This window comes from Alteromonas sp. 14N.309.X.WAT.G.H12, from assembly GCF_036697315.1.
Lineage (GTDB): Bacteria > Pseudomonadota > Gammaproteobacteria > Enterobacterales > Alteromonadaceae > Alteromonas.
The window spans coordinates 40,040-97,679 of sequence record NZ_JBAHZB010000005.1; the positions used below are offsets into that span (position 1 = coordinate 40,040).

Consider the following 57,640-nt stretch of genomic DNA (forward strand, 5'->3'; position numbering starts at 1 on the left):
ACACCATTCGTGCTATTATGGCGGCTCAAGCAAGTCGCACCGAGCGCCTTGCCAAGGCCGATGATGTCATCGACAACAATGGCAAGCTGTCAGCGCTGCCTGCCTTAGTGGACAAATTGCATCACAAATACCTTAAGCTCGCTTCTGCCTGATCCTGCTTTATCGGCTCATTAAGGGGCAAATTCACGTCAGGGGTTGAAATTTTCACACTTTTGCGTTGTAGTGCTAGGCGATATAACAGAGAGGCCTTCATGACCACCACAACTTTCGAATTTCCACTTAAAGAAAAGGTGCGGAATTATCTGCGTATAGAACATTTGCTCGGGCAATTGAAAACCGGGGCGTCAACACAGAATACCGCGTTACAAGTGTATTTTTTCGAGCAGTTATTTACGCTAATGGATCTGTTAGAGCGACTGGATATGCGCTCAGATCTGTTAAAAGATCTGGATACCCATGAGCGTAACCTGATTTTATGGTCCAGCTACCCCAATATCGATAAAAAAGCTTTAGAGCAAACCTTGCAATCCATTGTGGCGCTTAGAAGCAATATTAAAGCAGAGCGAAAATTGGGCAGCGCCCTAAAAGAAGATCCTTTTTTATCGGCCATTCGCCAACGATTTTCCATTCCCGGCGGCGTATGCAGTTTTGACTTACCCAACCTGCATTTTTGGCTAAACAGCCCGCAACAAGGCCAGCAACAAGATATGAAGCAGTGGCGAAAATCCCTTGAATCATTAGAAGAAGCCGTGGCCATATTACTTTCTTTTTTACGGGAAAAATCCACCTTTGAACCTATCACCGCGGAAAACGGTTTTTATCAAGGGGTGGCCGACGACAAAAACGAACTGATTCGGGTAAAATGCGATATTAGCGAAGGGTTTTATCCCACCTTAAGTGGGAATAAATACCGCTACTCCATTCGCTTTATGTGGTTTAACGCCAAGCCAGGCCAATCCCCCTCGGTGGAAAACCCGGTGACATTTACCCTGGCGGCCTGCTAAACTTCCTTGTATTAACTGAACTACGATAAAGAACCGGTTGTGAAAGTCAATTGCCCTACTTGTAACACCCTTGTGGAATGGTCTTCGACCAGCCTGTATCGCCCTTTTTGCTCCAAGAAATGTCAGCTTATTGATTTGGGGGAGTGGGCCACAGAAGACAGAGCCATTCCTGCCACAACACAAACCCCTGAGACGCCAGAAAACATGCCGGATATTGAAGATATCGAAGCCATGTTAAGTCAGCAACAGGATGATTTTTTTAAACACTGATCCTCACCGGACATTATCTTCTTAGTTCCGGTTTCGCTTTATTAAAAGGTGAGTAAACTATGCTCAATTCCATCGTTTTAACGGGTGGTGCCCATGGTAATGAAACCAGCGGCATTGAATTAATTCGCCAATGGCAACAAAGCGGCTTACCGGCACGCTTTAATGGGTTAAATGTACGTTGCGCCCTAGTCAATGAAAAAGCCATCGACGCCAACGTGCGCTTTTTAGATGAAGATTTAAACCGCCAGTTTACCCCTGAGCGTCTTGCTACCGATAACCCGGCGCAAGAAGCCCTACTCGCCAAAAAGTTGAATGAAGAATTCGGCCCTAAAGGCCCATCTTCGGCCACCGACTTTTTTGTTGATGTGCACAACACCACCAGTCAAATGGGTGCCACCTTAATCATTTTAGAACACGATGAGTTTAATATTGCTCTAGCCCGTTTTGTGAAGCAGGCTATGCCAGAAGCCAATATCCTCATCGAAGATGAAAAGACCTTTGCGTCCCATGGCTACCTTTGCACACTGGGCAAAAAAGGGGTGATGATTGAAGTGGGCGGCCAACCCCAGGGCGTGCTGCGCGAAGATATATATTTACTGACCGAAAAAATGGCAGAAGCCATCCTTGATTTTTGTCTGGCGTGGAACGAAGAACAGGCGCTTTCCCGGCTCCCTCCTTGCGAAGCCTTTCGATTGGGTAAAGAAGTCAGTTTTCCATTAGATGAAAAAGGGCAACGAAAAGCCATGATCCATCATCAGTTGCAGGATCGAGACTTTAAGCCTTTAGCTCAGGGCGCACCAGCATTTACTGGGTTTGATGGCACAATTTACCACTGGGAAGAAGACACCACCTACCCTCATTTCATTAATGAAGCGGCCTACCACAAATTACATGTGGCTTTTGCCACCGCCAGCCGTATTACCTTGTAACAGGCATAAAAAAACAGGCGTTTTACGCCTGTTTCTTTTACTACTTAGATAAAGCACATGCCACGGTCAAAGCAGCAAAAGCCAGTTTTTAGTGTTTTAGCAAGGCATCGATAATGGCCACATTGGCATCGGGGAATGCCTTGGGATCAAGCTGATTTACAACACACCACAGCCCATCCTGACCTTCTAAACCCGCTGGTTCACCGGTAAATTCAGAGACGGTAAACACCTCTAAACACACCCGTTTATCACCATAATCGTGGGTAACGGTAACAAGGGGTTCGCCGTTTAATACGGTGATCCCCACTTCCTCTTTTAGTTCTCGGCGCAAGGCTTCAATGGCGGTTTCACCATCATCCACCTTACCACCGGGAAACTCCCATTTGCCGCCTTGGTGCTTATCTGAGGGGCGTTTACAAATAAACACCTGATCCTCACGCAAAATAACGCCTACCGCGACCTGCACTGTGCTCATTTATGACAACTTACCACAGCACTGCTTGTACTTTTTGCCCGAACCACAAGGACAGGGATCGTTACGGCCTACTTTCGGCCCTTCACGCATGGCGGTGCGTACCGGCGCATTACCCGCCGCTTCAGGCGTCGAAGACGATTCCTGGGTATCTTCATGCTCGAATTTCTTAGGCAGCTCATCGGCTTGTCGACGTTGCTCTTCAACCTTCTCCACATCCGATTCTGCTTGCACCTGTACCCGGCTTAAAATGGTGATCACTTCCACTTTTAACGCTTCGAGCATACTGGAAAACAGTTCAAAGGATTCCCGTTTGTATTCCTGCTTGGGGTTTTTCTGCGCATAACCACGCAAATGAATGCCCTGACGCAGATGATCCATAGCCGCCAAATGTTCTTTCCAGTGGCTATCTAAGTTTTGCAACATGATGGCTTTTTCGAACTGACGCAATACGTCGGGCCCTACCACATCTTCTTTGGCTTTATAGGCACCTTCAATTTCTTCTAAAACTCGTTCACGGATCCGCTCTTCATAAAGCTTGTCATCATTATCAAGCCACTGCTGTACCGGTAAATCCACTTTAAAGTCAGCTTTCAGTCGCTCTTCTAAGCCGGGCACATCCCACATTTCTTCTAGCGATTGCGGGGGAATATACTCATCCACAATCCCGTTAACCACGTCCACGCGAATGGCTTTAATGGTTTCACTGATATCACCTTCATCAAGCAGTTCGTTACGTTGTTCGTAAATCACTTTACGCTGATCATTGGCCACATCATCGTATTCCAGCAACTGCTTACGAATATCAAAGTTACGGCCTTCCACTTTGCGCTGGGCGTTTTCAATGGCACGGCTAACCCAAGGGTGCTCAATGGCTTCACCATGTTCCATACCCAAGCGTTTCATCATGCCGGCCATTTTTTCCGAAGCAAAAATACGCATTAGGGCATCGTCAAGAGACAAATAGAAACGGCTTGAGCCCGGATCACCCTGACGACCAGAACGGCCTCGCAACTGATTATCAATTCGACGGGATTCGTGGCGCTCAGTCCCAATAATATGCAGTCCGCCGGCTTCAAGCACTATTTTATGCTGCTCTTCCCACTCATCTTTAAGTTTCTGGATTTGTGCCTCAGTAGGGTTTTCCAGCTTTTCAACTTCTGCCCGCCAGTTACCACCTAATACGATATCCGTACCACGACCCGCCATATTGGTAGCAATGGTCACGGCACCGGGTTTACCGGCCTGCGCGATGATATCCGCTTCTTGTTCGTGGAATTTGGCGTTTAGGACCTTATGGGGAATTTTTTCCTTTTTAAGCACCCGAGACAATAATTCAGAATTTTCGATAGACACAGTACCGACTAATACCGGCTGGCCTTTTTTCACCGTGGCACGAATATCGGCCACAATGGCGTCGTATTTTTCCTGGGCGGTAAGGTAGATCAAATCCGCCATATCTTTACGTACCATAGGGCGGTTTGTGGGAATAACCACGGTTTCTAAACCATAGATATGCTGGAATTCGAAGGCTTCGGTATCCGCAGTACCTGTCATCCCAGCCAGTTTTTCGTATATACGGAAGTAGTTCTGGAAGGTAATAGAAGCTAGCGTTTGGTTTTCATTTTGAATTTTCACCCCTTCTTTGGCTTCCACAGCCTGGTGTAATCCTTCTGACCAACGACGTCCTTCCATGGTACGACCAGTATGTTCATCAACAATAACAATCTGATCGTCTTTAACGATGTAATCCACATCCCGCTGGAATAACTTGTGCGCCCGTAAAGCGGCATTAATATGATGCAGCAGCGAGATATTCCCCGCTGCAAACAAGGATTCACCTTCAGGTAAAATGCCTTTTTGATGGAGGATCTCTTCTACGTGGATCTGACCGTGTTCGGTAAGGTGAATTTGCTTGGCTTTTTCGTCAACGGTGTAATCACCATCGCCTTCTTGGCCTTCTTCATCTTCCTGTTCTTGCTGCACAAGTTCAGGGATCACCGTATTGATGGCTTTATATAATTGCGAACTGTCTTCGGCGGCACCAGAAATAATTAACGGTGTACGGGCTTCATCAATTAATATGGAGTCAACTTCATCCACCACGGCATAATGCAAAGGTCTCTGCACCCGGTCTTTAGGACTAAAGGCCATGTTGTCCCGCAAGTAATCAAAACCAAACTCGTTATTGGTTCCGTACGTGACATCGGCGTGGTAAGCGGCCCGTTTCATGTCAGGGGCCATACCCGGCACGTTACACCCTACGGTCATGCCAAGGAATTCAAACAACTCTCTGGACCAATCGGCATCCCGTCGGGCAAGGTAGTCGTTCACCGTTACCACATGTACCCCTTTGCCAGTTAAGGCATTCAGGTAAGTAGGTAAGGTCGCGGTAAGGGTTTTACCCTCACCTGTACGCATTTCTGCAATCTTTCCTGAGTGGAGTACCATGCCGCCAAGCAATTGCACGTCGAAGTGACGCATGCCATAAACCCGTTTACTGGCTTCCCGAACTGTGGCAAAAGCGTCAATAAGGATATCATCGACACTTTCCCCTTTTTCCAGTCTGGCTCTGAGTTCTGCGGTTTTGCCTTTTAACTGCTCATCTGACAGCGCTTCATAGTCCTTTTCAAGCGCATTAATGGCATCGACGTTCTTTTTTAATTTTTTTAATAGTCGGTCATTTCGGCTACCGAATACTTTTCTCAGGATGCTTGCAAACATTTGGTTGATGATTCCACTACTTTTATACGAGAAACCGGCGTCCCGGATACTCTCGTCGATTTAAAAAAATGACACTGCGCGTGTTAAGCCACTGTGCCACCCTATCTGATTTGGCAGCTTATGTTCCCATAAGCTGGATTCTGGCTGCTACCGGTTATCGTCGCTTGACGACAAAAGGCAGAGGATCGATCGGTTGTCCGTTTCTTATTACTTCGTAGTGTACATGTGTGCCGGTAGAACGGCCGGTGCTTCCCATAATGGCAATAGGCTGCCCTTTGGTAACCACATCTCCCACAGAGACTAATAGCCCTTGATTGTGCCCGTAACGGGTCACCATGCCATCTCCGTGATCAATTTCTACTAACACGCCATAACCATTCCGTTTGCCAGCCCAAGTCACTATGCCTGCGGCTGTAGCTAAAACGTCATCTCCCGCTTTACCGGCAAAATCCACGCCTTTATGCATGGCAGGTTTACCGGTAAACGGATCGGTACGCATTCCGTAATAAGAAGACAACCATCCCGACGCTATCGGTCGACCAGATAATTGACTCTGTTGTTGGATATGATGCCCCCGAACCAGACTTTCAAGCATGGCTAGCTGCTGTTTTTTTGCTTCCACAGACTTTGCTACCAACGCCAGCTGCTGCATTAGGGGGTCATTTTCCACGTTCTTTAATGTAGAGTCTGGGGTAAAGGCAGACAAATCTTGTGCCTCCATCCCGAATTCGGCGGCAATTAACTTGCCTTGTTCGTCGAGTTGAGCCACCGTCGATTCCACGTCGGCCAGACGTTTTGCCAGCATAGTAAGCTGTTGGCGGGTTTTTTCGGTGAGTTTCTCAACATCGGTATTTTCGGATTCATTGACGGCCTGAGCCAATTTGATTCTGGCAATATCTTCAGACACTGAATCGGTACTTCGACTGGATACTAACATGAACAGAGACGACAACACCGTAAAGCTCACCAGTGTTCTCACACTGATGCTTTTTCGGTAGCGACGCTGTTTACCTATTAAGGAGATGGTTAGTTTCATTCGTCTTTCTCAATAAAATCTGCGCTAGTTTAACGCCGATCAGGCAAATGAACAAACCACAATGAGATACCCAGCGATTTTTTTTTATACCAAAGGCTAAAAAAAGACGTTTTTTAGCCGTTTTCTACTCTGGATTGCTTTATTTTGTTTGCCGAGGACATAATATGCTCCGAGCCGCGCAAATCAAAATGATGACTGCGCAATAACATTTCCGGTGTTAATTTCGCGACATCCACACTGAGTGTTGATGGCATATCCACTTTTGGCTGCATATGTAACCAGCCGGCTTTCCCGCCCCGTTTTACCAAATACATCGCCTTGTCTGCCAAGATGAGTGAATGTTCCCATTGCCAGTTCGACAGTCCACTATGATGATAACAAACGCCTGCCGAACAACTGGGTTTTGTGGGCAGTTCACAAGCGTGGGGCCAAACATTGGTGGCGATGGCGTCCATCAGACGCTCCATAAACTCCGCCACCGATACCCCCACATCCAACAAAATAAGAAATTCTTCGCCACCCCAGCGCACAAGATGATCACTGTCTCGTACCTGACGCCGTAACAGATCACAAAAGGCCACCAAGATATCATCGCCCACCGAATGACCAAGTTGATCGTTTAAGATCTTAAAGTTATCAATATCCAGTAGGATACAACAAACCCCTTTATCCAGTCGCTGACACCGGGCAAGAATATGATCGATATACACATCTAAATAGCGGCGGTTTTTAAAACCGGTGAGAGCATCGGTTAAGCTGGCTTCTTCTAACTGCTTGTTCGCTTCCTCCAGTTGCTTGTTGGCTTTATCCAGTGCCATGGTGCGTGCCGCTACCATCTCTTCCAAGCGGGCTTTACTGTGCTCTAACCGGCGCATACGTAATTGCACCACGCCCCACAGCGCGAGGATGCCAAGACACACGAAAATGCCAATCATCCAATTTTGTTCATACCAGTAAGCCGGCACAGTGAAACGGTATGTTGCCGGTGCAGACCACGCCCCTTGCTCATACATACGGGTTTGTACCTTAAACTCATACGTGCCCGGTGGTAGATTAGTGTAAAAGGCTTCGCGGCGAGAAAGAGCGGCGCTCCATTCTGGGTTATAGCCTTCAAGCATGTAGCGAAAACGCAGGGCACTGTTGCGATAAAATTTAGGACTGGAATATTTAAACCCCACATTACGCTGGCCGCGGGGCAAAACCACACCATTGCTGTCATACCAGTGGTTTTCCGCTTCCATGCCTTCGATAACTGGCTGCGGTAAGGAAACCGAATCGATGGCCTGACTTAAATCAATCTCAGCCACGCCGTTTAACGTGGGCAAGTACATCATGCCATTATGTAAAAGCCCTTTTGCATTTCCCGCCCCATTGCAACAACGAATTCCGTCGGTATTGGCTTCGGCACCGTAATCATCAACCAGCACCTGAATATCCAAGGCGTGCTTTGGCGTCAATGATGCCAGCGAAACTTTATACACCCCTTTGGAGCTGGAGATAACCAGCGCGCCATCATACTCAGCGGCATATAAGGCATTTTTAGCCGGTAGTATTCCTGCATCGGGCCAATACCAGCCAGTGTCAGTTTGAATGCCTAACCCAGCTTGAAATGTACCGACCACCATTCTTCCATCATGCAGCTGGGTAAAAAAAGCAATTAAACTGGAACTGAGGGTGTCATCCTCATAAAAGGTGGTCAACTTGCCCTTGGCGTATTGGTAAGCCCCTACCGCCGTACCAATCCACAATTGACCATTTTGATCAGTAAATACCGCCCGGGTGTTTACGCTTTTTAAAGATAAGCGTTTAGATTCATTCACTAAGGATTTGCCATTCCAGCTATACAGACCTTCCAAGGTGGCGATCCAAATTTTGCCATCCGGCGTTTCGGTCACCCCGTTAACCTGATAGTTTTGCAAACTGGGGAATTGCCGTAGCACCTTAAAATCACCATCAAGCATAGCAACGCCAGCGCGTGTCCCGGCCCAAATACGCTGCTGACTATCCACAAACAAGGTATATACCACCGGATTAGGAAGTCTCTCATCGTTCACTAACGGCGTAAAATGGCCCTCTTTAAAACGATATAACCCAGCATTACTGCCCACCAGAATATCATCCTGATACTGAGAGAAGGTCCACACAAACGGTTGTGACAGGCCAGCCTCGATTCCATAGTTACGGGAGCCGTCGAAGCGCAATCGTAAAAGACCATGGGTACGACTGCCCAGCCATAAATTACCCAGCCTATCTTCAAACGCAGCAACAAACCAAGGCAGTGTTTTCCCATCAATACCGGACACTTCCTCCACAATCTTGTCGCCGTAGATTTGCAGTAATATTTGTTCGCAAGCTATCCACAAATTACCTTTAGAATCGGCATAGAGCATGCCAACGGCATCAGTGACGGGTTTGCCACCAAAAACCGCCAGGGTAAGTTGACCATCGTCCTCAACCCGGTATACCCCCTTTGACGTGCCCACCAACACCTGATCCTGATACACAACCAGATGATTAATCTGAAAATTACTCGGTTGGCCTTTAAGAGATATAATTTGGTAAGTGCCGTCATTTTTAAACTTCACCAGGGCGTTATTAAACACGGCCCAAAGAAATTCCTGGTGCTTAACCAACGCGGTGACTGGCCCTAACCCCATTTTGATTTTATCAATGGTGAGGGCCGTTTTATCTACGATAAAGATATCGTTACCCCCCACATAAATCTTGCCAGCAAACTCAGTGATCCCTTCGATCTTTCCCAAACTGTCGTCACCGGCGTCTAACTTTGTAAAGGTACTTCCCCGCTTAACAATCAATCCCGTGGACGCGCCAACCCATAATTGATCTAATGAATCAACAAACACCGAACGCAAAATAGGATCCAGCAAAACTGGAGAATCTTCCGTGCCATAGGCGCGAAAGTGATGGCCGTCAAAACGGGCCAGTCCACCTTCTGTGGCAACCCAGATAAACCCGGTTTTATCTTGGGTAATACTCACCGCAGAAACTTGCGGCATATTGTCCCGCGTATCCCAAAGACGCTGATGGTAAACAGAATAAGGAATGGGCGAATGTTGCATATCCGCGACAGTTTTTTCAGAAGAACTGGCGATGGCAGGAATAGCTGAAAATAAAACGAAGAACAACACCAAGCTTCTAATCAGGCTAACTCGGCGAATTTTATACATATAAGAAAATACAGAGACTACACACACATCTGTAATGATCATCGGCTCCACTCACGTTGCTACGACTTAAGATGACTGTAAAACTAGACCGAAATGCTAGGATCAATAAAGCTTTCTTAAAGAATAACATGCCAAGGGCCTGTATATCTTTTCTAGCGTTTTACTCTTTAGTCTAAGTTTCCGATGCGCCCATAAAAAAACCGCCCGGGGGAAGGCGGTTTTTTCGATTAGGCTAATACAGGTTGTGCATAGCGAATAGGTAGTTCATCCTCATTTTCATAGGTAATGAACTCCCAACAATCTTGCTGAGATAATACGGCATTGAGCAGCTTGTTATTCAAGCCATGGCCTGTTTTAAAGGCAGCCAATTCACCGATGATACTATGACCACCCATGTAGAGATCACCCACAGCATCAAGCACCTTGTGCTTAAGAAACTCATCGTCGTAGCGTAAACCTTCAGGATTAAGGATCCTAAAATCATCCAGCGCCACGGCATTTTCCATGCTGCCACCTAAGGCTAGATTATTCGCGTTCATGTATTCAAGATCGCGCATAAAACCGAAGGTACGAGCACGACTGACTTCGTTAACGTATGAACAGCTGTCAAAATCCATCACCATATGCTGGCGGGTTTGACTGATCACCGGGTGATCGAAATCGATACGAAAATCAACACGGAAACCATCATAGGGACGTAACTCGGCCCATTTGTCACCGTCTTCAACACGTACAGTTTTAGTAATGCGAATAAAACGCTTAGGTGCGTTTAACTCTTCAATACCTGCCGCTTGCAGAAGAAAAACAAAAGGACTGGCACTGCCATCCATAATCGGTAATTCGTGACTGTCAACTTCAACAATGATGTTATCGATGCCCAGGCCAGCCAACGCCGATGCCAGATGCTCAACAGTATGAATACTGACACCATCTTCGTTATTAACACACGTACAAAGCATAGTATTGCCAACCGCATTTGCACGGGCAGGAATATCAACAAAAGGGTCAAGGTCGATGCGACGGAACACAATTCCTGTGTTCGCAGGCGCAGGCCGGAGAGTCATAGTGACCTTCTCCCCTTTGTGCAAACCAATACCGGTTTCTTGCACCGATTGTTTGATTGTACGTTGTCTAATCATGTCGTTGCTTTTACCTGTTCAAAAAGCGGCCGCATAGCGTACAGATATAATGTGACAAAGTCAATTATACCGGCGAAAGCGCGCACCTTATTTTAACACCCTATCTGTTACTCAGACACCGATCTCGATGGATTAGTTCCGAACAACCAATGTCTTAGTCAGCTTGTTTACGCAAGAATGCCGGAATATCCAAATACTCCAGATCATTATTTGGCTGCGCATCATTATCGACTTTCAAGGCTTGATTGCCGTCTGTCGTGCCAACACTGTTAGTGTCTGATGCAGATGTCGTGCCAAATTCTCTTGCCGAGCCCGTTAAACGAGAACCTTCAGAGCTTACCAGCGAAATATCAGGCTTTCTTTCTGCCCCGATACCGGTGGCAACCACTGTGACTCGTAGCTCTTCAGCCAGCTCCATATCGATTACCGTACCCACAACCACGGTGGCATTCTCAGACGCAAAAGCTTTAACCGCATTACCCACAGTTTCAAATTCATCGATAGAAAAATCAGGTCCGGCGGTAATATTTACAAGAATACCCCGCGCACCCGATAAATCGATGTCTTCCAACAATGGACAGGCGATAGCGGCTTCCGCGGCTTCTTCGGCACGATCTGCGCCAGATGCCACACCGGTTCCCATCATTGCAGTGCCCATTTCGGACATCACGGTTTTCACGTCTGCAAAGTCAACGTTAATCAAACCTGGACGGGTAATGAGTTCAGCAATACCCTGTACGGCCCCATTTAACACGTTGTTCGCTTCGCTAAACGCCTGCAATAAAGGTGTGCCTGGCCCCATGACTTTCAATAACTTTTCATTAGGGATTGTGATAAGTGAATCGACGTTTTTCGACAACTCCACAATACCCTGTTCAGCAAATGCTGTACGTTTCTTTCCTTCAAAGGGGAAAGGTTTCGTTACTACCGCAACGGTTAAGATCCCCATCTCGCGGGCAATTCTTGCCACCTCTGGTGCGGCACCCGTTCCCGTACCACCGCCCATACCGGCAGTGATAAAAACCATATCTGCGCCATCTAAAGATTGACGAATGGTTTCACGATCTTCGTGCGCAGCTTCCCTTCCTATATTAGGATCGGCACCTGCGCCCAAACCTTTAGTCACAGATGATCCAATTTGCAAAGTGACATCAGCACTGGAGCTACGCAAAACTTGAGCGTCTGTATTCACCGCAATGAATTCCACACCTTCAATGTTTTGTGCCACCATGTGTTCTACAGCGTTACCGCCGCCGCCACCTACACCAATGACTTTGATTACAGCTTCTTCGCCGTGGCTATCTATTAATTCAAACATACTTACTCTCCGGATTGGTACGTCTAACAACACTAAGCCAGGTCATAATTCGCCGATCACCTGCTTCCATGCGATCGTATGCCATTGTCTTAGCGCCCCCAAAAATTAAAATTAAAATTCACCTTTAAACCAGCTTTGCACCCGTTGAAAAAAACTATCACCGGACTTCTGCTTACTGGATTTCTTATTGTCAGCTTGCATTTTACCGTAGTGGAGCAAGCCCACTACGGTTGCAAAACTTGCGTCATCGGTATATTCCGACAACCCGCGCATATTTATTGGTTTTCCTACTCTAACCGGCATCTGGAAAAGCTCTTCGGCAAATTCCACCGCCCCTTCCATTTTGGCGGTCCCGCCGGTTAGTACAAGTCCAGCGGCAATTTGTTCTTCAAAACCACTGGCTCGAATTTCCTTTTGTACCAGTTCAAACAACTCCTGATAACGAGGTTCGATAACCTCTGCCAACGTATGACGAGACATCGCCCGCGCTGGTCGCCCACCCACACTGGGCACTTCAATATTCTCTTCCATGCTCACCATGTCTTTTAAGGCGCAAGCATAGTTCACTTTAATTTCTTCCGCATTGCTAATGGGTGTGCGGAAAATCTTAGCGATATCACTGGTTATCTGATTACCCGCTACTGGGATCACTGCGGTATGACGAATCGCACCATCGGTATAGATCACGATATCCATGGTACCGCCACCAATGTCAACCACACAGACGCCCAGCTCACGCTCATCATCGGTCAACACCGCATAACTGGATGCCAGCGCTGAAAAAATTAACTGATCAGAATTCAGTTCACAGCGTTCAATACACTTCACCAAGTTCTTTGCCATATCGTCGGCACAGGTAATAATATGGGCTTCTGCCTCCATACGAACACCTGACATCCCCACCGGGTTCTTGATGCCTTCTTGCACATCAATGGTAAATTCCTGGGGTAACACATGTAATAAACGTCGTTCCGCCGCAATAGGTACAGAGCGCGCAGCATGGATCACGTTATCCACGTCTTCTTGTGTCACTTCCTGATTGTTAATCGGCACCATGCCCCGTTCATTTTGGCATTTCACATGACGCCCCGAAATCGCCATGAATACTGACGATACCCGGCAATCGGCCATCAATTCCATTTCGCTAACGGCCCGCTGTACCGATTTAACCACCAGATTAAGATCGTTCACGCCGCCTTTGTCCATCCCCTGTGAACGTTGCGTACCCACGCCAACTATACTTATCTGCTCATCATCTAGCAGTTCACCGACAACAGCTTTAACATTGCTGGTGCCGATATCCAGTCCGACAATCAGATTACGCTCAGCAGGTTTTGACATTGTGCTTATAAACTCTCTTATTAACTTTTTTCATCATTTGCATCTCGCCAGCCAACGGCCAGCCCGGTATCATATCGCAGATCAACATATTTTATGGCTTTAGGCTGTCTGGCCAACAACGGATAGACATCAATAAAGCGCTGTAATCTATCAATAAATTCTTGTCTACCTAAATTTAATTCAATGCCATTTGCCAGTTGTATTTCCCAAGCAAAGCGCTCACTTAACGACAATTCTGTAATCGGCATTGCCGTTGTCGCCAATAACGACTGCATGGCATTGAAGCCTTCAAGGGCCGTTTTTTCGCTTCCTCCGGGACCGAATAACTTCGGCAATGACAACCCTTCTGCACTGGCACTAAAGGTTTCCCCGTAAGGATTCAGCAAAAAATCATCGTTCCATTGCGCCACCGGCGTTTGCTCAACCAAATAAATCTTCAACGTATTTGGCCATTGCTTACGCACCGATGCCCGATAAATCCAAGGCTGAGATTCAACCAGCTGGTAAACTTCGTTCACATCCAGCGAAAAAAAACTGCCCGGCTGAGCCTCACGAATTAAGCGCTCCAGTCGTGGAATATCCACATGACTAAATTCACCTGAAAAATCGACTACCTGCACCGGTGCCCTTTGGGCATCCTGCAGATAATCGCGTATTTTCAGTGCGCCAACAGTAAGACTCGCCATCACTGCGACCAAAAACAGAACACCTGACCATAGTCGGATCCGTTTTTGCGTTTTTTCCGCCATCGTCAGCCTCGCTACGATAGTGCCAGGCTGGTCGCCAGAATTTCTAGCGTCAGCGCATCAAAACTGAGTCCTGCCGCCATGGCCGCTTTAGGTACCAGACTTTTTTCCGTCATACCGGGTACCGTATTCGCTTCCAGCAGATAAAACTCACCCTTCGAGCCTTGCATGACATCAATGCGTCCCCAACCACTGCATGACAGGGCATTAAAGGCGCGCAGTGATATCGCTGCTAATTCAGCTTCTTTGTCCGCAGACAAACCACTGGGGCAATGATACACGGTAGTATCATCATGATACTTGGCCGCGTAATCATAAAATGTATGGGGGGTAGACATGCGGATCGATGGCAATGTTCGGTCCTGTAAAACACCAACCGTAAACTCGGGGCCATCGATGAACTGCTCTAACAGGACCTGATTATCATATTTAAAGGCGTCCTGTATGGCTGTTTCTAGTTGTTTAGCGCTTGTCACTCTTGCCATGCCGATACTCGAACCTTCTCGGGCAGGCTTGACCATGACTTCATTCCCCAATTCCATCATTATAGCCCCGCATGATCCAGCTTCAAAGTCACTTTTATCAGCAATTCGATATTTCGCCGTAGGCAGCCCCAAACATTGCCAAATCTGCTTCGTATGGATCTTATCCATGGCCAACGCAGAACCCAATACACCGCTTCCCGTATAGGGTATTTTTAGGTGCTGTAGCGCCCCCTGCATAGCACCGTCTTCGCCGCCACGGCCATGCAGCATAATCAACACCCTATCGAACTTTTCATTAATTAAATCAGTAAGTTGCCTTTCAGCAGGGTCAAAGGCCACAGCCTCTACACCCTGTCGTAACAAGGCATTGAGCACAGCCTGCCCCGATGACAGCGACACAGCCCGTTCCGCCGAGTCGCCACCTAACATCACTGCTACTCGTCCAAATTGCTTTGGATTTATCTGTTTACCCATTGCCGCCACTCACTTTAATTTTTTTTTCTTCTAGGCCTGATTTTGCCAAATCTTTGGCAATTTGGCCGATATTTCCTGCCCCTTGGGTCATGATCACGTCATTTTTCTGCATCACGTTTGCCAGTAATTGGGCTAAATTCGCGGGCTCTGAAACATAAATCGGCTCCACCTGACCACGCAAACGGATAGAACGACACAAGGATTTACTGTCTGCCCCATCAATGGGTGTCTCGCTGGCCGCATAAACATCCAAAAGTAACAACACATCTACCTGGGACAGCACGTCAACAAAATCTTCGTACAGATCACGGGTTCGGGTATAACGATGGGGTTGATAAATCATCACCAACCTTCGGCCAGGCCAGTTTGCCCGCGCCGCGCTAATCGTCGCTTTCACTTCAGTAGGATGATGTCCGTAGTCATCCACCAAGGTCACGGCCCCACATGAAGGATGAAAATTGCCCAACACCTCAAACCGGCGACCAATACCACCAAAGGCCGCTAAGGCCCGTACAATAGCCTCATCTTCAATGCCTTCATCCGTGGCAACGGTAATCGCTGCCAGCGCGTTGAGCACATTGTGCATGCCGGTCAGATTCAAAGTCACGTGCAATACCGGCAAGTTAGGCCGTATAACATCAAAGGTTGCCTGACCAAATGTTAGAACAATATTTTCTGCCCGCACATCGTTAGAAGCATCCACGCCATAGGTTAAAATACTACGGCCAATTTTATCTCTTAGCCCCTGGATCACTGCATCATCGCCACACAAAATGGCTTGCCCGTAAAAGGGCAAATTGTGCAAAAATTCCAGATAGGTATCTTTGACCTTGTTAAAGTCGCCGTCATAGGTGGTCATATGATCCGGCTCGATATTGGTAACCACAGATACCATAGGCTGAAGGTGTAAAAACGAAGCGTCGCTTTCATCCGCCTCGGCAATTAAATAGCGACTGGTGCCTAAGCGGGCATTGGTGCCAGCACTGTTGAGTAAGCCGCCGATCACAAACGTGGGATCACGGCCTGCCTCACCAAAAATAGTGGCAATTAAACTGGTTGTGGTGGTTTTCCCGTGGGTGCCTGCCACCGCGATGCCATGCCTAAAACGCATAAGTTCGGCCAACATTTCCGCGCGGCGAATAATGGGAATACGATGGGCCCGGGCATATTGAATTTCCGGGTTATCTTCATTGATGGCACTGGATACCACCACCACATCCACGCCTTCTACGTTTTCGGCACGGTGACCGAGACAAATGGTAGCCCCTAAGTTTTCTAAACGGGTCGTCATTGCCCCTTGCTGGATGTCCGAGCCGGCAATTTCATACCCTTCGTTAAGCAAAACTTCGGCAATGCCGCCCATTCCGGCACCGCCAATGCCGATAAAAAATATCCTGTAAACTTTTCGCATTTGCGGGCTTTGAAATGCGTTTTCCGACCTCATGATTTCTCTCCCGCCAGCAATTTACATTGGGCAATAACCTGCTCAGTGGCATCTAAACGGGCGGCTTGGTGCGCTTTATGCCCCATCGCCATGCACGACTGCGGTTGGCGCAGCCAACTTTCTAATATCCGTCCCAGTCCTGTGGCCATTTCGGTTTGCGCCAAAATATGGGCAGCCCCCATGTTCACCAAAGAGAGGGCATTTTTAGTTTGATGATCATCCACCGCATGGGGTAAGGGAATAAAGACCGCAGGTAATCCTGCTGCGGCCACTTCGGCAACGGTCAGTGCGCCTGCCCGGCAAACTACAAAGTCGGCCCATTTATAAGCCGCGGCCATATCATCAATAAACTCACTGACTTGTACATCGACGCTACCGCCGTCATAAGCCAGTTTCACTTTTTCCGCATTACCTTTACCGGCCTGATGCAAAATAGTTAACCCATATAAATTACGGCACACTTTAGGCACGGTTTCATTCAACGCCTGGGCACCGAGACTACCGCCAATCACCAGCATTCTAAGGGGAGAATGGGTTTCGGTTTTAGCCGGTAATGCCGCAATATTCTGTCGCACGGGATTACCAATGGTCAGGCATTTTGCCGCTGCCCGCGCAAAACCGCCCCGGGCATCATCAAACCCCAACAAGATACGCCGTGCCAGTTTTCCTAGCAGTCGGTTGGTCATGCCCGCAGCCGCATTTTGTTCATGAATTATAAGAGGAATACGTCGAAGCCAGGCAGCCACACCGCCTGGACCACTGGCATAGCCGCCAAAGCCGATAACCACATCGGGTTTGATTTTTCCTATCACTGAAAAAGCTTCTTTTAGCCCTCGGCACAAGGCCACCACACCGCCTAAACGTGCGGATAATCCTTTACCACGTAGACCTTGTACGTGAATAAAGTGAATAGGAATACCCTGTTGGGGAACCACTTGCGCTTCCATACGTTCAGCGGTGCCCAGCCAATGAACATCCCAGCCTTGGGCCATAAGCCCATGGGCCACGGCTAAACCAGGAAACACATGTCCTCCGGTACCACCGGCCATGATAAGGCAGCGTCTATTCATCCTCTGCCCCTTTTTCTACGTCTTCAAGCATGGCTTTAATATTGTCTTTACTCTGTTTCTCATCATCACCTTTCACGGCGCTTGATTTAGTTTTACGTTTTTCTTTGCGACCTAGCGCCTGTACACCCTCTACCCGTAACTCGAAATCAATACGAATGAGCATGGCCACCGCCACGGACAGCACAATAAGACTGGTACCACCATAGCTAATAAGCGGCAACGTTAACCCCTTGGTTGGCAAAATACCGGCGCTGGCCCCCACGTTTACTGCGGTTTGAAAACTCAGCCAGATCCCGATGCTATAGGCCAGATAACCTTCGAAAGGACGTTGTTTCGCCAACGCCTGTTTCCCAATATTCAGCGCCCTGACTACCAAAAATAAAATAAGGGCCAGGATCACCAGTACGCCCACAAATCCTAACTCTTCGGCCACGATGGCCATAATAAAGTCTGAATGGGCCTGGGTGAGAAACTCCAGCTTCTGATAACTGTTCCCCAACCCTTGACCAAACCACGAACCTCGGCCATAGGCCATCAATGATTGGGTTAACTGATACCCGCTACCGAAAGGATCCGCCCAGGGATCTAAAAACGACGTCACCCTTCGCATTCGGTATTCTTCAAACACGATAAGAAACACAATAGCCAGCAAGCCCACAAAAACAATAGCGAAAAACTGCCATAAACGGGCCCCAGCCAGAAACAGCAAGCCCATGGTGGTAGTAAACATCACCACCACGGTGCCGAAATCAGGTTGTAGTAACAACAAGCAGGCGAGCACAAAAAACACCACTAAGGGTTTTAAAAAGCCTTTGATATTTTCGGTCACTTCATCGTAACGTCGTACCAAATAGCCCGCCAAATAGGTAAAGAAAAACAGCTTAGCAGGCTCTGCCGGTTGCAATGTTAGCGGCCCAATGACAATCCAGCGGGTACTACCGTTAATGGTGCGCCCCACCACAAGCACGGCCAGCAGCATGGCAATGGCCGCCAGTAAAAGCCAAGGATTTACCACCCGCCAGAAGCTCATGGGCACTTGTAAAACCACACCGGAAACCAAAATAGCCACCAAAAGGTAGATCCCGTGTCGAATGGAGAAATAAAACGGGTTACCGTATAAACGGTCTGCCATCGGCATAGATGCCGAGGTCACAATCACCAACCCTAACGTTGCCAAGGCTAACGCCACTAATACCAGCCCCACATCATAAGGCGATGTCGTCTTGGCTTTACCATGACGTTGGGCAAAAAGATCGGATAAGCGCTGTGTGCTTGACTGCATTATGCATCCACCTCTGCAATAGCATTGGCAAAGACCTCAGCCCGGTGACGATAATTCTCAAACATGTCGATGCTGGCACAGGCCGGAGACAACAACACAGTATCACCGGCAACAGCTTGCTCTGAGGCAAGACGTACGGCAGTCGGTAAATCCGAGACCGGATGAACATCATGGAACAAACTGGCGATATCCGGGCCATTTTTACCTAACGTAATTAGCACATCCACATAACGCAGCAGTGCACTTTGCAGCACAGATAAATCGGCGCCTTTTCCATCGCCGCCCGCAATAAGAATAAGCTTGCCCTTTTTCTGTTTGCCGATACCTTCAAGGGCCGCTAAGGTAGCGCCCACATTGGTGGCTTTTGAATCATCAATCCAGTGCACGCCGCCGCGCTGACTAATTTGCACACAACGATGGGGCGCAGGCTCAAAACTTTTAACGCTATTGCAGGCCTCATCTAAAGGAACACCGGCGATTTGACTCAACCCAAGGGCCGCCTGAATGTTCAGCACATTGTGGGTGCCCACCAGTTTCACCTCTGCCATATTCAATATGGGTTTGCCTTGCCAAGTAATGGCGTTATCACGAAAACCAAAATCAGTATTGGTGTTATCCAGTCCATATCGGGTTGTTGTCGCTACCGAAGAGTGAGGCATACATTCATCATGATCCCGCCACACCACGGCATGTTCGCAATGAAGAAAAATCCGTTGTTTAGTGTCGGCGTATTCAACGAGGGAACCGTGACGATCAAGGTGATCGTCACTGATGTTTAATAGGGTGGCACCTTGTAACCCTAACGATGACGTTGTCTCTAGCTGAAAGCTGGACAATTCCAGCACCAAGGCATCCCAGTTTTCACCTAGGGTATCGAGTACCGGCCGTCCCACATTACCGGCAGCGCAGGCTTTAAGGCCTGCACCAGTAAGAATATGAGTAAGCAACAAGGTAACCGTGGTTTTGCCGTTTGAACCCGTTATTCCCAACAAGGGAGTACGAGATAAGCGCGCAAACAATTCGATATCGCCTATCACTTCCACCCCGGCTTCACGGGCAAGACTCACTCCCGGATGGGCTGGAGAAATTCCCGGACTGAGAATTAACATGTCCGTGCCGGTCCAAAATTGGGCATCCACCATGCCCAAAGTAACAGGCACGTCTATCCATGACGGTACCGCCGCCTCTGTACGGGTATCCCATACGTTGACAGTCACACCCAGACCAGTTAAAAAGCGCACCACCGACTGTCCGGTCAAACCCAGACCCGCTACGACGATGCGTTGTTTAGCAAGAATTTCGTCCATGGATTACCGTAGTTTTAGTGTGGCGAGTCCAACCAACACAAGAATGAGTGAAATGATCCAAAACCGCACAATGACTCGCGGCTCTGGCCAACCTTTTAATTCAAAATGATGGTGTATGGGCGCCATACGAAATATACGTTTACCCCGCATTTTAAATGAACCGACCTGTAAAATAACGGACACGGTTTCCATCACAAATACCCCCCCCATGATGATCAGGACCACTTCCTGACGCACCAGTACTGCCAGCACACCCAGCGTTCCACCTAGCGCCAGCGAACCCACATCGCCCATAAATACCTGCGCCGGATAGGTGTTAAACCATAAAAAGCCCAGTCCAGCCCCTACAATGGCGGTACACACCACCACCAATTCGCTGGTTAGCGGAATATGGGGAATATTCAAATACTCGGCAAAATTGGCGTGACCGGTCACGTAAGCAAAAATAGACAGCGCACCGGCGACAAGGATAGTCGGCACGATGGCCAGCCCATCTAAGCCGTCGGTGAGGTTGACTGCATTGGACGTACCCACAAGGGCAAAATACACCACTACCACATAAAACAAGCCCAGCTGAGGCATCACCTCTTTGAAGAAAGGCACGATTAATGCGGTTTCAGCACTTTGTGAGGCTGACGAATACAAATAAAACGCCACGCCAAGGGCAATGACAGATTGCCAAAAATACTTCCAGCGTGCGATTAACCCTTTTGAATCTTTGCGTATCACTTTACGGTAATCATCAACAAACCCAATAATCCCGTAGCCAATGACCACCGCGAGGGTAACCAGCACATAGCGGTTGGTCAGATCCGCCCATAACAATACGCTGACCACAATAGCAAAGAGGATCAACAACCCGCCCATGGTGGGGGTGCCGGCCTTGGATAAATGGCTTTGTGGGCCATCATCTCTTACCATTTGTCCTATTTGTAAACGCTGTAACCAGCGGATCATTTTTGGCCCAATAAGTATGGCAATCAGCAACGCCGTTAACGTACTTAGGATGGCCCTCAAAGTAAGATAGGAAAAAACGAAAAAGCCGGGTTCAAATTGTTTTAGCCAGTCGGCTAACCAGATCAACATGCAACGCGCTCCCGATGGCTTTCACTCTTTCCCAGGCGTGACACCTCAATGGCATCAACAACCCGTTCCATCCGCGCACTACGGGACCCTTTGACCAGCACGGAAACCCCCTGCTGCGCCGACGCACAAATCACCTCAAGGGTATCGATCAATGCTTCAATATCGGTAAAGTGCGCGCCCTTGTTGCCATAAACAGCGCTGGCTTGCTGGCTTAATACGCCCATGGTAAAAAGATAATCAAGCCCTTTGCTGCGGGCATAGTGTCCCACTTGCTCATGATATTGGCGGGCGTTTTCCCCAAGCTCAGCCATATCGCCTAAAACAAACACCCGTACACCGGCATAACCGGCCAAGGTATCCATTGCCGCCATCACCGACGCCACGTTGGCGTTATAAGTATCATCAAGTAAACGTAGTGTGGGCGTTAACGTCTTGCTGTTTAGCCGGCCTTTCACCTGCGTCATGGTTTGCAAGCCTTGGGCTACATCCTCTAACGACGCCCCAACCTGCATCGACAGTGCCGCTGCCACTAAGGCATTACCCACGTTATGGGCGCCAGGTATAGGCAAACGAACAGCCTGATTTCCTTTGGGCGTTACCATGGTAAATTGTACGCAGCCATCGGGATTTGCCTGAATGTCTGTGGCGCTAAAGTCAGCCTCAGTTTTCTGTTGGGGAGAAAAAGTCAGCACTTGTTTATTCGCGATTTTTTCTCTCCATAAAGGGGCAAATTCACTGTCGGCATTAATAATGGCCATGCCCGTTTCATTTAAGCCGGCAAATATTTCGCTTTTCGCCTCAGCCACACCCAAGGTGCTGCCAAATCCTTCCAGATGTGAAGGCGCAGCGTTTATGATAGTGGCCACGTCGGGTTTGACTAATTGCGTGGTATAAGCAATTTCGCCCTTATGATTGGCACCTAGCTCTATTACCGCAAAATCGACCTTAGGCGTTAAGCGCAGCAAGGTTAACGGCACGCCAATATCATTATTGAAGTTACCCGCGGTAGCCAGTACCTGCCCCCGTTGTGACAAAATAGCACTGGTCATCTCTTTGACCGTGGTCTTGCCACAACTGCCGGTAATTCCAATGGTTAAAGGGGCGACAACTTGCTTCACCGCTGCGCCCAATAACCCCAATGCCTGCTTTGTGTCACTGACGGTAATTACCGGCAACGACGTATTCACGGTTTCACTGACGATCACCGCACTCGCTCCAGCCTGTTCGGCAGAAGAAATAAAACGATGACCATTAAAATTTTCGCCACATAAAGCAATGTAAACGTCACCAGGCTGTAATGTACGGGTGTCTGTGCTCACCCCTTTGATGTTCTGGTCATTGCCTTTTAAGGTGCCTTTCACCTTTTGGGCGATCCAGAGCAGCGTGGTAGCAATCATTTGCTGTACTCCTTTTGCAAGCGACTTACCACCGCTCGCTCGTTATAGTTTTTCTTCTCTTCACCCACAATTTGATAATCTTCATGGCCTTTACCGGCCAGTAAAATCAAATCTGTTGGTGCTGCGTGTTCAAGGCAGTGGCGTATGGCTTTTTCTCTATCTGGCTCATCCACCGCATCTTGTGGTGAGGTCAGCCCAGTTCGAATATCTGCGGCAATTGATTCAGGTGTTTCCGAGCGACAGTTGTCAGTGGTGATCACTATGTGATCCGCACCGGCTTCTGCCGCCTGTCCCATTAACGAACGTTTTCCTTTGTCTCTGTCCCCGCCGCAGCCAAAGACACACCAGATAGCGCCTTCGGTATGAGCCCGCGCCCCTGCCAATGCTTTTGACAATGCATCGGGCGTGTGGGCGTAATCCACCACCACATTGGCGTGATGGGCAAAGGGAAAGACTTCCATCCGTCCTGCTACCGGTTTTACCTTGGGTAACAGTTTGACAATATCGTCGAATCGTTGGCCCTGAACCAACATGACACAAATTACCGCCAGCAGATTGTAAATATTGAATGCCCCTAACAAAGGGACATCAATATCTTTAACCCCCCAGCTCGTGGCGAGTTGGAACTGACATCCACTGGCATGGTATTTCACATTTGTGGCCAAACAATGGCGATCTTCTGACAAATCGGTGGGCAATGTGCCCATGCCATACCATACGGTTTGTATCCCCTTGGGCTTGTTGGCATGCCATAGCTGACTTTCCTGATCATCAGCGTTTAGTACAATGGTGCGGACACCGGGCAACTGCATGGCCAAACGCTTGGCTTCACCATACTTGGCCATGGTTTTGTGATAATCGAGATGATCGCGGGTTAAGTTTGTGAATACCACTACGTCAGTTTTAACGTGGCTTAAACGGCCCTGAACCAGCGCGTGAGATGATGCCTCAAATGCCACTTGCCGCGCGTTTTGTTGCACAAAGTCTGCCAATACGTATTGCATGCGTATGGCATCCGGCGTGGTATTGCCTGCAGGAGTGGGTTTCCACTGTGTATTTTCACCTTGGTATACTCCAGCTCCTAGCGTCCCCACCGCTGCACACCGCGTACCATCTAGGGTTGTCAGCTGGGACAACATTTGAACCACGGAAGTTTTGCCATTGGTTCCGGTCACCGCGACAGAACGCATTTTGGTTGCCGGATAATCGTAAAATGCCCCCGCTAAAGACGATAATATGTCTGTTAATTCATACAGATGGACAATAATGGTATTGCCGCGCATTTCCATTCGACCATGTTCACGCACCGTTTCGGTTTGTGCCAAAATGGCTTTGGCACCTAAACTGATGGCTTGGGGAATAAAATCTCTGCCATCACGGTTATGCCCTTTTACCGCCACAAAGGCCAACGACGGCGTCACCTCACGACTATCTAGCGTAAGGCCTTTTATCCGTATGTCCGGTGCATTAATACCAAACTTTGTCAGCAATACGCCTAAGCTCTGTTCGAATGCGCTAACTACCATTACGCTCTCCGTTCAACCACGTCGTTGAGGTCACCTGTTTGTCGTCAGGCAGAATATTCAGCAATTGCAAAGCGCCACCCGTTATCGCTGAAAAGACAGGCGCCGCCGTATCGCCGGCATAGTAAAGATCGCCACTGGGTTCATTAATCAACACCACGGTGACAATTTGGGGATCACTTAACGGGGCCACGCCGGCAAAAATATTCACGTATTCATCACCATAGCCACCTGCAATGGCTTTTCTGCTGGTACCGGTTTTACCGCCAACACGGTAGCCGGGCACCGCCGCTTTCGTAGCCGTTCCACCACGTTGTGTCACGCTCTCTAACATGGATAACACGGCATCGGCACTTGCTTTGGAAACCACCCGCTGAGGCTCAGGTTGATATGCCTGGTTATCGGTATTTTTCACGATATTAAGTGGCATATTGACGCCGCCATTGGCAATGGTGGCATACATACGAGCTAGCTGGGCCGTGGTCACGGAAATGCCATATCCGAACGATAACGTTGCCAATTCAAAATCGGACCATCGGCTGCGTTCATGAAAAAGCCCGTTACTTTCACCTGGCAGATTGGTACCCGTGTCACTCATTAACCCCATGTTGTAATAGGTATCGAGCAAAAACTGCTTAGGTACACCCAGTGCCAATTTCGAGGTGCCCATATTAGAAGAATGCTGAATAATTTCTTCCAGTGTCAGCTTACCTAGATTTCGATGATCCTTAACCAGACTGCCGCCAAGACGCATCCAGCCAGGATTGGTATCAATAATGTCATCCACTTTCACGCTGCCGAATTCCAAAGCCGACAATACCGCTATGGGTTTAAGTGACGAGCCCGGTTCAAAGGCATCGGTGATCACGCGATTGCGCATACGATGAGGCGAAACATTACTGCGATCATTGGGATTAAACGAAGGGGCATTTACCATGGCGAGAATATCGCCAGTATGTACATCGACAACAATGGCCGAGGCCGAGGCTGCCTTATAGTACAGCATGGCTTCTTTGATTTCCCGATACGCCAGGGCCTGTATCCGCTGATCGATGGTCAAGGTGAGATCACCGGCTTTTTCACCGTCTGTGGTTTTTAGAACTTCAACCTGACGTCCTTTGGCATCCCGCCTAATAACCCTTGAGCCCGGCGTGCCCGTTAGCCAATCGTTATAAAGACGTTCTAAACCTTCAATACCTTTATCATCCACATCGGTAATGCCGATTAACTGGGCGGTCACTTCACCGTTGGGATAATAACGACGGCTTTCCCGACGCAGATAAATTCCCGGTATCCCCAGCTTCGCCACATAATCTGCCATGGCCGGCGACACCTGACGTTGCAAATAAACAAACCGTCTTTTGGGGTTTTGTACTTTACTGCGCAGTTTTTCTACGTCCTGGCCTAGTACATCGGCTAAGGCTTCCCATCGATCCTGCTGCGCCAGACCATCTTGCTCATGAATGATTTTAGGATCGGCATAAATGGCCCGTACCGGTACGCTAACTGCTAACTCTACGCCATTGCGGTCGGTAATAATGCCGCGATACGTGGGCATGTTGCGCGTACGCATGGTACGGCTGTCACCTTGCTGAATGAGGTTATCCGGGGCAATCACCTGAATGTACGCCGCCCGAACGCCCAGCCCGGTAAACACACTGACCACCAGTGCGATCACCAAAACAAATCGCCACTGCACCAGTGATGGCGTGACATTTTGTCTCGCACCGGTCTTGGCTTTTTTGGCTGGCAAATTAAACAGGCTCATTTTATTTTCACCACCACTTCTTCTTCAGCAGAGGGGCGATACATATCCAGGTTTTTTTCCACTTCATTTTCAATGCGGTTGTGTTCGGTGAGAGCCCGTTGCTCTAACACCAAATTGCGCCATTCCACATCCAGATCGTCTTTTTCCTGCATCAAGGATTCCATGACGATATTTTGCTGACGATTAAGGTGACTGCCCAACACCACAGCAATGGCGGAAGTCACAACCATTAAATACAACAAAACCCGCAACTTGTTGCGGGCCAAATCTGAGACCAGGATCAGCACGAGACTGAAGTTTGTTGAGGTTGGCGTCCTCTGGCTTTGCTGGCTCGTCATAACTTTTCGGCCACCCTGAGTACTGCGCTTCGGGACCGCACATTATGTGCAATTTCCTCCTCTGAAGGCTTAATGGCCTTACCCAACGCTTTTAAAACTTTATCAGCGTCAATCTCAGCCTGGGTGATGGGCAGGTTATGAGGCACCACCTTGCCTCGGCTTTGTTCTTTGATAAAGCGCTTAACTAAACGATCTTCTAAGGAGTGAAAGGAGATAACCGCCAGGCGTCCTTCGGGCGCCAGCACTTCCACTGCAGCCTTAAGACCCACCCGTAATTGCTCGAGCTCCGCATTAATGTAAATACGGATACCTTGGAAAGCCCGCGTTGCGGGGTGCTTGTATTTATCTTTTACCGGCACGGCTTCATCAATCAGTTCAGCAAGCTCGGCGGTACGGGTAACCGGTTGGGTTTTGCGCCGTTCAACAATGGCATGGGCGATACGTTTGCCGAATTTTTCTTCACCAAATTCTTTAATCACCTGCGCAATATCCTGCTCTTCAGCGGTAGCAAGCCAGTCGGCGGCACTTTGACCTCGGCTGGTGTCCATGCGCATATCTAACGGTCCATCTTTCATAAAGCTAAAACCACGGCTGGCATCATCCAACTGCGGCGAAGAGACACCTAAATCCATGAGTACGCCGTCAATTTTGCCTTTTAGCGACATGCCCTCAATCACCTGTACCATTTCACCAAAGGGCTCATGGATAATGGTAAAGCGGGGATCATCTTTATAGCGCTGGGCTGCTGCAATGGCTTGGGGATCCCGATCAAAGGCAATTAATCGACCTTGTTCACCTAACGCCGCTAGAATTTGTGCAGAATGCCCGCCACGACCAAAGGTCGCATCAATGTACGTGCCGTCAGGTTTGATGGCTAACGCGGTCACTGACTCGTTAAGCAATACCGAAATATGACTAAATGTCGGCTGGCTCATAGCGAAAATTCCTGTAGGCGATCGGTCAATTCAAAGGTTCCTTCGCGTTCTTTCTCCATATCTGCATCAATTTGATTCGCCCAAATTTCTGCATCCCAAATCTCAAATTTATTGAGCTGACCGACGAGCATGACTTCTTTAGAGAGTTTTGCGTGTTGCCGCAGAGGTGCGGACAATAAGAATCGACCGCTCTTGTCCATATCACCTTCGGTGGCATAGCCAAGCAAAAGGCGTTGCATTCGGCGTTCAGCCGGGATCATGCTAGAGAACTTACTTAACTTCAGCTCGATCTCTTCCCATTCGGGAAGGGGGTAAAGTAGCAAACAACTTTGCTGTGTATCGATTGTGCAGACCAGTTGTCCGTTACAATCATCCAGAAGCGACTGGCGGTATTTTGTTGGTATAGCCAGTCTGCCTTTGGGATCTAGATTGATTGCATTAGCGCCGCGGAACATTCCCCTAGCCTTTTATTTAGTGCTCTTGTTGTTCTTGTTTTCTGAGTACTGAATCTGCAAAACGTTGATACTTCGATCCACAATTTGCCACTTTTACCCACCTATTGGACAGTTTGGTCTCTACTTTCCCCACTGTCAAGGAAAAACATGGCTGAAAGCCACGTAAATAGCGGCCTACACACTGTTTATACATACAGGTGATGTGATAAAGTGACTGAAAAACGTGCAGAAAAAGCGCTGAAAAAGAAATATGTCAAAGGTGAAATAAATCCCCCCACAACAACACAGGTTATTGTGAAGGGGAAAAGCGGTGGGATTTAGCGCGCTGGTGCGAACTGTTGCATATCCAAAATGCTGCCAATGCCTGCAATCTTATCTTCACTGTGATGATTCACATAAAGTAAGGTACTTTCGCCGGATTGGGCCAACAATTCAAGCAAGGCCAGTATTTTTAAACGATTAATTTCATCGAGGCCATTACAAGGTTCATCCAGTATTAACAAGGTAGGATGCTTCACCATCGCCCGAACAATAAGCAGCAAGCGCTGATCGCCAAAGGAAAGGGATTGAAAAGGCGTGTCAGCCTGATCGGCCAAGGCCACAAGAGTTAACCATTCCCGAGCCAATTGCTTTTGTTTTACCGACGGTTGTTCATACAAGCCGATGCTGTCGTAAAACCCGGAAAGCACAACGTGAAGGACTGAACAGTTAACGGTATATTGCAGATGAAAGCTGTTTGAAACCAGACCAAGATGTTGTTTGATATCCCAGATGCTTTCGCCCGAGCCTCGCTTATAGCCAAACACGGTGAGATCATTGGTATAGCAATGGGGATTATCTCCGGTGATCATCGACAACAAACAGGTTTTTCCTGAACCATTGGGCCCCACCACCTGCCAATGCTCGCCTTTTTTAATGCACCAATCTAAACCTGTAAATACCACCTGGTCATCGTAACTCACATGACCGTTTTGCAAGATGACGAGATCCTCATCGTCACTTTGCATTTTGGGTGAAAACCGCAGTTCATCCCTTTCTGGCAACGCGGAAACAGGCTGATTAAGATGGAACAGCTGTTTAAGATGCGCAATATCGTCTTCAATGGCTTCCTTCCCCGTTGATTGCCAAGCGATTTTACTTTCATCCATCAATACCACACGTTTGATAAACGCGGGAATTTCACTGATTCGATTGATCACTAAAACCACGGTCACCTTATGGGCAATACGTTGCAAATAGTCATTTAAAAACGCACATGAGTCTTTATCCAAACCATCCCAAGGCTCATCGAGCACCAGTAAGGAAGGCATATCTAAAAGGGTTTTCACCAACAACACCTTGCGGGTTTCCCCAGTGGATAAACCAAGAAAGTCATGGCGTAAAAAATGGCCCATGGACAGCCCCTCGATGAGTATTTCAAATTGCTCACGCTGCGCATGGGATAAGGCGTTGTCTTTGCCCACGATGATCTCTAGGGCGGGGGTGGGCTCGGGAATGACGTCCAGAATATCCGCATCATCCTTTTGCTTTTCCTGTGCAATTAGCGCCTGTTGCTGAGCAACACTCACCCAGCCCACAGTGGTGGCAATATCTCGCTCACCCGCTTCTAGCACACCTTCACCGGCAATCACCGCGGCCAATGATGATTTTCCACTGCCATTGGCGCCCACAATGGCGGTATGTTGGCCGGTCTCACAAACAAAGTTCTCAACATCACACCAATAATCTTCAGCTAACTTAATTTTGGCCTGTGAAATTGCTATCATTTTTTCTCCTGACATAAAAAAAGCGGGCTATTATGCCCGCTTTAGCGCTATGACTGTCTGTTTTCACACGGACAATGCTGCCCGTGGACGATTAGGCGTTCGCAGCAGGTGCTGGCTCAGGCTGTGCAGCAGTGATCTGCATATTGGCAATAGGATTCTCTGTGTCATTGGACAACTCCACCAAACGGTTAAGTTGGCCCATAGACATCATAATGGCGTAAAGTGCGCCTAAGAAGCCCTGCTTGTGCAGCTCTACCACTTTTTCTTCCGGCAATTCGATTAAGCGTTTTTCATTGATACTCATCATGCCGGTCACGTTGCGCTGTTGACCATCTTTGTAGGTCAAACGGATTTGGATAGGATCAAGCAGTTTCAGATCAATCACTTGCTGAATAAAGCGTTGGGTCATCATTTCACTGTTGGCCAAATCACCGAGGAATTTTTGACGGTTTTCCAAAAATTCAGCAGGTTCACCGTCTTCTTTAAACAACGGCTGACCTTCGTCTTTACCCACTAAATCGCTGTTTTCATCGATGTAAACACCGAGTTTTTCACCTTCAGGACGAATATCAAAGGGATAACGTAAGATATTCATCGGTACGTGAGGCCCTTTCCACTTGTCGGTGAGTAAAAACAGGTTTTGACCTTGTTCCATACCTAACATCGCCACTGTGTGGTAACGCTCAGACTTGGGATCTTGGATAAAAACAATTGGCATTGAAGACGCCAATTGGGCATATTCGCGGATTGATGCCGCAGATAAATGGGTATTTTTTGCAAACGCGAACGCGTTATTCACCGCTACTTTTATATCTTTATGATTTTCTTTGTTTAGCGGTACGTAGTTTATCGCCATAATTCTTTTCTCATTACGTTTATTAGTGATAATCAAATAAGTGAAATTCGCCAGGGAAAGCCCATGGATGAATGCCTGCAGTTCCCGCGTTATGACCTTCAACACGTGCGGTCACCAGGCTCCCTTAACACTGCTTAGCAGAGGATTACCACGAAGATTAATTTGCTAGCCTGCTTAAGCACACATGCGACTTATACAGGTTGTGACGCAGTATCCCGTATTTAAACCTGTAAGTCACGCGAGAAAACCATATCAAAATTTAAACTTTTATTACACGTTCTTGTTACCTAAACCGGCAGAAAAAAGCATTCTCTTTCTTTTTTTGTTTTTTTAGCACGTCGAGACAAGCAGAATCATTGAGTGATGGCCCATTATTCCGTAATCTGAGATTACCTGTATTGAAACAGGCAGTATTAGCCACATTAGCAGGTGGCCCATACTTCAATCACACACCAACAATAAAAAAGGAAAATTCATGGGACGCAAAGGCAAAAAACCACTAGCCGTATTAATACCCGCTCTTCTCTCGCTGGCAAGTCTCTCGTTGCAGGCAGCGGATATACCTGTGGTTTCTGACGAAGCAAACCGCATTGCACAGGAAACCATTATCGTCGATGGCCATATAGACGTACCCTATCGGGTGCACAGAAAATGGGAAGATGTCAGCAAGGCAACTCAAGGGGGCAATTTTGATTACCCTCGGGCCCGCAAGGGCGGCTTAACCGCCCCCTTTATGTCGATATATGTACCAGCCAGCTTAGATAATTCAGCAGAGTCAACAGCAGTTGCCCATCAGCTCATCGATTTAGTGGAAGCCATGGTCTATCGCTCACCAGATAAGTTTGCCATAGCCAAATCTGTGGCCGATGTAAAAGCACAATTTAAAAAAGGACTCATATCCTTACCCATGGGAATGGAAAACGGCTCTCCCATTCAAGGTAGTATGGACAACCTAAAAACCTTTTATGAACGCGGGATCCGCTACATCACGTTAGCCCATTCACTGTCGAACCATATTGCCGATTCCTCCTACGATTTAAGACGTCAATGGCATGGCCTGAGCCCCTTCGGTAAAAAACTGGTGGTGGAGATGAATAACTTAGGGATCATGGTGGATATCTCCCATGTGTCAGACGAAGCCTTTTATCAGGCCGTTGAAATCAGTAAGGTGCCGGTGATCGCCTCCCACTCGTCATTACGTAAATACACGCCGGGCTTCGAGCGCAACATGGATGACGACATGGTGAAAAAGCTGGGCGAGAATGGCGGTGTGGTGATGATCAATTTTGGTTCTAGCTTTGTCTCTAAAGAAACCCAAGACTGGCGTGCTAACTATACCAAACAGAAAAACAAACTCATTGATGAAGTCGGTAAAGACAGCCCTTTGGTGTCTGAGTTTGATGCCAAATTCCGTGAAGAAAATCCGTACCCCTACTCCACCCTAAGCCAGGTACTTGATCACATTGATCATGTGGTGGAACTTATTGGCATTGAGCATGTGGGTATTGGCTCTGACTTTGACGGCGTTGGCGACTCACTGCCCATTGGCTTAAAAGATGTTTCCACTTACCCCAATCTTATTCAGGGCATGCTGGATAGAGGTTACAGCCGTCAAGACATTGAAAAAGTCCTTAGCGGTAACCTGTTACGGGTTTGGTCCGAAGTGGAACAATACGCGGCAACACATTAAACGCTTATCACCCGGTCGGCTTAGCCGACTGGGTTTCACGGCTGTACTGCACCGCCACTATCTGGCCGCGTCTAATGGCTTTAACTTCAAATATGCCATTATCCAAAGACAAAACCTCACCATCACTGAGATCATGCCCACTTTGTTGCTTTAAAAATTCATCAAGGGTCGAGGTTTGTTTCGATGGAAATTCAATACCATAAGAGTGATGAATATCTTCCAGACGCGCCGCCCCTTTTAACACCAAATTACCGCTCGCAAGGGCGGCCTCGCCCAAGCTGTTCGTATGGGAGAAAATACAGTCAATAAAGGGCCGTAAACCGGGTTTAAGCAGAATAAATATATGGTCGCCAGCCATCAATACCGATGACCCCCTTGGCGGGAATACGGCACTTCCTCGGGTTATCATTGCCACCACGGCTCCTTCCGGCAACGCCAATTCCGCTAGGGTACGGTTAACCGCCCGAGCTGAATGTCCCAAAGTATACTGCACGATATCCACATCAACATCCCCTAAGGCGCTGATTTCCAGCGTGGCCGCCGGTGTCACCGGAGCTTCTTCGATTAGCTTTAACCGCTTCGCCATCCACGGTAAGGTCGATCCCTGCAAGGTGGCAGAAATCAGTACAACGAAAAACACTACATTGAAAATAAGATAGGCTTGCGGAATATCAAACAACAACGGAAATATGGCCAGAATAATGGGTACAGAGCCTCGCAGCCCCACCCAGGAAACCAGAGTAATTTCTCTGCGATTAAAGCCCGCAAAGGCCAAAAACGGAAAGACCGCAAGTGGGCGTGCAACAAAGATGAGAATTGCAGCTATCAGCAAGCCCTCAAACCAAATATGCAACAAGGACGCAGGGTTAACCAATAACCCCAACATGACAAACATGGCAATTTGACCAAGCCAGGCCAAACCATCATGAAACATAAACGTGGCCCGTTTTAATACGAAACGGTTATTGCCAATAAAAACACCGGCGATAAAGGTTGCCAAGAACCCACTGCCGCCAAGACTAGCGGATATGCCGAAAGTCAACAAACCACAAACGGCCACCAGCACTGGATACAAACCTGCGGAATTCAAGGTAATGCGATTAATCAGCTTTACGGCAAGCCACCCCATTCCGAGACCAACAATGGTACCGACGCCCATTTGCTGAAGAAACAAAAGAGCCAAATCCCAGCCAAGATCCATTTGATTGGTAATCAGTTCAAGAATACCTACCGTAAGGAATATGGCCATGGGATCGTTCGAGGCACTTTCAATCTCAAGGGTGGATTTTAGCCTTGAGTTAATGTGAATACCGGCATTACGTAGAATAGAGAAAACGGCCGCAGCATCCGTGGAACCAACAATAGCGCCAATGAGTAATCCCACGATGAGGGGAATACCAATAATATAGGCAGCCGCTACCCCTGTTACGCCGGCGGTAATAGCCACCCCCAGGGTGGCAAGAAAGGAGGCCGGTTTCCAAACCTGTTTTATTGACGTTAAAGAAGTTTGTAAACCGCCATCAAACAGAATAAGGGCTAAAGCAATCGTACCCAGGGCATGGGCAGTCTGAGCATCATCAAATGCCAAGCCCAGACCATCTTCACCGGCCAGCATGCCCACAAGCAAAAACAAAACCAGTAAAGGTAATCCCAATCGAGGGGATAGTTTACTCGCCAGAATTCCCACAAATAGCAACACAGCAGCAATGAGAATTTGATAATCAATAGCGAACATGAAGACTCTTCCCTTTCTGTTTTCGCAGTTTTTCCACCAATACAGAGACTAAAATAATGTCAGACTCTCAATCTTATAAGCAACACGGAGATGTATTAAAACACTGATAATTGATCTATCGCAGTATAATACGTAGATAAATCCATTGTTATATCTGCGGTATACAGACTTTAGCTATAAAATTCTAAAAACAAATATTGATACTTTCCCGCTTACTTTGGCCTTATTTATGGAGATAAAACTTACAATTTCAACCCTTTACAAGCAAAAACAAATTGAACGCCTAATTATCAACAAATGAGTCCATCATCATGATCATCTGACTAAACAGCGGATTTTTAGTGGGTACAGCGCAGGGATCCCTCAAGTCAACGTTCTGCTTGTTAAAGTGAAGGTCATTGACCATAGCTTGATTCATTACAAGATTAGCATGACACAACTTATACCCCTTATCGATAACGAAAAAGGTATTGGTGGCGGTGGTATGAGCCAAAAGATCTTCGATACCACTTATGGGTGTGGTGGAGTCAGCCTGAGAATGAGCCGCAAACACCGGCACATCAACCGTTTTGCCTTGTGCCAATTGATCGCGAATGTCATTGATCACTTCCATCAACTCAAGGCCAGCAAAACTGGCGATAGTGGGATATTTATACGGGTTCGGCCCATGGGTGATGTACTCACCGTCAAGTAAGCCTGCAATCCACTGTATCCCCCAAATGCGAGACAATTTTTCAACGCCACTATCCAACGCCAATGCCCCGGAAAATAACATGATGCCGGCAACATTTTCAGGGTGATGCAAATAGTGATCAACCACTAAGGCTCCCCCCGTTGAAAAGCCCCCCAAATAGATTTTATTCCCCAATTCAGGAGCAATTGCTATCACATCATTGAGGTGTTCTTTCCAGCGCTCAGCCAGATCACTGTCGCTCATGTCGTCATCGGCGACCAGCTGCCCATGTCCCACATTAAGGGGAACAATCACATTCATCCCTTTATCAAATAAAGCTTGGGCAATGCCGCGCATATAAAAAGGCGAATCACTTAGTCCGTGTAACAACACCACCACTTTTTCTGTTGGCTTCGAATGATGCAGAATATAGGGCGCGTTCCCGTCGTTTCGTAACGCTGGCGAACAAACACTAAAGCGGGTAGTTGTTGGGTTTAAACAAGCACGAATCTGCCCAAATCGTTGTTTATATAAGGCACTGAATTTATCAAAAGCATCGTCTAGATCAGATTGCGCATGTGTGCAGACACTAAACAGCAACAACAGCATGGACATTACGGTAGCTTTTCCCAAACGTATCTCCTTAAACGGGCTCAAACTAGATAAATAATACTAACAGTATCCCACATCAATTAGAACGAACTCGCTGTTCACGGATACCTAAGGTAGATTACCAGGCAAAAAATAAGTAAAGAAAATCTAAAGGTATATATAAATATCCCTATATATTTTAAAACATGCTACCGTTATTGTCATAAAATCACTATCATAATTATTAAGGAAGCATTAATATTTGGTCTTGCTCTAATCGTATGCATGTATCTCTCCCCACCCTTTGTTCTAACGGGTGTAAGATACGAAAAACAAACGCTTTCTTGCTTACAATTAGACTTGATATTAAAGTGCTGCCCCGAACACTTAGAAGAAAAATGAATAACGAGTGTTCAATTATAAAAACAAACTCTTTAAAGTATTACTTAAAAGTATGACAATGGCTTACTTTTGTGCAATGGATGACACAACGAAAAAAGTCTGATCCGGTTCTTCATTTTATCATAGGACTGGTTTAAGGAAGGAGAAAATTCGCGTTTTTTCCACGAATGTATTTTTCATATTAGGATGATTATGAGAAGCCAACTAGTTGGCAGCTTACTGTTTTTTTGTAGCGTCATGCCACATGTGGCTTTCGGACAAGAGCAAACTGGACAAGCCAATGAAATAACTGCGCTATTGGAACGGATTCGCTCTGCCTATAATGCGGGGCAGGTATCTGTAGCCGAATCTCTCGCAGTAAGTCTGCTAAAAGAAAATTCCCCAGAAAGCGCACCGCTACAAAACGCTGCCATTCAATTTGAATTGGGCAAAATTGCCCGTTTGCAAAGTAAATATGAGTTAGCCGACACTTTTTTTAGTAATGCTGAGAACACCTTTCGAAAATATCAAAAAAATAACATGGTAGCCAAAACCATGGCCGAACGGGGGCAAATCAATTATTTGCAATCTCGCTATTCTTTGGCAATGACACTCTTTAGCAATGCCAGAGCCCTGTTTATTGAACAGGGCGATCTGCATGGTGTGGCCTTGCAACAACTAAATATTGGAATTTTGCTTCATGCCGAAGGCCAATTTGACAAAAGTCTATTGGCACTACAAGAAGCATTATCCTCCCTGAATCAGTACAACGACAACGAAAAAGTTGCGCGAACATTATCTGAAATTGGCAGCGTCTATCTGGATATGGAAAAATATGACGAAGCCAAAACGTATTTAGAAGATGCCTTAAATATAAATAAAGAACTCGGCCGCACCTATGAAATGGCGAGAACCCATAGCGTGCTTGGTGAATTATTTGTAAAAATGGAGGATTATGCTGCGGCAGAAAAGAATCTGTTGGCAGCCTTTACGTCTTTTAGCGCAATGAATGCACCGTTAGATTTAGAATCAACCCAAGCCTCCTTAGGCCGAGTCGCCATTGCTAAAGGTGAATATGAGACAGGGCTTAAATATCTGCGTACCGCATTAGAAGAAGCCCGTTCACAAGGTTATGATTCATTGGCAACGCAAATACACCTTGCCTTATCCGATGCCTTTTTAGAGTTAAATAACTTCGAGCGGGCGTTAAGGCATGCTGAATGGGCATTTCATCAAGCACAGGGGCATGGAGAGCTAAATACACAAATCCTCGCCCAGGACAAAATTATTCAGGCCTATACGGCTAGAGAAGACTACCAGCACGCATTTGAGGCCCTTAGTGTGAAAACCGCATTAGAGGCTAAGCAACTCGACGTAAACCAATCGGTAACGCTAGCCAAAACCAATGCACAAATTGAAATGCAGCGGCAAGCCCAAGCCTTCGAAATTAAAGAAAAAAATCGACGCGTAGAACTGGCTAATGTGCGTGAGCAAAATCTGCAAAACATGCTCGCCTTAGGCAGTCTTGTTTCCTTATTGCTGTTTATTTTTCTGCTGTGGAGTCGCTACAACCAATATATTCAGAACCGTCGCTTAGCCCGAGAAGTGAAAAACAGAACCAATGAGCTAGAGTTAAAAAATCAACAACTTGAAGAAGCCTTTCATGCATTAGAACAGGTCAGTATGCGTGATCCCCTTACCGGTTTATACAACCGAAACTTCCTCAATGCCCAATTGCCTGGGGAAATTCAGCGTGTGCAACATCACTACGCCTCACAAACCGATGACACGCCGGTGCCCAACAGTGATTTAATCTGCTTTTTAATCGATATTGATTATTTTAAACGCATTAATGACGAGTACGGGCATCTTGCCGGCGACCGTTTTCTGATCCAGTTCACCGATATACTTAAAGAAGTATTTCGCCAGACGGATCTACTCATTCGCTGGGGAGGGGAGGAATTTTTAGCCGTCTGCCGAAATGCCAATCGTGAAGATGCTGTGGAGCTGGCGGATCGACTGTTAACGGCGGTTAAAAATAATAACTTCCACCTACCCAATGAAGTTACGATAAAAGCCACATGCAGTATCGGCTTTTGCGCCTTGCCGTTATGTCGTCGTAAGCCCTTTGATTTAGACTGGCCACAAACCTTCGCGATCATGGATTTTTGTTTGTATGCTGCTAAGTTATCCCAGCGGGACTGTTGGGTAGGTGCTACAGAAGCCTGTATGGACGAAGAGCCTAAGACCTATCCAAATAAATTGGAAACCAAGTTTGGTCTATCCAATGCCATTTTAAAGACGTCTTTGACCAACTTCGCCAGTATAGAATGGCCAGCAGATTAGCTGGCCTTGTGATACGTGTTACATACCGGTTTTAATATCTTCCATATGATATTTATCTATTAATGAATACAAGGTTGGCCGCGTTACGCCCAGTAACTCTGCGGTTTTCGACATGTTTTTATCAGCCGTTTGGTAAGCCCGTCTTATCGCTCGACTTTCTGCTTGCTCGCGAACCTCTCGCAGGTTCAAGGTTTCAACCTCATTATCACCCCGCGGCGGCATAAGCCCTAAATCCTCCGCTTGAACCACTGCGCCTTCGGCCATAATCACCGCAGATTTAAGCTTATTTTGTAACTCTCGAATATTACCGGGCCATCGGTGCGCCAGCATGGCTTGGATTGCACCATCAGAAAAACTTTTTGCTTTGGCATTAAATTCTTCGCGATAGAGATTTAAAAACGTCCGGGCCAGTAAAATAATATCCTGATCACGTTCCCGTAAAGGCGGAATAAAAATTGGGATTTCGCCAATACGATAATATAAATCTTCCCGAAATGTTTCGTCGGCCACCATCTGTTGCAAATCACGGTGTGTTGCACAAATCACCCGAATATCAACGGGGATCTCGCTTCTTCCCCCTACCCGCTCGATAACCCGTTCTTGTAAAAAGCGTAACATTTTCGCCTGCAGGCCAATGGGCATATCGCCGATTTCATCAAGAAAAAGCGTGCCGCCTTGGGCCGTTTCTATTTTCCCCAACGTGGTTTTATTGGCACCGGTAAATGCCCCTTTTTCGTAACCGAACAATTCACTTTCAAGCAGGGTTTCAGGTATAGATGCGCAGTTAATGGCAACAAAAGGTTTGTCTTTGCGAGGACTATGCTCATGAATACTTCGCGCAAAAACTTCCTTACCCGTACCACTTTCGCCCTGCAAAAGGGTACTGATATCTGTGCAGGCTATTTTTTCCGCTTTACGCATCACTGCCTGAATCGCTTCCGAGTTACCAATGATGCGTCCCATGGCAGGACGGGCTTTAGCTAACACCCGGTTTTCGTGCTCAAGGTTCGCCAGATTCAATGCCCGGTTGACCAATAACTTGATGGTGTCAGAATCAATGGGTTTTTGATAAAAATCATAAGCCCCTGAATCAATGGCTCTTAAGGCATTTTCTTTATCATTATTGCCCGTGACCACAATGACTTTTGTCCGTGGTGCTAAGGCCATGATTTCATCCAGCGTTTTAAGCCCTTCAGAGGCATTGGCAGGATCAGGCGGTAATCCAAGATCCAGTGTCACTACTTTGGGTTCATAACGACGTAACTGAGCAATGGCTGAGCTTCTATCATCAGCAAAAACCACGTTATAGTCGGTAAAACTCCATTTTAGTTGTTTCTGGATGCCAAGGTCGTCATCGACAACGAGAATCGTATCCGTCATTGTAGTAATCCCATCTCTAATATTTCGTTGAGGAATAGATTTAATTTAGTGAAAACACCAAAGTAAAGCAGCTTCCTTTGCCCACTTCACTTTCTACCAGCAGTTTTCCACCTATGGATTGCATATAATTTTTTGCATCGTATGCGCCTATTCCCATGCCTGCATTACCTTTAGTTGTATCGAAAGGCTTAAACAGGCGCTGTTCAATGAAGACTTTTTCCATACCACAGCCATTGTCTTTTATGCGTACCAACTGACGTTGGTTTTGTTCATCACATTCCAAAGCAATACTGACAAAGCCGGAATCTGGGGTAGCCTGTTGTGCATTACTGACAAGGTGATAAATCACATTGGTAAATTTCTCCGGATCCACCACCACTTTCGCTTCGCTTTCTATGTGGATGGTCGGTATAGGCTCTATTGATTGGCACCGTGTCTCAATTAACTGTTGGATCAGTACAGAAAGGTTATGAGCGGAAAATACGCCAGCCTCATCAATTTTCTTCTCGGTTAACTGACGCAACATCTTATCCATTCGCGCTTTGGTATAATGCAGGGTTTCAAAGGTATCTTCAATAAATTCCGGATTATCCTTATGCTGCTCGGCATTACACAAAATCAAATCAATTTGCGCCATCACATTTTTTAAATCGTGTAGCACAAAAGCCGACATACGATTGAAGGCGGCAAACTGTGCATTTTCCGCCACCGCGCTGGCTGCTTCGTGATGATAAATATAGGTCCCCACCTGCTCGGTCACGGCATTTAAATAATCTCTGACTTCCCAGTTTAAATCCAGCGCTTCGCCTTCTTGGGTCTCAAGCAGGGCAAAGCCCCATATTTCCTCTCGTTTTAACAAGGGTAATACTAACTGAAAACGACAATGCTTTAAGGCTTCTCTATCCAGTTGTAGACCATCGTACTCAAAGGGTTTAGAGGTATACTCCTGAATATCCACCAACCAACCGGTTCTAACACAAAACGGGGTTAATTGATTAATGATCCTTTCTTCTTCAGGTAGGAGGGTTTCCATTTTTTCACACGCCACCGCTTCCAAATCCATCCCGGTGGATTTAACCAAACACCCCGTATCGTAATTAATCGCCCCGAGTAGCCCTTCAAGGGCGATGGAATAAACATGATTTTTATCTTCAGGTGGCGATGACAGCGCTTTTGTTAATTTTACCCATTCAACCCGATAATCGAACTGATTGGCAAAAAAGTGTTTGGTAATAAAGACTTTGATTCGCGTACGGAAACTGTTTGACAACACCAACGTAATCAACAGTGCCAGGGATAACACACCAATATGGTTTGGATGGTGGTAGACCAGCTGCCGCCTATAAAATTAACAATATAACCGGCTGAAGCCATCACCATAAGGTAAATGCCCGCCACCAGTAACAAGGAACTGTGCAACACCACTTCCCGGGAGATAAAAATATCCACGCCCCAATGCTTAATACGTCTTATGGCCACCACTAAAAGCGGCATCATGAGAAAATAAATATAGCCTCGGGACACCAGATAAATTAGTTCCACCTTCGTCACCATGGTGGCATTGGCATACATGACAAATTCAAACAGATGCATGGATCCAAGGTACAAAACCAGAGGTTTAAATGCCCACTGGTTTTCACCTGATTGACGAAACATCACCTCAAGTAAAATAAGCACCTCAAGGGAGAGCACGGTAAGGAACAAAAAACGCCAGTCAGACGGGATGGTGGTAACAAGCGGCAGCAACAATGCCACGGCCGACGGGGCGAGGATCGCCAGGGTAGCCGGACGACGTAAAACATCCCATAGCGTGGTAAAATCGTCTCGTAAACAACCGGCGATAAACAACAACCACACCATTTGTTTGGCGGTATCTGCCGTTAACAGCTGATTCATGGAAATCGGGCCGGTTAGCAAGGTAATAAAGCTAACAGACCAAATGAGCGTCGCCAGTGTCGCCAACACCAACAGGTGTTTTGCTAAACCCGGCTTACGCACCGTAAACAGCAAAAGAAGCAGTATTAAATATCCAAACGCGCTAAGGCCATAACCAATATCTGAAATCATAATGTCCCTTTTCTAGCCCTAAGCACTGCAATACCCTTAAATTAGCAGCGTCGAATAACCAAACTGCCAATGGAATAGCCTGCGCCGAAAGAACACAAAACCCCCACGTCACCGGCAACCAGATCCTTATGATGCAGCGCCAACGCGATCACTGAGCCGGCCGATGCTGTATTGGCATATTGATCCAATACCACAGGCGCTTCATCCGCAGTGGCTTCACGCCCCAGTAACTTTTTACCGATTAGCAAATTCATATTGATATTTGCCTGATGCAACCACCAGCGGCGCACATCCGTAGGCGTTAAGCCATGGCTCGCCAAATGTTCCTCAAGGTGATTTGCCGCCATGGGGCACACTTCTTTGAAGACTTTACGTCCGGCCTGATGAAATAATTTATCGGCACTGTAAGGATCTGCGTCGTGCGCACGGCTCATATAGCCAAAATTAGAGCGGATATTGTTAGAAAACTGAGTAACCGCTTTGGTGCTAAGAATTTCAAACACCTCATCGGAGGCCACCGTCTCTTGTGATTCAATCACCGTGGCAGTGGCCACGTCGCCAAAAATAAAATGACTGTCACGATCAGTATAATTGACTTGGGGAGAAACCAGCTCAGGATTAATAACCAGTACCGCCCGGGCGGTACCAGCAGCGACCATTTCATACGCCCTGTGCATACCAAAAGTGGCGGCTGAACACGCCACCAGCATATCAAAGCCAAACCCTTTAATACCTAAGCGTTCTTGTACTTCAATGGCAATGGCAGGGTAAGCACGTTGGGTATAAGCACAAGCCACAATCACCGCATCAATATCTTCGGGCTGTTTATTGGCATCACTAAGGGCTTTAGTGGCGGCAGCCAAGGCAATTTCGGCTTGTTGAGACAATTCCTCATCACCGCGCTCAGGAATAACTGGGCGCATTCGGGAAATATCAAGGGCCCCTTCTTTTTGATAAATAAAGCGCTGTTTGATCCCCGAGGCTTTTTCGATAAATGCCGCACTGGAATGGGGTTTGGCGTCTTTTTTACCCGCTGCGATTTGTTCGGCAAATTCTTCGTTGTATTTATCTGCGTAGCTGTTGTAGCTGGCAACCAATTCGTCGTTAGTAATAACATGTTCGGGTGTCCACAGGCCGACACCGCTAATCACGATCTTTTTAGACATGTTTAATTCTCTTATTCTCGTCTGAGGCTTGTTAACAAAGCCACAGCCCGTATTTCACCGGAACCCCCGGCTATTAACGGATTTTGTAGGCTACTAGCTTAGCGTTTTAGACAAAGAATGTCATGACGCAAATCATACAGCCAGAAAAATGAGAATAAAATCCGGCACACAGACTAAGGTGCCGGATCCGCTGTCGGTGGGGCTTCTAACCGCTTTTACAACAACCGGTTATTGTGGAACCACTTCCCATACCGTTACAGAGCCACTGATTTCATTACCACTAATCAATAGTGCTTCACCGGTAGGGCTATTTTCAACGGGCACATAAACCAATGACTCAGGCGCTAGATCACCGATATTGTCTTCGGCTTTTAAGCCTTCGGTTAGGTCACGGTTGATGACATACTCAGAAAAAGACACATCGTAGGGGTTGGTCACATCGTAAACAAAAATACCCCCCATGCGTTCAGTTCCAACAAAGGCATAGGTACGATCGCCTAAGGTGCCCACAGTAATCGCTTCCGGTTCAGGGCCTTTATTTTCCGACCGGCTATCGCCTTCGTTCTCATCATCACCATTGTTAAAGGCTTCTTTATGTATGGACGCGGTAATGCGTTCCAGATCATCACCGGAATCAAACACCACCTCACCATTTTCATCCCAAATGGTAAAAGAACGGGCACCATAGGTGTAGGCCGCATCGTACAGACCATCGCCATCGGCATCCCCCATCGCCATGGTGACCCGAAGATCGTCAGCCTCGCCGGTTGCTTGCAGCAATGCCAGTTCAGAGTTTGTCTCGGCCTCGAGATCTTCCACTTTCACTTCATCAAGATACGCGAGACAATCGCCGTCATCATATTCCAGACCACCGGCAGCCAAACAACTGTCTTCATCATCGGCATCGAAAAGATACTCTCTGGCATCCCCTTCATTGGCAGTAAGTAAAAATGTGGCATCCTTCCAAGTCATCATAGTGATGGTATCGGGCATGTACACGCCGTACAGGCCATCATATTGTCCAAAGCTGACACTGCTGTTTTCCTGAATATCAATTTGATATTCGCTCCAGTCTTTGACACCTAAACCGAAGATTTGCACCGACAAGGTGTCTAAATCGATAACCGCGATCCCGTTATTTTCTTGCAAAGTAACGTACGCGGTGTCATTGGTGGTGGTGATGTACTCCGGCTCTAAATCCATGGCCACCGTGGTATCTATCGTTACGCCATTAATGGTTCGGCCAGTGGGATTGGGAAACTGCATGCCCATGGCTTCAAGGTCACTCTGCATAGTGTTAAAGCTTTCAAAGGTCACCGCAGTTGATGTATCAGATGGCACACCGTCAGTGACAGTAATAATGCTTACTGATCCTTCAGGATCATAGGTGTAGTCATCGGACGGCTCACCTTCGTTGGCGGTGAGGACTTTTGTGCCATCAGGGGTAAAGGTAACATTGTCCGGTAAGTTCCCCACTTCCACCGCTTTAACAAAGGTGGGGGTTGCCGAATTCAAGCCTTCATAAAACAGCACAAAGCCATTTTCGCTTTTTTCATCAGCGGGGATAGCTACAGCCAGTAGATCGCCGGCCACAGCGATACTGGTAAGGCCATCAAGTGCCACGCCATCCACCTCCGTTGGCAAGGTCAGCGAGGTGTTAGTCAAATTGGTTGCCGTTTGTGGTGACGTAAGCGCCTCACCCGTTAAGCTGGCTATATCAATAACGGAAATCGTGTCAGACTCACCGTTTGTGGCATAAATTGTTTGCGTATCACCATGGTATTGGACAATTTCTGCGGCGCCTTCGCCTCCCACTATCGCTCGGCCCACAACGGTAAGAGCCACACCTTGGCTGGCGTCCTCGCCATCATTGCCTGTCTCGCCTTGTTCGCCCTGTTCCCCTTGAATCCCGGGCGCGCCGTCGTCGCCATCTAAACTACAGCCAGATAAAACCGATGAAATCAAAAGTGCGAGAAATCCCGCTTTGCATTTTTCCTGTATCAACATGTGTGTTCCTATATTTTATTTTAAATTGTGAATGTGCGTTAAGCCATAGCGGGCCGCCAAACTTCTCTAAACTAAGGATGCTATATGACAGGTTTACGACAGTAATATGACGTTTCATGGGCATTGACACTCACAGGCGAAGCAGAGCATTTCTTTCCCCATCAGCCCAAATCACTGTAAACTGTTCGTAAAGACGGCATGAATAAACAATCTGTCAGCCAGGGTAATGAACGTTTTTAAACGGGTTCAATAGGCATGAGCGCCGGTACCGGGCTAAAGTAAAGAAGAAAAGGAAATAAAGATGAAAAGCAGGATAAAATCCTTCGCCACTGCTGGAATGCTAACGGTCCTGTGCGCCTGCGCCACCTCGCCCACAGGCCGCAACCAGGTTTTACTCTATTCAGAAACCCAGATGGCCGAAATGGGCGGGCAGGCTTTTTCCAGCATGAAAGAAGAACTGACCATTTCGAACCAACGTGTTGAAAACAGTTACGTACAATGTGTGGCAAAATCCCTCACCCCTTATGTCCCTCAAAGCGTCTTTAGTGGTGAATGGGAAGTGGTGGTGTTTGAAGATGAACAGGTCAACGCTTTTGCCCTACCCGGCGGTAAAATTGGCGTGTATACCGGACTGCTGAATGTGGCCAAAACCCAGTCTCAGCTTGCCGCCGTTATTGGCCATGAAATAGGTCACGTTATTGCCCATCACGGTAATGAGCGCATGTCTACTTCCACACTAACCAATTTGGGCACCCAGGCGGTATCCCAAGTCATTAGTTCGAACGAAGTTGCATACAGCGACGCCATTATGGCGGCCATAGGTATGGGATCGGAAGTTGCCATTACATTGCCCTTTTCCCGAGCCCATGAATCAGAAGCCGATTTAATTGGTCTTGCCTTAATGGCTCAGGCGGGATTTGATCCCAGGGAATCTGTGGTGTTATGGCAAAATATGGAAGCGGCCAGCAATGGGCAACAACCCATAGAACTGCTGTCTACTCACCCTGCGCCCCAATCTCGCATCGCGAATCTGCAAGCCAATATGACCGGCGCCCTCAACGATTACCAGCAAACCACCACACGACCGAATTGTCATTAAAAAAAAACGCCACATCAGTGGCGTTTTTGTAGTCTACCTGTTTAATTAGGCATTTTCTTCACTGTCTGTTTTGTGAAGATGCACATCCATTTGTGGGAATGGAATAGAAATACCTTCTTGGTCGAAACGGAGTTTTACAGCTTCAGTAAAGTCGAATTTCACACCCCAGAAGTCAGCGGCCTTAACCCAAGGACGAACCACAAAGTTCACGCTGCTGTCGGCCAATTCAGCCACTGCCACAGTAGGCGCTGGGTCTTGCAAGATACGCTCGTCAGCTTGAACCATTTCGTTAAGTATTGCTTTGGCTTTTTTCAAATCCGCATCATAACCAATACCTACAACCATATCGACGCGGCGCGTCTCTTTCGCTGAGTAATTGGTAATGGTTCCACTGTAGATAGCCCCATTCGGAATAATAATTTCTTTGTTATCCGGGGTTGTCATAGTGGTGGTGAAAATACCGATTTTGTTCACGGCTCCAGCCGTACCTGCCGCTTCAACGAAGTTACCCGCTCTAAATGGCTTAAAGACTAAAAGCATTACGCCAGCAGCGAAGTTTTTCAAAGAATCTTGTAACGACAGACCAATGGCCAAACCTGCGGCACCTAAAATGGCTACCAGCGATGTCGTATCAACACCTAATTGATTAAGAGACGCGACAATGACGAACAACATCAAAATAGCGCTAATGATAGATTCGAGGAAATCTACCAACATTTGATCATATTTTGATTTCACCATGACTCGGCGAAATATCGATAGCAACAACCCAACAACAATACGCCCCACAATATAAATGGCGAGCGCCATTGCTATGTTAATTCCCCAAGGAATTGCGTACGTATTGATATATCCTTCAATATTTGAAGCACTAAACATTGAGATATTTTCTTCCATTATATTCTTCCTATTTTAATGTTACGCGAATCGTCCCACCACGCCGTGCTAAGATAGCAACCGATTGACGTGTAGCGCAATAGACAGCCCCCACTTTCTGACTTATACAATGGTATAATGAGAGCTAATGAAAGAAAGGAATAATAGCCATAATATTTCTGTCATGGCCACTGCTTAAAATCTTTTTCGCGATAAGGTAGTTTGAAAAAGAGTATTTCTAAACAACTGATTTTAAGACTAATAACAAAATTGAATAAATCCAGCGTCGTTAAAGGCTGTATTTTTCTTTTTTTTGGTCTATATTCTTGTCTCGTTTTCTTACTGTCCTAGTTAGGAAACGATAGGAAATACTAACCAGATGTTCGGAATAAGTGATGTTCCCCGAATGAGTAGTGCGTGATGCAGGATTTTAAATAATCACTGCTCTGGTGTATCTGGTTGTTTAGCTATCGCCATTTTCGGTTTGCTAAAATAAGGGATTTAAACATGTTATTTCTATCAGTACTTTTTGTAATCATACTTCTTTTGCTGGCGTTTGCTCTTACAGCAGACAAAGGAAGGCATACCATTCATGCCCGTCGTAATGGTCCAAAACCTAACACCAAAATGAGTAAGAACACTGATCCAGGTGGCGTGCAAGTCAATTAGTTCATACACCTCCACGTAGTCAACGGCCCCTTGTTGCCACAGCCCGCAACACGCGTATTATTTTGAGACATCACGGTGGACATTGCGTCCGCCGTGCTTAAGTCGGTATCATATGCCAAGACGATTAACTCAATGTGGTATTTGTAATGCGTATTCCCCGCTTATTTCATCCTGATCCCATCCCCTTAGACGAAGAATTTTTACTCAGCCATGATGCCGCCCATCATGTAGGGACCGTATTACGGTTAAAAGCCAATCATCCCATTGTCCTTTTTAACGGCGACGGCAATGAATACAGTGGCCAAATTATTGCGGTTAACCGCAAACAGGTGCATGTAGAAGCCGATGCCTGCTTAGCCATTGGTAAGGAATCACCACTGCCATTGCATCTTGGACAAGGGGTGTCTAAAGGCGATCGCATGGATTGGGTTCTACAAAAAAGTGTGGAATTAGGCGTGACCCATATTACCCCAGTGCTAACCCAGCGCTGCGCAGTAAAACTCGATGAAAAACGCTGGGAAAAGAAGCTACAACAATGGCAAAAAATCATTATTGGGGCGTGTGAGCAGTGCGGCCGAAATACTTTACCCACATTACACAAACCTCAAGTCCTGAGTCAGTGGTTGGCAACGTCTACCCAGGCTACCCGCCTGGTACTGGCCCCCAATGCAACCCAACCATTGGCTAAAACCCATTACGCCACCCATGGCTATCGTATTCTGGTGGGCCCAGAAGGCGGCCTGACCGATCAGGAAATCCACCAATCGCTGGAAAGCGGTTATGTTGCCGCTGGCCTTGGTCCACGCATATTACGCACGGAAACAGCAGCCATCAGTGCCATCAGTATTCTGCAGGCAATACACGGAGATTTATGATAGGTGCTTGTTTTATGTAAGCAAACACGTTAATAATTAGATTGGCGCATAATAATAATATCTCGTAATGATGAATGTCGTATATTCTCGTAACATAACACAGCTCGAAACAGGTCAACTCGACACATCTATTTCCTATGGAAAATGTCTGGAAATGGTGCTGGAAAACGCACCATTGGCGAAAATCGCCGCCTATTTTCTTCAGCAGGTAGAAGCCTGCTTACCCCAATATCAATTTGCGGTTATGCAGTTAGTGCAGCAAACACAAACCTTGTCAGTGCTTGCCGCCCCATCGTTCTCGCCGGTCCAGTTAGCGGCCATTGATGATATAGACATTAATCAGCAAACAACCCCTTGTGTTGTTGCAGCCCAATCTAAACAAAATGTGTATATTGAAAACCCCATGGCCTCGCCCCAATGGCGCAGTTTTTCATCTACCCTTTCGCCTTCAAATACCAACGATTTTTGGTCGTATCCATTAGTTGTTGGCGAGACGTGCATTGGCACCCTCTTAGTTACCGGGCCATCAAAACAAGCCGCAACGGCGAATGCCGATATGCCCTTTAAGCAGGTCTGCGACCAGTTAACGAAAATGTTCTCTTATGCTGAATCTCAACAACAAAAAGCACGGGAACAATGGGCACTTGAAAACAAAGCGAAGCGCAGTGAAACTCAGGTAGCCACACTCACAACAAGCTGTGAGCGCCTATTTAACCAGCTGGCAAAACTGGAAGCGGCCCAGCTAAATCATCCCGTGCCACCTAATCTTCGTCTTGCCGCCACCCATTTATTGTCTGATATACACCTTGTGCTCAATGCATCCAGTACCATTAATGGCTTTTTGCATTCAATTGCACAACAGGCTATTGGTGCCTTGGAAAGTAAGGTCGTCGATGAGAAATTACCGCAAAAACTGGGTAATTCCGCCAATAGAGCCATGACAGAAAATAAACAATTGTCAGTGGATCTCCGAGCCCGGTTAACCGCCTTTGCCACCATGATTGACGATATTGCGCAAAACCCGGTTCGCAACATCAACATCGCAGAAACACTCATGGGTGTACTTCAATCCGTTGCCTCATTGCCCTACCCCAGCGTCCTTTGCTGTATCACCGTGGATAGCAGCCTAACGGGAACCTTGCCAGTGGGAACATTTACCCAAATATTTTTTGAGTTAGTGTCAAATACGGTGCGTCATGCCTATACCAATAACGCCAACGGTCAATTATGGATAAGCGCTGACACAATCAGTAGAAAAAACAGAACAATGATGAAAATTATTGTTAAGGACAAAGGGCGAGGCATACCGAAAAGTACAATAGACAAGATCATGCATCCAGCCCAATCAGAGGATTTTGCTGCTCACAGACAAGGGCTGACGAACTGCGTTCGACTCGTCACGCAAAAGTTGAACGGCAGCATTCATTATGACGATGCTCAGGGCGGCGGCAATCGCTTTTGTATTTACCTGCCCATCCCGAACTAGTTTAACGCTACAAACACAACTATTTTCACCGTGGCAGAGTTGATTTTATTCGTATGACCGCCATAGTAAAGATAACGTGAGCCGTCAAAAAAAGAGTATTGAACATGAAGTATGCCGTTGGTTTTATTATGGACCCCATTTCGTCCGTTAAACCCCATAAAGACACCAGCTTTGCCATGATGTTGGAAGCCCAAAAACGGGGAGCAACAGTGTATTACATGACACTGTCAGATATGTTTTTAGACAACGGCAAACCCATGGCTTCAGTGCAGGAAGTCACGGTACGGGATCAAGCCCAGGACTTTTACACCTTATCAGCGGCCAAAACCCTTCCCTTAGGGGACATTGACGTACTGATGATGCGTAAGGATCCGCCCTTCGACAGCGAATTTCTTTATGCCACCCAAATGCTTTCCTTAGTCGAGAATGAAGGGGCCTTGGTGGTCAATAATCCACAGGCATTAAGGGATTACAACGAAAAGCTGTTCACTTCCTGGTTCCCAGATTTAATTCCTCCTACGTTAGTGGCGCGGGATCCCCAACGGGTTCGGGAGTTTCATAAACAATACCAGGACATCATTTGTAAACCCCTTGACGGCATGGGCGGCACCTCTATTTTCCGGGTAAAATCCGATGGCAACAATTTGGGCGTGGTGATCGAAACCCTCACTCAAAACGGCACACAACAAATGATGGCCCAGGCATACCTGCCGGAGATCAAAGACGGCGATAAGCGTGTCTTAATTGTTGATGGTGAAGTGATGCCCTATTGTCTTGCCCGACTTCCCACAAAAGGTGAAACCCGGGGAAATCTCGCCGCAGGTGGTACCGGTAGACCTCAAGCCATCAGTGAGTCAGATCGGGCCTTGGCAGAAGCCATTGCACCTGTGCTCAAAGCCCACGGGATCATCTTTGTCGGCCTTGATATTATCGGCAATCGGATCACTGAAATAAACATTACCAGCCCCACATGCGTAAGAGAAATAGAGAGCCATTTTGACATTAGCATCATGGGCAAACTTTTTGATGCCATTGAATCAAAATTAGCCGCCAAGAGGAGTATTGAATGACTGAATTAAAATCATTACAAAATCACTTTCTCATTGCGATGCCTTCGCTGGAAGACCCGTACTTCTCCCGCTCAATTACCTATATTTGTGAGCACAACGGGGAAGGCGCTATGGGCATTGTTATTAATCAACCGTCGAATATGACACTCAAAGAACTGTTAGAACAAACCGATAAAGACGCCCAATTTTCTGACGATACTGCCGAGCAAATCATTTTAGCCGGCGGCCCCGTGGGCCAGGAAAGAGGGTTTGTTCTCCACACCGATCAGGGTGAATGGAGTTCAAGCTTAACGTTAGCGCCGGGTATTGTGGTTACCACTTCAAAAGATATCCTGTCTGCCATCGGCCACAAAGACGGCCCCGACAGTGCATTGATTGCACTGGGTTATGCGGGTTGGGAAGCGGGACAGTTAGAGCATGAAATGCAGGAAAATGCATGGCTGACCATCGAAGCCGATACCGATATTTTGTTTCAAACTCCCATTCACAAAAAATGGCAGGCAGCGGTACAAAAACTCGGCATTGATGTATGGCAGCTAACCCCAGGTGTGGGTCATGCCTGATAAGGGTTCCCGAACGGTTTTGAGCTTTGATTTTGGTACCAAGAGTATTGGCGTAGCCATTGGACAGGAAATCACCGGCACAGCTTCACCTCTTGCGGCACTCAAGGCCACCGACGGTGTGCCAGACTGGAACAAGGTACAAGCCCTCTATGATAACTGGGAGCCAGATCTTGTTGTGGTTGGTTTACCCTTAAACATGGACGGTACGGAACAACAGGTTACCCAACAAGCCAAACGATTTGCCAATCGCTTACTTGGTCGCTTTAAAGTTGCCGTCGAAACCTGGGATGAACGTTTGTCCACGGCGGATGCTAAGGCCATGCTTTTCGAATTAGGTGGGTATAAAAAACTCACCAAAGAAAAAGTGGACAGTGTGTCGGCGTGCGTGATTTTCGCCAGTTGGGCTGAAAATCAGTATTAATTGTCATTGACCACCCGCGACGCCTGACACTTCCAACACAAGTCAAAATGTCCTTCGTTTTCTTCCTCGCAGACGCCACATCGCCAACGATCTGGCGTGCTGGACATGTGATTTAAGCCACTGACAATGCGGGCGGCTTTGTCGTACCAGGCTTCATCAACCAACCAAATTTCCAGTTGTGTCTCTTGCCAGGGCAATTCTCCCATGGCCCCTCCGGCATACTCATTTTTAATTAAATGCGGAATGCCGGCTTGTTCCAGTTCGCTGCGCAATTGCTGGATAAGAAAACGATCATCATGACTAAATAGTTTAAGCATACAAAAACATCAATCGTCCATGTCGATAGAGACATTCGACAGAGATCCTAAATCTGTGCCTTCGCTGCTATCCAGTTTAATCATAAGACGCAAATCATTCGGTGAGTCAGCATGATGCAACGCTTGCTCTTGATCTATACGCCCCTCTTTATACAAAGCATACAGAGCCATATCGAAAGTCTGCATGCCCATTTCTTTACCTTTTTGCATGGCATCTTTCAGTTCAGCGGTTTTGTTGCGCTGAATCAAATCGGCCACGTAAGGGGAATTCAGTAGCACTTCAATGGCTGCCACCCGTCCTTTGCCGTCTTTTTTCGGTAACAATTGCTGGGCAACAATGGCTCGAAGGTTCAAACTTAAATCAAAGAGTAATTTGTTGTGCATCTCTTTCGGTGCTAAATGCATAATACGCTCGATGGCCTGGTTGGCGTTATTAGCGTGCAAGGTCGCCACACACAAATGACCGGTATCGGCAAATGACATGGCGTATTCCATGGTTTCCATAGAACGGATCTCACCAATCAAGATCACGTCCGGAGCCTGACGAAGGGAGCTTTTTAGCGCATCATCAAAACTTCGGGTATCAATGCCCACTTCCCGCTGCGTAATTACACAAGAGCCATGGCGATGGATAAATTCGATGGGATCTTCAATGGTCAGAATATGTCCCTGGGAATTATGATTACGATGATCGATAAGTGCGGCCAAGGACGTGGATTTACCCGTCCCGGTTGCCCCTACCATTAACACCAAACCCCGCTTGCTCATGATGATATCTTTTAAAATAGCCGGTAAGCCTAAATCATCAACCTTGGGAATATCTGTGACGATACGGCGGGCCACCATGCCGATGGAATCCCGTTGCCAAAACGCACTGCAACGAAACCGCCCCAAGCCCTTAATGCCCACCGCGAAGTTACTTTCTTTTTGTTCGTTTAATTCCCGCAGAAAACGATCTTCCATGACACTTTGCACCAACTCTTTGGCCTGGAACTGTGTCAAGGGTTCATCACCAAGGGGAACCAGCTTGCCGTCTATTTTCGCGCTAACAGGAAAACCCACTGTGACAAAAATATCCGACGCTTCACGCTCGGTGGCCATTTGAAAATATGCCTGCAGTTTCACTCCCCGCTCCTACATTGTTTTTGTTTTATCAATGGATTTTGCCAAGGCATCCTGACGGCTAATCACCCCTTGTGCCACCAACTTCTGTAAACACTGTTCCATGGTTTGCATACCATGGGATTGTCCTGTTTGGATAACCGAATACATCTGGGGGACTTTATCTTCACGGATCAAATTTCGAATGGCGGGTATGCCTATCATGATTTCGTGGGCGGCAACACGGCCACCGCCAATTTTCTTCAGCAGAGTCTGGGAAATAACAGCCCTGAGTGATTCCGATAACATTGACCGGATCATGGCTTTTTCCTCAGCAGGGAAAACATCGATGATCCGGTCGATGGTTTTGGGCGCAGAATTGGTATGTAGCGTACCAAATACGAGGTGACCGGTTTCTGCCGCTGTCATTGCCAAGCGGATGGTTTCTAGATCACGTAACTCACCCACCAATACCACATCCGGATCTTCACGCAGGGCAGAACGCAGCGCGTTAGAGAAACTATGGGTATCACGGTGAACTTCACGCTGATTCAATACACACAATTTATTGTCGTGAACAAATTCGATGGGATCTTCAATGGTCAGAATGTGTTCCCGCTTGGTGTTATTGATATGATCGATCATCGCCGCCAAGGTGGTACTTTTACCCGAGCCGGTAGCGCCAGTAACCAAAACCAACCCCGTGGGCTGATCGATAATGTCTCTAAATACCGCCGGTGCCCCTAGATCTTCCAGCGTTAATACCTTGCTGGGGATGGTTCTTAGCACCGCCGCTGCACCGCGATTTTGCACAAACGCGTTTACACGAAAACGGGATAAATCCTTAACTTCAAAGGAGAAATCCACCTCATGATTTTCTTCATATTCCTTACGCTGTTTATCATTCATTATCTCGTAAATGAGCGCATGAACCTCTTTATGCTCCAACGCATCCACGTTGAGGCGACGCATTTCGCCATCCACACGAATAATCGGCGGCAACCCTGCCGACAGATGTAAATCTGAAGCGTTATTTTTAACACTGAAAGCCAAAAGTTCGGTAATATCCACAACCACGTCTCCACACATCAGGTGATTAATGCAAACAATAGCAGAACGATTGAAATCCGCATACTTGCGAATGGAACACGCCACTGCCAATGCGCATCGTCCTCCAAAATCGGTTGAATTACTAGCGGTTAGCAAGACCAAACCGGTATCCCAAATCACTCAAGCGTATGAAGCGGGACAACGTAAGTTTGGAGAAAACTATGTTCAGGAAGGTATCGACAAGATTCAACAGCTTGCCCATCTTGATGATATCGAGTGGCATCTCATAGGTCCGCTGCAATCCAATAAAACCAAAATCGTAGCCGAGCACTTTCATTGGGTGCAATCGGTGGACAGGCTCAAAATAGCCCGTCGACTCAATGATCAGCGACCTGCTTCCATGCCGCCGCTGAATATTTGTATTCAAATTAATATTGACGATGAACAGACAAAATCAGGCATTGCCCCAGACCAACTAGACGAATTTATTGACACCGTGAAAACCCTTGAAAACCTGCGTCTACGGGGGTTAATGGCCATTCCCAAGGCCCAGTCATCAAAAACAGAACAGATGCATTCACTGCGTCAGTTAGCAGAATTATTTCGCCGCTATCACACAAACCTGAGCGATTTTGATACCCTGTCCGTAGGAATGTCTAATGATTTGGAACAAGCCATTGAATGTGGCTCGACGATGATCAGAATTGGGACGGCAATATTTGGTCCACGTAATCAACCATAACGACCGACCGTCCTGTCATTTTTCTTATTAATACAAAAGGGTTTTCATGCAACAAAAAAAATTGGCATTTATTGGCGCAGGTAACATGAGTCGCAGTATTATCAGTGGCCTTATTCAATCTGGATACGATAGCAAGTATATTCTGGCCAGTAACCCCTCTACACCAAAACTGGATAAGCTAAGTGAAGAATTTGGCATTCAAGTGACCCAGTCTAACGATGAGGCCTGCCAGTTCGCTGATGCAATTATTTTATCCGTTAAGCCCCAGATGATGGGCGATATGTTAAAAATGCTTCGGGAAAATAATGATTTATCCGGTAAACTGTTTATGTCCATCGCAGCAGGGTTACCGGTTTCTCGCTTGCAAGAAATGCTGGGGGGAGAGTATCCGATTATCCGTATTATGCCCAATACCCCTAGCCTCATCGGCAAAGGCATGTCTGGGCTATATGCTGATGACACGGTGAATCGGGATGATAAAGATTATGCCGATTTTGTGATGAATGCCGTGGGCGAAACCGTCTGGGTAGACGATGAAGACGGCATTAACGGTGTTATTGCCGCCGCCGGTAGTAGCCCCGCCTATTTCTTTTTGTTTTTGCAAGCCATGCAAGAAGAAGCCATCAATATGGGCTTTGAGGAATCCATTGCCAGAATCATGGTTCAACAAGCTATGTTAGGCGCGGCAGAAATGGTTTGTCACAACCCAGACATTGAATTAAGTGAACTTCGGGCCCAAGTTACATCTAAAGGTGGCACCACCGCCGCTGCAGTGAATACTCTGCTAGATGAAGGTCTTAAGGAAACCGTAAGCAAAGCCATGCGCGCTGCGGTTGCCCGGGCAAATGAAATGGCTAAACAACTTTAAGCGTCACAGGAAAACAGTTAATGAGCAACGCATCGGTATTTCTTATCAGTACCCTTTTTAATTTATATTTAATGGTAGTGATACTTCGATTGTGGTTACAACTTGTCAGGGCTGATTTTTACAATCCAGCCAGTCAGTTTATCGTAAAAGCAACCCACCCTATTGTCGGACCTTTGCGTCGCTTCATTCCTTCCATAGGCCGTTTCGACACCGCCACCTTTGTGTTGGCACTGGTTGTGGCGGCCTTAAAATTCATTGTTTTATTCATGCTGTTTGGCAACGGTGGCTTCGCGCCCTTGGCGATTATCATTTTGGCGTTGGCAACCGTTGTTAAAGAAACCCTGTCACTGATGTTCTGGATCCTTATTATTCGGGCCATTTTAAGTTGGGTATCACAAGGGCAAAACCCCATAGAATACTTAATGTATCAGTTAACTGAACCCTTCTTAGCGCCTATAAGACGTATTATTCCGCCTATTGGTGGCTTGGATCTATCCGTGCTCATTGCCATTATTGCTTTGCAATTTGTACAGATCCTTTTACAAAACACCTTCGGCCTGTATTAATCTCAGGCCTTTTATGACGAGATAAAACCTAAGAGCACACCCTAATGCGCCGATTAAAATCCTTCTCTTACGCGGTAAGTCTGACCCTTCTTCTGCTAACTTTTAGCGCGTCCAGTAGTGCCGAACAAAAAGAAAAGCTGGGTAACTGGGATGTCCACTACATGGTGTTAAATACCCCCTTTCTGACCCCCGAGGTGGCACGTCAGTACGGCATTGTGCGCAGCAAATTCAATGCGCTGGTTAATATTTCTGTTTTAGATAGCCAAACCCAAGCCGCCCAAATGGTATCGGTTACCGGTAATGCGCGAAATTTACTGGACACCGTTAAACCCCTGACGTTCAAACGGGTAAAAGAAGGTGATGCCATTTATTACCTTGCGCCCCTTTCATTCACCGATAGGGAAACCTTTCGCTTTACCATCAACATTCAGTTGGGGAACGACATTCAAACCCTCAAGTTTCAACAAGAAATGTTTGTTGACTAAGAATAGACAAATCGATGGATTAAGGGGCTTTTGTGGCTCCTTGCCTACCAAGGGCGATTTACATTTCCTTAGCGACTTAACAATCCAAATATCGCAAAATACGTACCTATCAACGAACTGTTCAAACCATTTCATTGCATAAACCGAATGCGGCCCCACCCTTCTAAACAACAAGTAATTAGGAGTAATTTGGATGTCTATGTATAAAGCAATCACGCTGGCTAAACGACCTGAAAATGGCAAAATAAATGCCGATTTATTTGCCACCGAAGAAAAAGCGCTGCCCCAAGTTGGTGAAGGCGAACTCCTTATAAAACAAACCCATATGTCTTTGGATCCCGCCATGCTTGGCTGGATGATGGATGACAGAGAAAGCTATATACCACCGGTGGAACTCGGTGAAGTCATGCGTTCTAGCGGTGTTGGCGAAGTCATCGAGTCTAATCACCCAGATTTTGCCGTTGGCGACAAGGTGATGGGCATGTTTGGCTGGACCGAGTACGCAATTAGCACCGGCAATGGCCTTAACAAGCTACAGGAAGGCATTTCAGCCGAGATGGCACTGTGCGTATTTGGCCTTCCCGGCCTGACAGCCACCACTGGGCTTTTTCAGTTTGGTAAACCTCAAAAAGGGGAAACCCTCATCGTCACCGGTGCTGCCGGCTCGGTGGGCTCGATTGTGGGTCAATTGGCTAAAGCCGACGGTTTGCGTGTTATTGGTGTGGTCGGTAGCGATGAAAAAGCCGACTGGATCGTTAACGAACTGGGCTTTGACGGCGCCATTAACTATAAAACCGATGATCTTGCCGCCAAGCTTGAATCATTAACCCCTGATCGCATTGATGTTTTCTTTGAAAATACCGGCGGGCCTATTCAGCATCATATTGTCAATAGAATGAACGACCATGGACGCATTGTCGTGTGTGGCATGATCGCTGATTATCAGGCAGAAAAACCATCGCCTGGCCCTAACTGGCTGCCCATTATCAAAAAGCGACTGAACATCCATGGTTTTACCATGCCTGATCATTGGGACGAAATCCCCCAGATCTTAGAAAAGCTC

The 57,640-nt window shown here is 47.1% G+C and carries 47 protein-coding genes and 1 pseudogene; 16 read left to right on the forward strand and 32 right to left on the reverse strand.

What is annotated here, in order from left to right:
* Positions 1-251: 251 nt before the first annotated feature.
* Genes zapD through V5298_RS03920 form a run of 3 tightly spaced genes read left to right on the forward strand, consistent with a single transcriptional unit; the run spans position 252 to position 2,203 of the window.
* Positions 252-1,004 (forward strand): cell division protein ZapD, encoded by a 753-nt coding sequence (gene zapD, locus V5298_RS03910; RefSeq protein ID WP_332930163.1) that lies wholly within the window; start codon positions 252-254, stop codon positions 1,002-1,004.
* Between the two features lie 39 nt (positions 1,005-1,043).
* The gene (yacG, locus tag V5298_RS03915) at positions 1,044-1,274 is read left to right on the forward strand and encodes a DNA gyrase inhibitor YacG (RefSeq protein WP_332930164.1); all 231 of its coding nucleotides are present in this window, start codon (positions 1,044-1,046) and stop codon (positions 1,272-1,274) included.
* A gap of 59 nt (positions 1,275-1,333) precedes the next feature.
* Positions 1,334-2,203, forward strand: a complete 870-nt coding sequence (locus V5298_RS03920) for an aspartoacylase (protein ID WP_332930165.1) — start codon at positions 1,334-1,336, stop codon at positions 2,201-2,203.
* A gap of 88 nt (positions 2,204-2,291) precedes the next feature.
* Here V5298_RS03920 and mutT read toward each other — a convergent pair whose 3' ends face one another.
* The 22 genes from mutT to V5298_RS04030 all read right to left on the reverse strand — a co-directional run bounded on the left by mutT (position 2,292) and on the right by V5298_RS04030 (position 30,353).
* Positions 2,292-2,678, reverse strand: a complete 387-nt coding sequence (gene mutT / locus V5298_RS03925; RefSeq protein ID WP_332930166.1) for an 8-oxo-dGTP diphosphatase MutT — start codon at positions 2,676-2,678, stop codon at positions 2,292-2,294.
* Complete coding sequence (secA, locus tag V5298_RS03930; protein ID WP_332930167.1) at positions 2,679-5,399, reverse strand: preprotein translocase subunit SecA; 2,721 nt, start codon at positions 5,397-5,399, stop codon at positions 2,679-2,681.
* 154 nt (positions 5,400-5,553) lie between these two features.
* Positions 5,554-6,435 carry a M23 family metallopeptidase gene (locus V5298_RS03935; protein ID WP_332930168.1) on the reverse strand — a complete coding sequence of 294 codons (882 nt, stop codon included), beginning with the start codon at positions 6,433-6,435 and terminating at the stop codon, positions 5,554-5,556.
* Between the two features lie 113 nt (positions 6,436-6,548).
* Positions 6,549-9,665, reverse strand: coding sequence for a diguanylate cyclase (locus V5298_RS03940; RefSeq protein WP_332930169.1), 3,117 nt, complete (start codon positions 9,663-9,665; stop codon positions 6,549-6,551).
* A 185-nt stretch (positions 9,666-9,850) separates the two neighbouring features.
* On the reverse strand, positions 9,851-10,762 hold the full coding sequence (lpxC, locus tag V5298_RS03945; protein WP_332930170.1) for a UDP-3-O-acyl-N-acetylglucosamine deacetylase: 912 nt from the start codon (positions 10,760-10,762) through the stop codon (positions 9,851-9,853).
* Positions 10,763-10,916: 154 nt separating this feature from the next.
* Positions 10,917-12,080 (reverse strand): cell division protein FtsZ, encoded by a 1,164-nt coding sequence (gene ftsZ, locus V5298_RS03950; protein WP_332930171.1) that lies wholly within the window; start codon positions 12,078-12,080, stop codon positions 10,917-10,919.
* A 111-nt stretch (positions 12,081-12,191) separates the two neighbouring features.
* Complete coding sequence (gene ftsA, locus V5298_RS03955; protein ID WP_332930172.1) at positions 12,192-13,421, reverse strand: cell division protein FtsA; 1,230 nt, start codon at positions 13,419-13,421, stop codon at positions 12,192-12,194.
* A gap of 20 nt (positions 13,422-13,441) precedes the next feature.
* Positions 13,442-14,170: a cell division protein FtsQ/DivIB gene (locus V5298_RS03960; RefSeq protein WP_332930173.1), complete on the reverse strand. Its 729-nt coding sequence runs from the start codon at positions 14,168-14,170 to the stop codon at positions 13,442-13,444.
* An 11-nt stretch (positions 14,171-14,181) separates the two neighbouring features.
* A complete protein-coding gene (locus tag V5298_RS03965; RefSeq protein WP_332930174.1) occupies positions 14,182-15,126 on the reverse strand; it encodes a D-alanine--D-alanine ligase in 945 nt (314 codons plus the stop codon).
* A complete protein-coding gene (gene murC / locus V5298_RS03970) occupies positions 15,119-16,570 on the reverse strand; it encodes a UDP-N-acetylmuramate--L-alanine ligase (protein ID WP_332930175.1) in 1,452 nt (483 codons plus the stop codon). Before murC ends, V5298_RS03965 begins: the two co-directional genes overlap by 8 nt.
* Complete coding sequence (gene murG / locus V5298_RS03975) at positions 16,567-17,640, reverse strand: undecaprenyldiphospho-muramoylpentapeptide beta-N-acetylglucosaminyltransferase (protein WP_332930176.1); 1,074 nt, start codon at positions 17,638-17,640, stop codon at positions 16,567-16,569. The genes murC and murG overlap by 4 nt, the downstream gene beginning before the upstream one ends.
* Positions 17,633-18,922 (reverse strand): cell division protein FtsW, encoded by a 1,290-nt coding sequence (gene ftsW, locus V5298_RS03980; protein ID WP_332930177.1) that lies wholly within the window; start codon positions 18,920-18,922, stop codon positions 17,633-17,635. The genes murG and ftsW overlap by 8 nt, the downstream gene beginning before the upstream one ends.
* Complete coding sequence (murD, locus tag V5298_RS03985; protein ID WP_332930178.1) at positions 18,922-20,229, reverse strand: UDP-N-acetylmuramoyl-L-alanine--D-glutamate ligase; 1,308 nt, start codon at positions 20,227-20,229, stop codon at positions 18,922-18,924. The genes ftsW and murD overlap by 1 nt, the downstream gene beginning before the upstream one ends.
* Before the next feature lie 3 nt (positions 20,230-20,232).
* Positions 20,233-21,315: a phospho-N-acetylmuramoyl-pentapeptide-transferase gene (gene mraY / locus V5298_RS03990; protein WP_332930179.1), complete on the reverse strand. Its 1,083-nt coding sequence runs from the start codon at positions 21,313-21,315 to the stop codon at positions 20,233-20,235.
* Positions 21,309-22,712: a UDP-N-acetylmuramoyl-tripeptide--D-alanyl-D-alanine ligase gene (locus V5298_RS03995; RefSeq protein ID WP_332930180.1), complete on the reverse strand. Its 1,404-nt coding sequence runs from the start codon at positions 22,710-22,712 to the stop codon at positions 21,309-21,311. Before V5298_RS03995 ends, mraY begins: the two co-directional genes overlap by 7 nt.
* On the reverse strand, positions 22,709-24,238 hold the full coding sequence (locus V5298_RS04000) for a UDP-N-acetylmuramoyl-L-alanyl-D-glutamate--2,6-diaminopimelate ligase (RefSeq protein ID WP_332930181.1): 1,530 nt from the start codon (positions 24,236-24,238) through the stop codon (positions 22,709-22,711). The genes V5298_RS03995 and V5298_RS04000 overlap by 4 nt, the downstream gene beginning before the upstream one ends.
* Positions 24,228-26,003 carry a peptidoglycan D,D-transpeptidase FtsI family protein gene (locus V5298_RS04005; protein ID WP_332930182.1) on the reverse strand — a complete coding sequence of 592 codons (1,776 nt, stop codon included), beginning with the start codon at positions 26,001-26,003 and terminating at the stop codon, positions 24,228-24,230. The genes V5298_RS04000 and V5298_RS04005 overlap by 11 nt, the downstream gene beginning before the upstream one ends.
* Entirely contained in the window at positions 26,000-26,341 is a 342-nt protein-coding gene (gene ftsL / locus V5298_RS04010; RefSeq protein ID WP_332930183.1) for a cell division protein FtsL, read from the reverse strand. Before ftsL ends, V5298_RS04005 begins: the two co-directional genes overlap by 4 nt.
* On the reverse strand, positions 26,338-27,276 hold the full coding sequence (rsmH, locus tag V5298_RS04015) for a 16S rRNA (cytosine(1402)-N(4))-methyltransferase RsmH (protein ID WP_332930184.1): 939 nt from the start codon (positions 27,274-27,276) through the stop codon (positions 26,338-26,340). Before rsmH ends, ftsL begins: the two co-directional genes overlap by 4 nt.
* Positions 27,273-27,731: a division/cell wall cluster transcriptional repressor MraZ gene (gene mraZ, locus V5298_RS04020; protein WP_332930185.1), complete on the reverse strand. Its 459-nt coding sequence runs from the start codon at positions 27,729-27,731 to the stop codon at positions 27,273-27,275. The genes rsmH and mraZ overlap by 4 nt, the downstream gene beginning before the upstream one ends.
* A 317-nt stretch (positions 27,732-28,048) precedes the next feature.
* A complete protein-coding gene (gene modF, locus V5298_RS04025; RefSeq protein ID WP_332930186.1) occupies positions 28,049-29,497 on the reverse strand; it encodes a molybdate ABC transporter ATP-binding protein ModF in 1,449 nt (482 codons plus the stop codon).
* Between the two features lie 91 nt (positions 29,498-29,588).
* Positions 29,589-30,353, reverse strand: coding sequence for a SapC family protein (locus V5298_RS04030; RefSeq protein ID WP_332930187.1), 765 nt, complete (start codon positions 30,351-30,353; stop codon positions 29,589-29,591).
* Between the two features lie 475 nt (positions 30,354-30,828).
* On the opposite strand from V5298_RS04030, the gene V5298_RS04035 reads away from it, so the two are divergent.
* A complete protein-coding gene (locus V5298_RS04035) occupies positions 30,829-32,043 on the forward strand; it encodes a dipeptidase (protein ID WP_332930188.1) in 1,215 nt (404 codons plus the stop codon).
* Positions 32,044-32,050: 7 nt separating this feature from the next.
* On the opposite strand, the gene V5298_RS04040 is transcribed toward V5298_RS04035, so the two are convergent.
* Both V5298_RS04040 and V5298_RS04045 read right to left on the reverse strand, forming a co-directional pair.
* Positions 32,051-33,778 (reverse strand): potassium/proton antiporter, encoded by a 1,728-nt coding sequence (locus V5298_RS04040; RefSeq protein ID WP_332930189.1) that lies wholly within the window; start codon positions 33,776-33,778, stop codon positions 32,051-32,053.
* 283 nt (positions 33,779-34,061) lie between these two features.
* On the reverse strand, positions 34,062-35,084 hold the full coding sequence (locus tag V5298_RS04045; RefSeq protein WP_332930190.1) for an alpha/beta hydrolase: 1,023 nt from the start codon (positions 35,082-35,084) through the stop codon (positions 34,062-34,064).
* A 552-nt stretch (positions 35,085-35,636) separates the two neighbouring features.
* On the opposite strand from V5298_RS04045, the gene V5298_RS04050 reads away from it, so the two are divergent.
* Positions 35,637-37,769, forward strand: coding sequence for a tetratricopeptide repeat-containing diguanylate cyclase (locus tag V5298_RS04050; protein ID WP_332930191.1), 2,133 nt, complete (start codon positions 35,637-35,639; stop codon positions 37,767-37,769).
* 18 nt (positions 37,770-37,787) lie between these two features.
* On the opposite strand, the gene prsR is transcribed toward V5298_RS04050, so the two are convergent.
* The 4 genes and pseudogenes from prsR to V5298_RS04070 all read right to left on the reverse strand — a co-directional run bounded on the left by prsR (position 37,788) and on the right by V5298_RS04070 (position 44,389).
* Positions 37,788-39,149 carry a PEP-CTERM-box response regulator transcription factor gene (prsR, locus tag V5298_RS04055; RefSeq protein ID WP_332930192.1) on the reverse strand — a complete coding sequence of 454 codons (1,362 nt, stop codon included), beginning with the start codon at positions 39,147-39,149 and terminating at the stop codon, positions 37,788-37,790.
* Between the two features lie 40 nt (positions 39,150-39,189).
* Positions 39,190-41,216 (reverse strand): annotated as a pseudogene (prsK, locus tag V5298_RS04060) (XrtA/PEP-CTERM system histidine kinase PrsK).
* Positions 41,217-41,257: 41 nt separating this feature from the next.
* Positions 41,258-42,382, reverse strand: coding sequence for a beta-ketoacyl-ACP synthase III (locus V5298_RS04065; RefSeq protein WP_332930193.1), 1,125 nt, complete (start codon positions 42,380-42,382; stop codon positions 41,258-41,260).
* Positions 42,383-42,610: 228 nt separating this feature from the next.
* Positions 42,611-44,389, reverse strand: a complete 1,779-nt coding sequence (locus V5298_RS04070; protein WP_332930194.1) for a choice-of-anchor I family protein — start codon at positions 44,387-44,389, stop codon at positions 42,611-42,613.
* Between the two features lie 301 nt (positions 44,390-44,690).
* On the opposite strand from V5298_RS04070, the gene V5298_RS04075 reads away from it, so the two are divergent.
* Entirely contained in the window at positions 44,691-45,488 is a 798-nt protein-coding gene (locus V5298_RS04075; RefSeq protein WP_332930195.1) for a M48 family metallopeptidase, read from the forward strand.
* Positions 45,489-45,533: 45 nt separating this feature from the next.
* Here the strand turns inward: V5298_RS04075 and V5298_RS04080 are convergent, their stop codons facing one another.
* On the reverse strand, positions 45,534-46,385 hold the full coding sequence (locus V5298_RS04080; RefSeq protein WP_332930196.1) for a mechanosensitive ion channel family protein: 852 nt from the start codon (positions 46,383-46,385) through the stop codon (positions 45,534-45,536).
* Positions 46,386-47,179: 794 nt separating this feature from the next.
* Between V5298_RS04080 and V5298_RS04085 the strand changes: the two genes are divergently transcribed.
* From V5298_RS04085 to ruvX, 5 genes are all read left to right on the forward strand, one after another.
* Positions 47,180-47,908, forward strand: a complete 729-nt coding sequence (locus V5298_RS04085) for a 16S rRNA (uracil(1498)-N(3))-methyltransferase (protein ID WP_332930197.1) — start codon at positions 47,180-47,182, stop codon at positions 47,906-47,908.
* Positions 47,909-47,975: 67 nt separating this feature from the next.
* Entirely contained in the window at positions 47,976-49,394 is a 1,419-nt protein-coding gene (locus V5298_RS04090) for an ATP-binding protein (protein WP_332930198.1), read from the forward strand.
* A 104-nt stretch (positions 49,395-49,498) separates the two neighbouring features.
* Positions 49,499-50,464: a glutathione synthase gene (gene gshB / locus V5298_RS04095; RefSeq protein WP_332930199.1), complete on the forward strand. Its 966-nt coding sequence runs from the start codon at positions 49,499-49,501 to the stop codon at positions 50,462-50,464.
* Entirely contained in the window at positions 50,461-51,027 is a 567-nt protein-coding gene (locus V5298_RS04100; RefSeq protein ID WP_332930200.1) for a YqgE/AlgH family protein, read from the forward strand. Before gshB ends, V5298_RS04100 begins: the two co-directional genes overlap by 4 nt.
* Positions 51,020-51,448, forward strand: coding sequence for a Holliday junction resolvase RuvX (ruvX, locus tag V5298_RS04105; RefSeq protein ID WP_332930201.1), 429 nt, complete (start codon positions 51,020-51,022; stop codon positions 51,446-51,448). Before V5298_RS04100 ends, ruvX begins: the two co-directional genes overlap by 8 nt.
* On the opposite strand, the gene V5298_RS04110 is transcribed toward ruvX, so the two are convergent.
* Genes V5298_RS04110 through V5298_RS04120 form a run of 3 tightly spaced genes read right to left on the reverse strand, consistent with a single transcriptional unit; the run spans position 51,445 to position 53,937 of the window.
* Positions 51,445-51,765: a DUF2007 domain-containing protein gene (locus V5298_RS04110; RefSeq protein ID WP_332930202.1), complete on the reverse strand. Its 321-nt coding sequence runs from the start codon at positions 51,763-51,765 to the stop codon at positions 51,445-51,447. The genes ruvX and V5298_RS04110 overlap by 4 nt on opposite strands.
* A gap of 9 nt (positions 51,766-51,774) precedes the next feature.
* Complete coding sequence (locus tag V5298_RS04115; protein ID WP_416351141.1) at positions 51,775-52,890, reverse strand: PilT/PilU family type 4a pilus ATPase; 1,116 nt, start codon at positions 52,888-52,890, stop codon at positions 51,775-51,777.
* Between the two features lie 9 nt (positions 52,891-52,899).
* Positions 52,900-53,937: a type IV pilus twitching motility protein PilT gene (locus tag V5298_RS04120; RefSeq protein WP_332930203.1), complete on the reverse strand. Its 1,038-nt coding sequence runs from the start codon at positions 53,935-53,937 to the stop codon at positions 52,900-52,902.
* Positions 53,938-53,965: 28 nt separating this feature from the next.
* Here V5298_RS04120 and V5298_RS04125 point away from each other — a divergent pair, with 28 nt between their 5' ends.
* The 5 genes from V5298_RS04125 to V5298_RS04145 all read left to right on the forward strand — a co-directional run.
* Positions 53,966-54,658, forward strand: a complete 693-nt coding sequence (locus V5298_RS04125; protein WP_332930204.1) for a YggS family pyridoxal phosphate-dependent enzyme — start codon at positions 53,966-53,968, stop codon at positions 54,656-54,658.
* Between the two features lie 46 nt (positions 54,659-54,704).
* Complete coding sequence (gene proC, locus V5298_RS04130; RefSeq protein ID WP_332930205.1) at positions 54,705-55,526, forward strand: pyrroline-5-carboxylate reductase; 822 nt, start codon at positions 54,705-54,707, stop codon at positions 55,524-55,526.
* 20 nt (positions 55,527-55,546) lie between these two features.
* Positions 55,547-56,092 carry a YggT family protein gene (locus V5298_RS04135; protein ID WP_332930206.1) on the forward strand — a complete coding sequence of 182 codons (546 nt, stop codon included), beginning with the start codon at positions 55,547-55,549 and terminating at the stop codon, positions 56,090-56,092.
* Positions 56,093-56,136: 44 nt separating this feature from the next.
* Positions 56,137-56,577, forward strand: coding sequence for a DUF4426 domain-containing protein (locus V5298_RS04140; protein ID WP_332930207.1), 441 nt, complete (start codon positions 56,137-56,139; stop codon positions 56,575-56,577).
* A 193-nt stretch (positions 56,578-56,770) separates the two neighbouring features.
* On the forward strand, positions 56,771-57,640 hold an 870-nt coding region (locus V5298_RS04145), incomplete at its 3' end, for an NADP-dependent oxidoreductase (RefSeq protein ID WP_332930208.1).

What these genes read in the sequence shown, in the direction of transcription:
- V5298_RS04080 (WP_332930196.1), bottom strand. Translation starts at nt 46,385, where the DNA reads ATGGAAGAAAATATCTCAATGTTTAGTGCTTCAAATATTGAAGGATAT.
- V5298_RS04040 (WP_332930189.1), bottom strand. Translation starts at nt 33,778, where the DNA reads ATGTTCGCTATTGATTATCAAATTCTCATTGCTGCTGTGTTGCTATTT.
- V5298_RS03940 (WP_332930169.1), bottom strand. Translation starts at nt 9,665, where the DNA reads ATGATCATTACAGATGTGTGTGTAGTCTCTGTATTTTCTTATATGTAT.
- V5298_RS03960 (WP_332930173.1), bottom strand. Translation starts at nt 14,170, where the DNA reads ATGGCGGAAAAAACGCAAAAACGGATCCGACTATGGTCAGGTGTTCTG.
- mutT (WP_332930166.1), bottom strand. Translation starts at nt 2,678, where the DNA reads ATGAGCACAGTGCAGGTCGCGGTAGGCGTTATTTTGCGTGAGGATCAG.
- mraY (WP_332930179.1), bottom strand. Translation starts at nt 21,315, where the DNA reads ATGTTGATCTGGTTAGCCGACTGGCTAAAACAATTTGAACCCGGCTTT.
- proC (WP_332930205.1), top strand. Translation starts at nt 54,705, where the DNA reads ATGCAACAAAAAAAATTGGCATTTATTGGCGCAGGTAACATGAGTCGC.
- V5298_RS03965 (WP_332930174.1), bottom strand. Translation starts at nt 15,126, where the DNA reads ATGGGTAAACAGATAAATCCAAAGCAATTTGGACGAGTAGCAGTGATG.
- secA (WP_332930167.1), bottom strand. Translation starts at nt 5,399, where the DNA reads ATGTTTGCAAGCATCCTGAGAAAAGTATTCGGTAGCCGAAATGACCGA.
- ftsZ (WP_332930171.1), bottom strand. Translation starts at nt 12,080, where the DNA reads ATGTTTGAATTAATAGATAGCCACGGCGAAGAAGCTGTAATCAAAGTC.
- V5298_RS04075 (WP_332930195.1), top strand. Translation starts at nt 44,691, where the DNA reads ATGAAAAGCAGGATAAAATCCTTCGCCACTGCTGGAATGCTAACGGTC.
- V5298_RS04005 (WP_332930182.1), bottom strand. Translation starts at nt 26,003, where the DNA reads ATGAGCCTGTTTAATTTGCCAGCCAAAAAAGCCAAGACCGGTGCGAGA.
- V5298_RS03995 (WP_332930180.1), bottom strand. Translation starts at nt 22,712, where the DNA reads ATGATTGCTACCACGCTGCTCTGGATCGCCCAAAAGGTGAAAGGCACC.
- V5298_RS04030 (WP_332930187.1), bottom strand. Translation starts at nt 30,353, where the DNA reads ATGGCGATAAACTACGTACCGCTAAACAAAGAAAATCATAAAGATATA.
- rsmH (WP_332930184.1), bottom strand. Translation starts at nt 27,276, where the DNA reads ATGAGCCAGCCGACATTTAGTCATATTTCGGTATTGCTTAACGAGTCA.
- V5298_RS04140 (WP_332930207.1), top strand. Translation starts at nt 56,137, where the DNA reads ATGCGCCGATTAAAATCCTTCTCTTACGCGGTAAGTCTGACCCTTCTT.
- V5298_RS03920 (WP_332930165.1), top strand. Translation starts at nt 1,334, where the DNA reads ATGCTCAATTCCATCGTTTTAACGGGTGGTGCCCATGGTAATGAAACC.
- lpxC (WP_332930170.1), bottom strand. Translation starts at nt 10,762, where the DNA reads ATGATTAGACAACGTACAATCAAACAATCGGTGCAAGAAACCGGTATT.
- V5298_RS04085 (WP_332930197.1), top strand. Translation starts at nt 47,180, where the DNA reads ATGCGTATTCCCCGCTTATTTCATCCTGATCCCATCCCCTTAGACGAA.
- V5298_RS03935 (WP_332930168.1), bottom strand. Translation starts at nt 6,435, where the DNA reads ATGAAACTAACCATCTCCTTAATAGGTAAACAGCGTCGCTACCGAAAA.
- V5298_RS04090 (WP_332930198.1), top strand. Translation starts at nt 47,976, where the DNA reads ATGATGAATGTCGTATATTCTCGTAACATAACACAGCTCGAAACAGGT.
- mraZ (WP_332930185.1), bottom strand. Translation starts at nt 27,731, where the DNA reads ATGTTCCGCGGCGCTAATGCAATCAATCTAGATCCCAAAGGCAGACTG.
- V5298_RS04110 (WP_332930202.1), bottom strand. Translation starts at nt 51,765, where the DNA reads ATGCTTAAACTATTTAGTCATGATGATCGTTTTCTTATCCAGCAATTG.
- murD (WP_332930178.1), bottom strand. Translation starts at nt 20,229, where the DNA reads ATGGACGAAATTCTTGCTAAACAACGCATCGTCGTAGCGGGTCTGGGT.
- modF (WP_332930186.1), bottom strand. Translation starts at nt 29,497, where the DNA reads ATGATAGCAATTTCACAGGCCAAAATTAAGTTAGCTGAAGATTATTGG.
- V5298_RS04125 (WP_332930204.1), top strand. Translation starts at nt 53,966, where the DNA reads ATGCAAACAATAGCAGAACGATTGAAATCCGCATACTTGCGAATGGAA.
- V5298_RS04035 (WP_332930188.1), top strand. Translation starts at nt 30,829, where the DNA reads ATGGGACGCAAAGGCAAAAAACCACTAGCCGTATTAATACCCGCTCTT.
- V5298_RS04100 (WP_332930200.1), top strand. Translation starts at nt 50,461, where the DNA reads ATGACTGAATTAAAATCATTACAAAATCACTTTCTCATTGCGATGCCT.
- V5298_RS04065 (WP_332930193.1), bottom strand. Translation starts at nt 42,382, where the DNA reads ATGTCTAAAAAGATCGTGATTAGCGGTGTCGGCCTGTGGACACCCGAA.
- murG (WP_332930176.1), bottom strand. Translation starts at nt 17,640, where the DNA reads ATGAATAGACGCTGCCTTATCATGGCCGGTGGTACCGGAGGACATGTG.
- V5298_RS04070 (WP_332930194.1), bottom strand. Translation starts at nt 44,389, where the DNA reads ATGTTGATACAGGAAAAATGCAAAGCGGGATTTCTCGCACTTTTGATT.
- ftsL (WP_332930183.1), bottom strand. Translation starts at nt 26,341, where the DNA reads ATGACGAGCCAGCAAAGCCAGAGGACGCCAACCTCAACAAACTTCAGT.
- prsR (WP_332930192.1), bottom strand. Translation starts at nt 39,149, where the DNA reads ATGACGGATACGATTCTCGTTGTCGATGACGACCTTGGCATCCAGAAA.
- murC (WP_332930175.1), bottom strand. Translation starts at nt 16,570, where the DNA reads ATGAGGTCGGAAAACGCATTTCAAAGCCCGCAAATGCGAAAAGTTTAC.
- ftsA (WP_332930172.1), bottom strand. Translation starts at nt 13,421, where the DNA reads ATGTCAAAACCTGCTGAGCGTAATCTGATTGTCGGACTGGATATCGGC.
- ruvX (WP_332930201.1), top strand. Translation starts at nt 51,020, where the DNA reads ATGCCTGATAAGGGTTCCCGAACGGTTTTGAGCTTTGATTTTGGTACC.
- V5298_RS04050 (WP_332930191.1), top strand. Translation starts at nt 35,637, where the DNA reads ATGAGAAGCCAACTAGTTGGCAGCTTACTGTTTTTTTGTAGCGTCATG.
- V5298_RS04000 (WP_332930181.1), bottom strand. Translation starts at nt 24,238, where the DNA reads ATGGTAGTTAGCGCATTCGAACAGAGCTTAGGCGTATTGCTGACAAAG.
- V5298_RS04135 (WP_332930206.1), top strand. Translation starts at nt 55,547, where the DNA reads ATGAGCAACGCATCGGTATTTCTTATCAGTACCCTTTTTAATTTATAT.
- zapD (WP_332930163.1), top strand. Translation starts at nt 252, where the DNA reads ATGACCACCACAACTTTCGAATTTCCACTTAAAGAAAAGGTGCGGAAT.
- ftsW (WP_332930177.1), bottom strand. Translation starts at nt 18,922, where the DNA reads ATGCAGTCAAGCACACAGCGCTTATCCGATCTTTTTGCCCAACGTCAT.
- gshB (WP_332930199.1), top strand. Translation starts at nt 49,499, where the DNA reads ATGAAGTATGCCGTTGGTTTTATTATGGACCCCATTTCGTCCGTTAAA.